Raw genomic sequence first — 57022 nt, 5'->3', positions numbered from 1 at the left:
CTACAGCGGAATACACATCATCGCGCAGGGCGGCCCGAGCGAGGGCCTCCCAGCGGCTCTGCCGGGGCAGGTCGGTGATGCTGAGCAGCAGGTTCGCGGCGCCGATTCGCTGGAACACCGCGTAGTACACCTCGGCGATGGCGGCGATCGGTTCGCGTACTCCTTCGGAGATCAGGGAGATGTCCAGCAGCCCGAAACTCTCCAACAGGTCCGAGGCCCGCCGGCCCAGCTCAGGGGGCATCCCCACGGCGTCCCAGTGCGCGAGCCGCTCTTGCACACGGTCCAGGTCGGAGCCGCGGAGGTAGTCCACGGTCCGGGTCCGCAGCAGGTCCAGGGTGGGCATGATCCTGCCCAAGGCGGCGTCCACGGGCTGGTCGCGGTGGTCGTGCGTCACGTACCACCGCGTGGCCCGGTCCAGGACCCTGCGCATGTGCAGGGTCGCTTCGGCGATGACTTCGTTGGGATATCCGGCGGGGAGTGCGGCCAGCCGGTTGACGATCCACGGCAGGTCGTAGGCTTCCCGCGCCACCACAAAGGCCCTGGCTATACCTGCGGCCGTCGCAGTGGTTTCCTCGATGGCGCGGAAGGCGAACGTGATTCCGCCGAGGTTGATCATGTCGTTGGCCACCACTGTGCACACGATCTGGCGGCGCAGAGGGTGGCCCTCAAGCTCTGCTTCGAAGCGTTCGGACAGCCGGCGCGGGAAGTACCCGCGCAGGACGCGCCGGAACCACGGGTCGTCGGCAAGGTCGCTGGCATTGAGCTCCGCGGCCAGTTCGATCTTGGCGTAAGCGGCCAGCACCGCAAGTTCGGGCGCGGTCAGGCCCTCACCGGACCGCAGCCGTTCCCGGAGCAGTTCGTTGCTGGGCAGACCCTCCAGCCTGCGGTCAAGGTCGGTGGCGTTCTCGAGCCAGTCCATGGTCCGTTCGAAACCCGGGCTCCACGCCAGCACCAGGTGCCGGTCGTTGTAGAGCAGGACATTCTGGTCCGTGTTATTGGCCAGGACCAGGCTGGCCACTTCGTCCGTGAGGGAATGCAGGAAGCCCGCGCGTTCCGCCGGCTTCATCTTTCCCGCGGCGATCATCCGGTCCACGAAGATCTTGATGTTTACCTCATGATCCGAGCAGTCAACTCCGGCTGAGTTGTCGATCGCATCGGTATTGAGCAGGACGCCGGAGAGGGCGGCCTCAATCCGCCCGAGCTGCGTGATTCCCAGGTTCCCGCCCTCGGCGATGATCTTCGTTCGGACCTCACTGCCGTTGACCCTGATGGGGTCGTTCGCCTTGTCGCCAACCTCGGCGTTGCCTTCCAACGAGGCCTTGACGTAGGTTCCAATGCCGCCGTTGTACAGCAGGTCCACGGGCGCCCGGAGGATGGCCTGAAGCAGCGCGTGGGGTGGCAGCGACACGGTGCCCGGGTCCAGGCCGAGGGAACTCCTGACCTGTTCCGTGATGCTGATCGCCTTGGCCCCGCGGGAGTGGACACCACCACCCTTGCTGATCAGCGCTGGATTGTAGTCTGCCCAGGAGGAGCGGGGGAGGGCAAAGAGCCGCTGCCGTTCCTCGAACGAGGCCGCCGCATCCGGCGCCGGGTCAAGGAAGATGTGCCGGTGATCGAAAGCTGCCACCAGGCGGATGTGGCGGGAAAGAAGCATCCCGTTCCCAAAGACGTCGCCGCTCATGTCGCCGATGCCGGCAACAGTGAAGTCCTCTTCCTGGCAGTTCACCCCGAGTTCGCGGAAATGGTGCTTCACGGATTCCCAAGCCCCGCGGGCCGTGATGCCCATCTGCTTATGGTCAAAGCCCACCGTCCCGCCGGACGCGAAAGCATCGCCCAGCCAGAAGCCGTATTCCTCGGCCACCGCGTTCGCAGCATCGGAAAATGACGCTGTTCCCTTGTCCGCGGCCACCACGAGGTAATAGTCGTCGACGTCGTGCCGCACCACCCGCGCCGGAGGCACCACTGTTTCCCCGTGCGCGGTGGCGACCAGGTTGTCGGTGACGTCCAGCAGCCCGCGGACGAAGATCCGGTAGCACTGAAGGCCCTCCGTCAGCCAAGCGTCGCGGTCCATGGAGGGGTCCGGCAATTGTTTGGGATAAAAACCGCCCTTGGCGCCGGTGGGCACAATCACCGAGTTCTTCACGTTCTGCGCCTTGACCAGGCCCAGGACTTCGGTGCGGAAATCCTCGCTTCGGTCGGACCAGCGCAACCCGCCCCGGGCCAGTGCCCCGAAACGCAGGTGGACGCCTTCGACGCGGGGCGAGTACACCCAGATTTCGTATTTGGGACGCGGAAGCGGCGCACTGGCAATAGCGGCGGGGTTCAGCTTGAAGCTCAGGTGGAGCCGCCCCTGGAAGTAGTTGGTGCGGAGCGTGGATTCCACCAGGTTCATGAAGGTGCGCAGCAGCCGGTCGGCGTCGAGGACGGGAATGTCGTCGACCGCGGCCAGCAGTTCCTTCCGGGCCGCGTCGGTGTCCCCGGACCGGCCCGGCGCCGGCAGGTCGGGATCAAACTTGGCCCGGAACAGCGCCAAGAGCGCATGGGTGGCCCGGGCATTGGCCAGCAGGGTGTCGGCCATGAAGCCGTAGGAGGTCGTCGTGCCCAGTTGCTGCAGGTACTTGGCATAGCTGCGCAGGATTGCCGCCTGGCGCCACTCGATGCCCTCCCGGAGGACAAGGCCGTCAAAGCGGTCCGATTCCGAGTCCCCGCGCATGGCGGCGGCGAAGGCATCCCGCAGCAGCCCGCTGGTCCGGGCCGGATCCACGCCCGCTGGGTACCGGACGCCGAGGTCATAGAGGAACAACGGCCGGTCGCTCCCGCGCACAACATCGAAGGGCCGTTGGTTCAGCACCTCCAGGCCGAGGTTGTGGAAGAACGGCAGGATCCGCGTCAGGCTATGGGCGGTGGTCAGGTAGAGCCGGATCCGAGCGTCTTCGGCCAGCGTCGGGGCCGCAGCCGTGGGGACATGAACGGCCAGCTGAGGATCGTTCAGCGGTCGGCCGCCAGTTCCGTCGAGATCGAACTTCTCAAACCGTCTGATGTCTTCAACCGCGTCCTCGACGTCGAAATCAGCCCGGTAGCTGGCCGGGAAGGCGGCGGACCACAGCGTCGAAAGCCGGCTGGCCTCCGCGGACGGCAACCTGGCACGGAGCGCTTCGTCCAGGCCCGCGGCCCAGGTCCGCGTGGCGCTGATAATGCTCCGTTCCACCGCAGCGGAATCGACGTCGGGCATCCCGCCGGTCGGCAGTTGTATCCGGAAGAACACGCGGGCCATCGGGGATTCACTCAGCCGGACTTCGAATTCGAGCGAGGAGGACCTGAAAGCCTGTTTGAGCTCGTTTTCGATCCGGAGGCGCACGGCCGTGCTGTACCTGTGCCGGGGGAGGAACACCAGGGCTGTCATGAAGCGGCCATAGCTGTCAGAGCGCAGGAACACCCGTGTCTGGTGGTGCGCTTGCAGGAGCAGGATCTCCCGGGCGAGCCCGAAAAGTTCATCCAGGTCCCGATGGAACAGCTCGTCCAAGGGGAAGGACTCGAGGACGGTGAGAAGCTGTTTGCCCTGGTGGGAGGCCTCGGTGAAGCCGAAGCGTTCCCGGATGGCGCGCACCTTGTCCCGGATCATCGGGATGCGCCGCACGGACCGGCCCGTGGCGCCCGGGGCGAAGAGGCCCACAAACCGCACTTCTCCCGTGCCTTTCCCTGCGCTGCCGAAGGTCCGGACGAGGATTTCATCCAGGTAGGCCGGGCGGGGGACCGACGATCTCAGATCAGAAATGGAGATGGTGAGAACCTGTGAATGGGGTAGGCCCGTAACGGGCTGGCGGGCCTCCGGCCGACCGTCCCTGAGCAAACCCAGCCCCGTGCCCGGCCGCAACGCCACGACATCGGTGCCCTCCGACGTCGAGTATTCAAATTCGCTGTAACCCAAAAACGTGAAGTTGCCGCGGTCCAGCCAGTCCAGGAGCTCGCCGAGCTGCTCCGGGGTCGGAACCGTGCCTGCGGGCAGCAGGTCCAGGGAATTGATGGCGCGGGCGAGGCTGGCGTGGATGGCGGGGGTGTCGTCCGCAACCAATTGGACGTCCGCCAGGACACGACGCACGTTGCCGGTGAGCTCCGCGACGGCCCGTGACCCCGGCAGGCGGCCAATCTCCGCCGCCACCCAGGTTTCGGACGTCCACCCCGGCGGCTCCTGGGCGGCGCCGGCCGCCACAGCGCCCGGGATGCCGGCGATTCGGCCCGCCTGTGCGGGCTGCGAGGACCCATGCCGTATTTCCATCAGCCGGCCAGTCCGCGGATCCCGCCGCACCAGGAAATTGGGATGCACCAGCAACCTGATGGACTCGTTTTCGCGGGCCAGCTCGGCGGTGAGCGAATGGATCAGATGCGGCAGGGTGTCTGCAACCACCAGCAGGACGCTGGCGTCGCTTTCGTTCAGGATGGCGACGGCCGCGGTGCCCGACCGGCGGCTGTCGGCCAGTTCCGCATGGCGCCTGGCCCGCGTCTCAAGGTTTTCGGGACTGTAGCCTTGGAGGTCCTCGGGCGCAGCGTGCTCGTAATAGGCTGCGAGGAACTGTTCATCGAAGACGTGGACTGCGCCGGCGGGCGCATGCCCCGGGTGTTCCGATTTGCGTGACATGCCCCTGCGCCTCCACTGCGCGGGAACATGCGCGGGATCAACCGCATGCCGCGGCCGACCATCCTGTCCCCACGCCTGCTTTCATCATCGCCGCGTCCGGGGGAGCAGTCCAGTCCCGGCATGCAGCGTACGCCCCCGACGGGTGCCCTGGCCGCTACGCCGGACGGCCGGTGGGATCCTCCGCCGTCGAATCCGCCAGGGCCAGTCCGCCCACGGGGCTGCCGTCCCAGTGGATGAGTTTCCAACCGTTCGCGGGATCGCCTTCCAGCGCCACGATTCCGGTGTTGTCCAGCACATGCCGGATGGCAAAGTCCGGTTCGATGTTTTCTGCCCGCAGGCCGGCCCACACCCGGATGGCGGCGCCGTGGCTGACCACGGCCACGGATCCTGAATCCCCGGCCCCGTTGGTGCGGGCCGCTATTGTGGCGATCGCGGCGTCGTAGCGTTCAAAGAAGTCCCGGCCGCTGGGACCGGCAGGCATCCGGCGCTCGAGCTCGCCGTCCGCCCACGAAAAAATGGTGCCGATGTACCGCTTGTGCGATTCGTGGTCCGTCTGCTTTTCCAGGGACCCGGCTTCGATCTCGTGAAGGCCCTCAAGCACCTCGGTTTCCAGCCCGTGCACCCGGGCGAGCGGTGCCGCTGTGATCTGCGTCCGAACCAGGGTGGAAGCGTACAGGGCAAGGATCCGCTCGTTCGCCAGGGCGCGGGACAACACCTCAGCCTGACGCTGGCCGAGTTCGGTCAGCCCGGGCCCCGGGTGCGCCGTGTCCAGCTGGCCCAGGACATTGCCGGGCGTCTGGCCGTGCCGGATGAGCAGAAGTCTCATTTGAGGTGGTCCACCAGCTGGTCCGCGATGCCCGTGTACCTGCCCGGGGTCAGCGCCAGCAGGCGGGCTTCGGCGTCGGCGGAGAGGCCGAGGCTCTGGACGAATTCCTGCATCCGGGCGGCATCCACGCGCTGGCCGCGGGTCAGGTCCTTGAGCCGCTCGTACGGGTTTTCCATGCCGTCGACGCCGGCGATGGCCTCGGCGCGCATGACCATCTGGATGGCTTCGCCGAGGACTTCCCAGTTCGTGTCCAGGTCCGCGGCCAGCACGTCCTCGGCAACCTTGAGCCGGTCCAGGCCCTTGGCAACGTTCGAGATGGCGAGCAGCGAGTGGCCGAACGCCACACCGATGTTGCGCTGCGAGGAGGAGTCGGTGAGATCGCGCTGCCAGCGGGAGGTGACCAGGGTGGAGCCGAGCACGTCGAGCAGGCCGGAGGAGATCTCGAGGTTGGCCTCGGCGTTCTCGAAACGGATCGGGTTCACTTTGTGCGGCATGGTCGAGGAACCCGTGGCGCCTGCCACCGGGATCTGCACGAAGTAGCCGATCGAGATGTAGCTCCAGATGTCGGTGCAGACATTGTGCAGGATGCGGTTGAAACGCGCGACGTCGGCATAGAGTTCGGCCTGCCAGTCGTGGCTTTCGATCTGGGTGGTCAGCGGGTTCCAGGACAGGCCGAGGCCTTCGACGAAGCTCTTGGCGACGTGCTCCCAGTCGGCGCCCGGGACGGAGGCGACGTGGGCGGCGTAGGTGCCGGTGGCGCCGTTGATCTTGCCGAGGTATTCGGTGCGGGCGATCCGGTCCAGCTGCCGGCCCAGCCGGTGCGCGATGACGGCCAGTTCCTTGCCCAGCGTGGTGGGCGTGGCGGGCTGGCCGTGCGTGCGGGAGAGCATCGGCACGGCGCGGTTGTCCCCGGCCATGGCGCTGATCTGGGCGACGAGGGCGCGGGCCGCGGGCAGCCACACGTCCTCTACGGCCCCCTTGATGCCAAGGGCGTAGGAGAGGTTGTTGATGTCTTCGGAGGTGCAGCCGAAGTGCACCATGGCGGTCAGGTGATCGATTCCGATGCCGGGCAGGCGGCGGCCGATGTAGTACTCGACAGCCTTGACGTCGTGGACCGTCACGGCCTCGATCTCGGCCAGTTCGGTGACGGAGGCGGCGTCGAACTCCGTGACGATCGCGCGCAGTTGCTGCTGTTGTTCCGCCGTGAGCGGGCCGGCCCCGGGCAGGACGCTGTTGCCGGTCAGGTGGATCAGCCACTCGACCTCAACAGCCACGCGGTCGCGGTTCAGGGCCGCCTCGGAAAGGTAGTCGACCAGCGGCGCGACGGCGGACTGGTAGCGGCCGTCCAGCGGGCCGAGCGCGATCTGGTGGTCGGACGCGGCGAGGGCCAGGCGTCCGGACGGCGTGCGGGTATCAGCTGTGGCGGCAGTTTCAGGCATGTGCCGATTCTTTCACGAAGTGCCGCCGGGCCTTAAGCGCCCCCGTCCTTATGACATTGCCGGCTGGCAGTGCATGGCGGTCCGGGACGTTGTCCACATAGCCCGACGGCGCCCTTCAGCGGGCACCGGCCGCCCCGCTAGCGTCGTTTCATGACCAGAGGAATGACTGGTGGCTTCCCGCCGGGACCGGCGGGAAGCCTGGCAGTGCAGGACGTGGCGGTTCTTGGCGTGACGGCCGCCGACGCCCTCGAGTGCGCTTCGCGCAGTTACGAAATCCAGCAGTTCGCGGCGCGCGTGGCCCGGTGCGCCGATGAGGCTGATGCGGTGCTCGCCGCCCTCGCCCGCCTTGAGCTGCAGACCTGGCAGTCACCGGCCGGCCGCGCCTACCGTGTGGCCTTGTCCCTGCACGCGGCGGCGCTGCGCCGGAGCCGGGATGCCCTGCTCGATGCTGTTGCCGTGGTGCTCCGGCACGCCCGGAATGTGGCGCAGCCCGCGGACCGGACGGGACCCTGATGGCAGAGGCCACTCCGGCTGGCTCCGGCGGCAGCCCCGGGGTTTCCGCGCCGCCGCGCGACGGCAGCCTGCTCATCCGGGGCGGAATCGGCGGGGTGAGCTTCCAGTTTGAGGAGCTGCTGGCGGGTGCCGCGGCACTGGACGGGCTGGTCCGACAGCTGCAAATGGTTGAAGTGGAGGCCGACACCGTCCGGCGCGCGCTCTTTCCCTATCAGTCCGAGTCCTACACCAGCGGCAGCAGCGCCATCATCGCCGTGGGGGAGGCCGGCCGGGAGGTCGGACGCGTCCGGGCGCAACTTCAGCGGATCGGCGACGACGTCCGCGCCAGTCACCGTGAATACGACTATGCCGAAGCCCGGAATGCCCTGCTGCTGCGGATGGGACTTCACGGCTCCGAGTACGGCGCAGCACCGGAGCCCTTCGCCCTGCCCGGGGTGCGCGGGATCGTTGAAGACTGGGTCGCCATGGCGCCCCGGAATCTCGCCGTGCTGCTTGGCCTGCCCGGGCCCCTGGCCGCCGCAGCCGGCGCCCTGGCCGGCCCCACTGACATCCGCCGCCTGGTCCGGGACGCCTCGGAAGCGCCGGGGCTCGTGTTCCTCAAACCCCGTCCGGTCAGCATCGTGGGCCGGGAGACGTTTACGGCCGACGTCGACCTCTCACCGGCCGGGCTGTTGCGGCGGGCCGGGGGAGTGGGAGAGCACGGCGGCCGGATCGAGGTTATCGAGGTCGACGGCGGATCCCGGCCCGCGTGGGTGGTGGTCATTCCCGGAACCCAGCAGGGTGCCCTGCCGGAAGGCACCAACCCCTTTGACCCCGCCGGCATCGCCGAGGCCCTGGGCTATGACTCGGCGTCGACGGCGGAGGCCATCCGGGAGGCGTTGCGGCAGGCCGGGGCCGGGGCCGGTGATCAGCTCGTGGCCGTCGGTTACAGCCAGGGCGGGATCCACGCGATGAATCTCAGCAAGGACCGCGCTGTCCTGGCCGAGTACGACCTCAAATTCGTGCTGACCGCGGGCTCGCCGGTGGGCGGCATCAGCCCGGGACCGGGGATCCGCAGCCTGCACCTGGAACATGAGCAGGACTGGGTGCCGGGGGCAGACGGACAGGCGAACCCGGACACCAGGGACCGGGTGACCGTGACCCTCACCAACCCGCTGGCTGTGCCGCCGCTCCAGGACGTCGGCCTGGGTCCGGGGCACCGGCTGGAGAATTACGCCGACGGGGCCGCGCTCGTCTCGGCGAGCCGGGACAACACGTTGCAGGACTCCACCGCGGCGCTGGCCGCGGTCGTGGGGACCGGCGGGGCGGCGACGGTGACCCGGTTCTCGCTCCGGCGCGAGGCCCGGCCGGAACCGCGGGCAACGCCGGCAACCACTTCGGGCCCGCGAGGCGCGGGCGCTTCTAACGATCGAGGGCGGGAAGGAAGCTCGCCACGAGGGACACCGCGCTGATGATGATGGCGGCGAACACGGCGGTCCAGAAGAACGAGTCAATGGTGAAGTGCACAGTGGTGTAGCTGCTGATCCAGGACGTCAGATAGAGCATCGCGGCGTTGATGACCACGGTGAACAGGCCCAGGGTGAGGATGGTGATCGGCAGCGACAGGAGGCTGACGATGGGCTTGACGAAGGCATTGACCAGGCCGAAGATCAAGCCGATGAACAGGTAGCCCAAGACGGTGTTGATGGTGCCGTTGCCCTGGGTGGAAATGTCCAGGCCCGTGAGGATCCAGCAGGCGATTGCCAGGGCCAACCCGTTGATGATGACTCGTACGATGAATGAGCGCATGGCCCCATGCTGTCATACGCCCGGCGGCGACGGCAGGGACCATATTCCCCATGTCGGCAGCGGCCGTCCCATGGGAGCAGCGATCATCTCCCGCAACAGCGGCAGTGACCCGAAGTAGGCTAGTTGGCATGACTTCATCAGAAAACCCGGCCGGGGGCATCAGGCCCCGTCCGGTGGTAGACCTCCTCCCCCGCTACGCGGCCGGAAAACCCCCCGTCCCCGTGGAAGGCCTGGCCAGCTACAAGCTGTCCTCCAACGAAAACCCGTTGCCCCCGATCCCTGCAGTGCAGCAGGCCATCGCGGCGCAGGCCGACTTCAACCGCTACCCCGATCCGCTCAGCAGCAGGCTGCGTGAATCGCTCGCCCGCTTCCTGGATGTTCCCGCCGAGGACATCGTCACGGGCGCCGGCAGCCTGGGCGCCCTGAACCAGCTGCTGACCACCTTCGCCGGCCAGAACGACGACGGCAAGGCCGACGAAGTCATCTACGCCTGGCGCTCGTTTGAGGCCTACCCGATCTGCGTGGGACTGGCCGGTGCCGAGAGCGTCCGGATCCCGCTGACGGCCGACGGGCGCCATGACCTGGACGCCATGGCCGCCGCGGTGACTGCGCGGACGCGGATGATCCTGCTGTGCACGCCCAACAACCCGACCGGACCCATCTTGACGGCCGAGGAAACGGAGCGCTTCATCAACGCCGTTCCGGCCGACGTCGTGGTGGTCATCGACGAGGCCTACCAGGAATTCGTGCGCGCCGGCGACGCCGTGGACGGCATCGCCATGTACCGCAAGTATCCCAACGTCGTCGTCCTGCGGACCTTCTCAAAGGCGCACGGCCTCGCCGGACTCCGCGTGGGCTACAGCGTCTCCCGGCCCGAACTGACGCAGCACCTGCGCGTCGCTGCCACACCCTTCGCAGTGTCCCAGATCGCGGAAACGGCTGCCGTTACATCGCTAGAGCACTTCGCCGACGTTGTAGAAAGGGTACAAAGCCTGGTGGACGAACGGGACCGGGTCACGGCCGGACTGCGTGAACTCGGATGGTTCGTTCCGGAGGCCCAGGGCAACTTTGTCTGGCTCAATCTGGGCGAAAACAGCGCGGAATTCGCCGCCCTCGCGGCGGAACGGGCACTGTCCGTGCGTGCCTTCGGCAACGAGGGCGTCCGGGTCAGCATCGGGGAAACGGAAGCCAACACCCGTTTCCTGGAGCTCTGTGCAATCTATACAAAACCGCCGCAGCGTTCCTAGCGCTTAACACTGCGCGCTCAGGCCGCCCCGTGCGGATAAAGTAAGGACCAGTAAGCCAAAATATATGCCGGACCTGGAATGTATTCCCGGTCCGGCATATATCCCAGCGATTGCGGCGCATTCGGATGCGGCAAGCAAGGAGACGGTATGGGCGCCACACATCTGCCCTCTACCGAGTTCGACGGAACCGAAATGGATGACCAGCTCGAAGCGGAGGCCGAGGCCCAACTCGGCGACCCCGCCGAGCCGATGGTGCAGTTGCTGGGCCCGGACGGCACCCTGGGCTCGGACCCAGTCTTCTCAAAGTACGCCGAGAAGCTGGATCCGGACACGCTGCGCGGTTTCTACGCGGACATGGCCAAGATCCGCCGCTTTGACGTGGAAGCCACCGCCCTGCAGCGGCAGGGCCAACTGGCCCTGTGGGTCCCGCTCACGGGGCAGGAAGCCGCCCAGATCGGCTCCGGACGGGCCAGCCAGCCGCAGGACTACATCTTCCCGACCTACCGCGAGCACGGCGTGGCCTTGACGCGGAATGTGGACCTGGCCGAGCTGCTGCGCCAGTTCCGGGGCGTCTCCAACGGCGGCTGGAACCCGAAGGACACGAACTTCCACCTCTACACGCTGGTCCTCGCCGCCCAGACCCCGCACGCCGTCGGTTACGCCATGGGCATCCAGCGGGACCAGAAACTGGCGGCCGCCAACGCCGTCGCCAGCGGGGAGGCGGGACAGGCGGTGGAGCCGAACGCCGCCGTCATGGTGTACTTCGGCGACGGCGCCAGCTCCGAAGGGGACGTCCACGAATCCATGGTGTTCGCCGCCTCCTACCAGGCGCCCGTGGTCTTCTTCTGCCAGAACAACCACTGGGCCATCTCCGTGCCGAGCTCCGTGCAGACCCGCATCCCGCTGGCCAACCGCGCCAAAGGCTACGGCTTCCCCGGCATCAGGGTGGACGGCAATGACGTGATCGCGGTCCACGCGGTCACGGAATGGGCGCTGGAGCGTGCCCGCGACGGCCATGGTCCCGTGCTGATCGAGGCGTTCACCTACCGGGTCGGGGCGCACACCACGGCCGATGACCCCACCAAGTACCGCGGATCCGCCGAAGAGCGCCTGTGGCGTGCCAAAGATCCGCTGGCACGGCTGGAGAAGTATCTCCGGGCCGAGGGCCTCGCGGATGACAGCTTCTTCGAGCAGGTCAGGGCCGACGGCGACGAGCTCGCCGCCTACGTCCGCAAGACCACCCATGACCTGGAAACCCCGGACATCCGGACCGCCTTCGCCAACACCTACGTGGAGGCCCACCCGCTGGTGGCCGAGGAACTGGCCTGGTTCGAGGAATACAGCGCGGGGTTCGCCGATGAGGCGTCCGCCGAAGAGGCAGCCGCCGAAGAGGCAGATACAGTCCAGACAGACAGGGCGGCCCGCTGATGACCACCATGACCATTGCGAAAGCCATCAATGAGGGCCTGCGGGCCACGCTGAGCAACAACCCCCGCTCGCTGCTGATGGGCGAGGACATCGGGGCCCTTGGCGGCGTCTATCGGGTCACCGACGGGCTGATCGCCGAATTTGGCGCCGACCGCGTGGTGGATACCCCGCTGGCCGAATCCGGCATTATCGGCACCGCGATCGGCCTCTCCCTGCGCGGCTACCAGCCGGTCTGCGAGATCCAGTTCGACGGCTTCGTGTTCCCCGGGTTCAACCAGATCACCACCCAGCTGGCCAAGATGCACTCGCGCAGCAACGGCAACCTGACCGTTCCCGTCGTCATCCGGATCCCGTACGGCGGCGGCATCGGCTCCATTGAGCACCACTCCGAATCGCCGGAGGCGCTGTTCGCCCACACGGCCGGGCTGCGCATCATCACGCCGTCCAATCCGCACGATGCCTACTGGATGATCCAGCAGGCCGTCGACTGCCAGGATCCGGTAATCGTCTTCGAACCCAAGCGCCGCTACTGGCTCAAGGGCGAGGTCGACACCGAGACCCCCGGCGCGTCAGCGGACCCCTTCAAGGCGCACGTGCTCCGCGAGGGCACCGACGCGACCGTCGTCGTCTACGGCCCGCTCGTGCCCGTGGCCCTCGCCGCGGCCGAGGCCGCCGCCGAGGACGGCCACAGCGTCGAGGTAATCGACCTCCGATCCATCTCGCCGATCGACTTCGACACCGTCACGGCCTCGGTCCGGAAGACGGGCCGGCTGATCGTGGCCCACGAGGCCCCCACATTCGGCGGCATCGGCGGCGAAATCGCCGCACGGATCAGCGAACGGGCGTTCCATTCACTGGAGGCCCCCGTCATCCGCGTCGGAGGCTTCCACATGCCCTACCCCGTGGCCAAGGTCGAAGAAGACTACCTGCCGGACATCGACCGCATCCTTGAGGCGCTCGACCGCGCCCTGGCGTACTGACGAGGACCCATGACGCTCAACAAGTTCAACCTGCCCGACGTCGGCGAAGGGCTGACGGAGGCCGAAATCGTCGCCTGGAAGGTCAAGGCCGGCGATACCGTGGCCATCAACGACGTCCTGTGCGAGATCGAGACGGCCAAGTCCCTGGTGGAGCTGCCCTCACCGTTCGCGGGAACCGTCACCGAACTGCTGGTGCCCGAGGGAGTCACGGTGGATGTCGGCACGCCGATCATCAGCGTGAGCGACGCCGTCGCCGCCCCGGAGCCGGCCGCCCCGGCACCTGCCCCTGCGCCTGCCGCAGCGCCTGTCGCCCAGGAGCGGGCTGCCGCCGCGCCCATGTACGGCACGCTGCCGGCTGACACGTCCGACGCCGGCGAAGCAGCCGGGCGCCCGGCCGGCGGGCCGCTGGTGGGCTCCGGTCCCAAGGCCGACGCGGTCAAGCGCCGGCGGCGGATTTCCGCCCCTTCGGCCGTCGGCCACGAGGCCCCGGCCTCCACTGCGGCTACCGGCGCTGCCGCCCCGGTGGCCGAGCGGGTGGGTGTAGAGGCCCACGACATATGGATCAACCCGGACGCGGCCAGCCGCCCTGCCGACGCGGCCACAGCCCCCGACGACTCGGTTGACGCACGCCCCACCCTGGGCGGTGCCATCAGCGGCCTGGTCGGCAAGGTGCTGGCCAAGCCGCCGGTCCGCAAGATCGCCCGCGACCTCGGGATCAACCTGGCCGACGTCGTGCCCACCGGCGCCCGCGGTGAAGTGACCCGTGAGGACCTGGTGAGCTACCAGGCCCAGCGTGACGCCGAGGTGGACAAGGCGGACTCGTTCTGGGGCAAGTCCGGCCGCCCGCAGGACCAGCGGATCGAGCGGATCCCGGTCAAGGGGGTCCGCAAGGCCACCGCAAAGGCCATGGTCGAATCCGCGTTCGCCGCGCCGCACGTCAGCATCTTTGTCGACGTCGACGCCAGCCGCACCATGGAATTCGTCAAGCGCCTCAAAGCCTCCCGCGACTTCGAAGGCATCAAGGTCTCCCCGCTGCTGATCCTGGCCAAGGCGGTTATTTGGGCCGCGGCACGAAACCCGAGTGTCAACGCGACGTGGGTGGACAACCCGGACGGCAGCGATTCCGCGGAGATCCACGTCAAGCACTTCATGAACCTGGGCATCGCGGCCGCGACGCCCCGCGGGCTGATGGTGCCGAACATCAAGAACGCCCAGGACCTCTCGCTCAAGCAGCTGGCCCTGGCCCTGAACGAGCTCGCCACCACGGCGCGGGCCGGCAAGACCCAGCCTGCCCAGATGCGGGGCGGCACGCTCACCGTGACCAATATCGGCGCCCTCGGGATCGATACCGGCACGCCGATCATCAACCCGGGCGAGGTCGCGATCGTGGCGTTCGGCACCATCAAGCAAAAGCCCTGGGTCCTGGACGGCGAAGTCATTCCGCGCTGGATCACCACCCTCGGCGGCTCTTTCGACCACCGCGTGGTGGACGGCGACCTTTCGGCCCGCTTCATGGCCGACGTCGCCGCCATCCTGGAAGAGCCGGCTCTGCTGCTGGACTGACCGGCGAAACTGGCCACGAAACGACAGAATCCCGCCGCTGAACCATTTCAGCGGCGGGGTTTGTCAGTGTTGGGGTTCCCAGTCGTGGGGTTTCCCAGAGGGGGCCGCCTGGCCCCGGGGCACTCAGTTTCCCGAGTATGCGGTCAGGATCTGGACCAGCGCGGGATCGCCGCTCATGCGGGCGAGGGCGGCCGAGGCGGCAAACATCAGGCCTGCGAGCCCCGCGCTGCACGCGCTGATTCCCGTCAGGAACTTCCAGTCCTCACGGAGCACGCTGCGCATGGTGTCGGGCATGCGCAGGCCCGGGGCAATCAGGTTGGGTGCGCTGTCCGTTGATCCGTCGTCCAGGAACGCGACAACGCGCCCGGCACCGCGGTCCACGCGCATGGCGCTGATGTGGTTGCCGTGCCGGGCCAGCAGGATGTCGTGGCCAACCAGCTGTCGGCGCTGAAGAGTGATCATGGGGCTCCCTTGGTAGGTGGGTTCTCGAAACGTCCGCACCATCGCAGGGCACCTCCCATTTTACTGAGCCGGTCCGTGCCGGGCGGCCCGCTGGGCGGTGAGGCTGCCCACGGCTGGGGGTGATCCTCGTCAAGTCCAGTCGCAGTCAAGTCCAGTCGCAGTCCTGTCCCGCGGATACGCCCCGGCACTAGAGTGGCACCAGCCGCCGACAGCCCAGGCGGAAGCGGATCAAAGGAGATGCTGCGTGTTTTCAAGCCCGTACCCCGACGTCGATGTTCCCAACCTCGGCATTTACGACTACCTTTTCGGCGCGCTGGCAGAGGAGGACCTGGACCGGGTCGCCGTCGTCGATGGCGCCAGCGGTGCGCAGACCACCTACCGGGCGCTGCGCGGGCAGATCGACGCCCTCGCCGGCGCCGTTGCCGCCCAAGGCCTGGGTGTGCACGGCGTGGCAGCCATCCTGTGCCCCAACGTCCCCGCCTTTGCGACCGTCTTCCACGGCCTGCTCCGGGCCGGCGCCACGGTTACCACCATCAATGCCCTGTACACGGCGGACGAGATCGCCGCCCAGCTCACTGACGCCGGCGCTGACTGGCTCTTCACCGTATCGGCGCTGCTGCCGGCCGCCCGGGAGGCCGCCGAAAGGACCGGGATCCCTGCCTCACGGCTCGTGGTGCTCGACGGCGCCGACGGCCACCCCTCGCTGGCCGACTTGCTCGCCGTGGGCGCTCCGGCTCCCCGCGTCTCGTTCGATCCCGCCACGCATGTGGCGGTGCTGCCCTACTCCTCCGGCACCACCGGCCGGCCGAAGGGGGTCATGCTCAGCCACCGGAACCTGGTCGCCAATGTGGAACAGGCCAGGGGCCTGCTCGACGTCGGCCCCGACGACCGGATCCTGGCGCTGCTGCCGTTTTTCCACATCTACGGACTGACCGTGCTGCTGAACCTCGCGCTGCGCCAGCGGGCCAGGCTTGTCACCATGCCCCGGTTCGATCTGCCTGAGTTCCTGCGGATCATCCAGGACCACCGGTGCAGCTACCTGTTCATCGCCCCTCCCGTGGCCGTGGCGCTGACCAAGCACCCGCTCGTTGCCGAGTACGACCTCAGCTCGGTGCACACCACCTTGTCCGGCGCGGCGCCGCTGGACGGCGAACTCGGCACGCGCCTGGCCGAACGTCTCGGCTGCCGGGTCCTGCAGGGCTACGGCATGACCGAGATGAGCCCGGTTTCGCACCTCATTCCGCGTGCAGGCCGCAATGGACTCAGCGTCCCCGTCAGTTCCGTGGGGTACACGGTGCCGAACATGCAGTGCCGCCTCGTGGACCCGGCCACGGGGGAGGAGATCCCGGTTCCCGCGGAAGGAACCAGCGCGCCGGGACACCTGTTGTGCCGCGGACCGAACGTGATGCTCGGCTACCTCAACCGGCCGCAGGAAACCGCGGACACCCTGGACGCGGACGGCTTCCTGCACACCGGGGACATCGCCACGGTGCGGGCAGACGGGGTGGTGACGGTCGTGGACCGGCTCAAGGAACTGATCAAGTACAACGGCTACCAGATCGCCCCGGCGGAACTGGAGGCGGTGCTCCTCACCCACCCCGGCATCGCCGACTCCGCGGTGGTCGGCTCCCTCGATGCCGACGGCCAGGAAGTGCCCAAGGCGTTCGTGGTCCGCCAGCCGGGCGCAGACGGCGATGCCTTGGACGTGGCGGGCGTCGTGGACTTCGTGGCAGCCCGAGTGGCGCCGTTCAAGAAAATCCGACGGGTGGAGTTCATCGAGGCCGTGCCGAAGTCCGCCTCAGGAAAAATCCTGCGCAGGATGCTTGGGTCCGCAGGATCAGACACAGGCCAGGCCGCTGTGCAGGCGGCGGCACCGGAGAAGCGGTAGCGCCTCAGCCGACGTCGGTCTTGGCGATGTAGACGTCGCAGGGGGCGTTGTGGGCCACGCTGTTCGCAACGCTCCCCAAGACCCGGCCGATCCCGCTCATGCGCCGGTTGCCGACGACGATCATCCGGGCGCCGGTCCGTTCTGCTTCGCGGATCAGGGCCTCGGCGGGCTTGCCCCGGGCGGCGGCATGAGTGACGTTGGTGTCCGGGCGGCGCAGGCCGTCCGCCACCGTCCGCGCGACCTTCTCTGCATTGCCGGCGTCGGAAACGATCCACTCGTCACTGCCGCTGCCGAAGACCTGGGTCTTGTCGCTGTCAAAGGCGCTGACCACATGAAGTGTCGCCCCCATGGAAACCGCGAGGTCGCGGGCGGTGTGCGCCGCCCGCAGGGCAGTTTCACTGCCGTCGACGCCGACGACGATAATTCCGGTCATGGACTGCTCCTCTTTCAACGAGTAATGCTGTTCAATGTGCCTGGCCGACAAACAAGGCCCGAGCCGCTGTCGAGGCCCGGCAGCGGTCCTGCCGGTGCTCACGCTACAGGGCGGCCAGCGCTTCCCGCAGGACCGGCGCGAGACGCCGCACGCCCTCGCGGATCGATTCGGGCGGCACGGCACTGAACGCCAGCCGGATCTTGTTCGACGGGTCGTCCGTGTTCGTAAAGGCCGCGCCCGGAATGAAGACGACGCCGGCGTCGATGGCCTTCTTCAGCAGCGGGTAGGTGTCCACGCCGTCGGGCAGCGTGACCCAGACGAAGAACCCGCCCTCGGGGTGCGTCCAGCTCAGTCCCTCCGGCATGTATTCGGCCAGGGCGGCAAGCATTGCCTCGCAGCGTTCCTGGTACAGCCCGCGGTACGTCTCGATCTGGCCGCGCCAGTCGTAGTCGCGCAGATAGGCCGACACCAGCATCTGGTTCAGCGTCGGCGGGCACAGGGTGACGGCCTCCGATGCCAGGTAATACCGGCGCTGCAGGTGGGCCGGGACCAGGGCCCAGCCGATCCGCAGGCCCGGGGCGAAGATCTTGGAAAAGGACCCCATGTAGATGACGTCATCCGGGTTGGCTGCCCGCAAGGGGGTGAGCGGCTTGCCGTCGAAGCGGAGCAGTCCGTAGGGGTTGTCCTCCAGCACCAGAATATTCGCACGACGGCATATATCCACCACGGTCTGGCGGCGTTCCGCGGACAGGGTGATGCCGGACGGGTTGTTGAAGCTGGGGATGGTGTAGAGGAACTTGACGTTCTTGCCCGCGGTCTGGAGGGCGGCGATCTTTGCCTCCAGCAGATCAGGGATGATTCCGTCGCCGTCCATCGGCACGGTTTCGACCTCCACCTGGTAGGCCTCGAAGGTGTTGAGGGCCCCGACATAGGTGGGGTCCTCCACGAGGACCACGTCGCCCGGGTTGCAGAACACCTTGGTGGCTACATCCTGCGCGGACTGCGAGCCGGCCGTGATGACGACGTTCGCGGGGTCGGCGTCGAGGATGCCCTCTGCCGCCATGACCTCGCAGATCTGGATGCGGAGTTCTTCGGTGCCCTGGCCGCCGCCGTACTGCAGGGCGGTCATCCCCTGCTCGGCGATGATCTTCGCGGCGGTCTGGCCCAGGCGTTCCAGCGGCAGGGACTGCAGGTAGGGGCTGCCGCCGGCGAGGGAAACCAGGCCGGGGCGCATCGAGATGTCGAAGACGTCCCGGACTGCCGACTGCTTGATATTTGCTGCGCGCTCCGAGAACAGAATCTCGTGGCGGTGGGCGGACGTAGCCGCACGTTCGATTGCGTCAATGGCCTCGGCCGGAAGTACTGCTGCGGCGGCATCAAGTGTTTCGTGGGTCACAAACCCAAGGATACTACCCGTGTTGTCTCGGGGGAAACGATTGTTTCCAGATGGCCCCGGCCTGAAATCTGCCGGGTGCGCTTCGGACGGCCCGGGGCCCCGGCGGCCGTGTGCTGTCGGGGCCCCGGGAGGGGTCTGGAGCGGAGCGCGGGTGCGGTGGTTTAGGCCGCTTCCGCAGCGGGAGCCTCGGCCAGTGCGTCGAACACACCCTTGATCTGCTCGACGACTTCGGCGTCGTCCTTGGGGTGGACCTCGGCGAAGCGGACCATCGAGCCCGGGACTGCCAGCTTGACGTTTTCGAGGACCTGGGCGCCGGCGATGCCGACGGCCTTGCGGGCCTCGTCCTGGGCCCAAACGCCGCCGAACTGGCCGAAGGCGGTTCCGACAACCGCGGTGGGCTTGCCGGACAGGGCGCCTGCGCCGAAGGGGCGGGACAGCCAGTCGATGGCGTTCTTCAGCGAGGCCGGGACGGTGCCGTTGTGCTCCGGCGTGACCAGCAGGATGGTGTCGGCCTCGTTGGCGGCGGCGCGCAGGGCGGCCGCGGCCGCGGGCACCTGGCCCTCGACGTCGATGTCTTCGTTGTAGAAGGGGATGTTGCCCAGGCTCTCGTGAATGACCACGTCCACCTGTTCCGGCGCGTTGAGCGCGATGGCCTCGGCGAGCTGCAGGTTGGTGGAGCCGGCGCGAAGGCTGCCGACGAGCGTGAGGATGGTCTTCTTGGACATGTGTACTCCTGTGCATCACGCCGCAGGGTGATTCCGGCGGCTGGTGGATCGTGAGGCTTTGGGGGCCTTCACCCATGCTAAACGGACTGCGGTCCGGTTATATTCCGGGGCGCTAGAATCAGCGGTGTGAGCCTCATCCCGATCCGTCCCGGTGCCCAGTCCGGGGGAGGGCGCCCCGCCGCGCCCGCCGCAGAATCAGCGCGCCGCGACGCGATGCGCAACAGGGAGCTCCTGCTCTGCGCCGCCCGGGAAATCGTGGAGGAATCGAGCGTCGACGCCCTCACCATGGACCGGCTGGCGCAGCGCGCCGGAGTCGGAAAAGGGACAGTCTTCCGGCGGTTCGGCAGCCGTGCCGGCCTGATGATGGCGCTCCTCAGCGACGCGGAGGCCGAATTCCAGGGCCGCTTCATGTTCGGCCCGCCCCCGGTGGGGCCCGGGGCTCCGCCCCTGGAGCGGCTGATCGCCGCAGGCGCCGCCCGCATTGACTGGATCCTGGAATTCGGGGAGCTGGCGCGGGCCGCCGACGCCTCGGTCTACAACAGGTTCGATGTCCCGCCGGCCGTCCTCTGGCACCGCCATCTTGAGATGCTGCTGCGCGACGCCGGCGTGACGGCGGACCCGTGGCTCATGGCGTCGGCCCTGGGGGCGTCGCTGGAGCCGGAACTGCTGCTCCATTCCGTCGGCGTGCACTCAATTGCGCCGGAACGCCTCGCGGACACCTGGCGGGAACTTGTCACGCGCGTGGTGTGCGGATCCTAGCCCTGCCACCGATTCCGCCGGTTCCGTGGGCCAAATCCATTCCGCGGAGTTATTCATAACGATCTGTGGCGAAGCCGCCGTGTCGCGGCCCGTGGAAGCCCGGCGGAGCCCGGCTGATGTGATAGCTTCCTCTGGAATGTGACCCGCAACATAGCCCACAAGGGCTCAGCCGCAAGGCATGCGGGCGGCCGGAAACCAACTGGCCATACTCCCGAACCGGCCGCGGAACCCGCTGCCGGATGGGGACGACGGAAGGATCGAAGTTGTGAATAATCTTGTCCTTGTGACAGGCAGGCCCGCCCGTGCGGCCGCAGCCTTGACGCCCCGATCCGCTCAGGCAACGGCGATCCAGAACTAGCCGCTCCATGCTTCGATATCTCGCAAAACGTGCGCTCACGTATGTCTTCATGATCTTCCTGACCACCAGTGCCGGTTATCTCCTGGCTGTGAGCACGCTGCAGCCGGCGCTGCTTGAGCAGGAGCGGATTCCGCGGCCCACGCCCGAGCAGGTGGTCAATTCCTTCCGGCTCAAGGGGCTCGATCCCACGCTCAGCCCGTGGGAGCGCTACGTCGACTGGCTCACCGGCATACTCACCCGCTGGGACTGGGGCCGGAGCCCCAACGGCGCCTTCATCAACGCCGAGTTCGGCGACCGGGTCTGGATCTCAACCCGGCTCTTCCTGGCCTCAATCATCCTGACCCTCGTGATCGGCGTCGCCCTCGGCGTCTTCACGGCGGCCCGCCAGTACAAGGCCTCGGACCGGGCCATCACCTCGTACAGCTACCTCATGTACATCGTCCCCGCGCCGATCGCGTACTTCCTGGTGCAGCTGGGCGCCATTAACATCAACGAGTCGGTGGGGGAGCGCGTCTTCTTTGTCACCGGCATCTCCACCCCGGGCCTCGACGGCGACGGCTGGGCCCAGTTCGTCGACATGCTCGCCCACTACGCCGTGCCCACGTTCGCCATCACGATTGTGGGCTGGGGTGCCTACCAGATCGCCCAGCGCCAGTATCTGCTGGACAACGTCAACGCCGACTTCGTCAGGACGGCACGGGCCAAGGGCCTGACCCGCAACCAGGCCATCAGCCGGCACGCCCTGCGGGTGTCCTTCATCCCCGTGGCGCAGAGCATTGCGTTCACCATCCCGGCCATCTTCGCCGGCGGCTTCTTCGCCGAGAAAATCTTCGCCTGGCACGGGGTCGGGTCCTGGTCCATCGACTCGATCGCCCTGCAGGACGTCAACGCGGCCACCGCGACGCTCGCCTACGGCTCCGTCATTTTTGCGGTCGGAGCGATCCTCGCCGACTTCGCCACCACACTCGTCGACCCGAGAGTGCGGGTGCAGTAATCATGACCAACCTCAACACGATTGACCCGGCCGCCGTCCTGGACGAAGGAAAGTTCGGCGGCGACGACGTCGTGATCGGCAAGTCGCGGATCATCCTGCGGCGCTTCCTGCGCAACCGCACCGCCGTCGCCGGCCTGGCCATCTTCCTGGCCCTGACCCTCTTCTCCTTCATCGGCGGCTTCTTCAGCGGCTGGGACAAGGAGACCATCGACCCCTTCAACATCGGCATGCCGCCCTCCGCGGAGCACCTGCTGGGCACCTCCCAGGCCGGGATCGACCTCTACGCCCTGACCGTCGAGGGCACCAGGGTCTCGATCCTGATCGGCGTCGTCGTAGGCCTCGTCTCGGTGCTGATCGCCGCCGTCTACGGCTGCACCATGGCGTTCTTCGGGCGCAAGGTGGACAAGGTCATGCTGTTCATCCTCGAAGCCCTGATCATGATGCCGGCCCTGCTGGTAGTCGCGGTGGCCACGAGCGGCGGCGCCAACGGCCTGAAGAACACCGTCCCGAGCTGGCTGCTGCTCATCATCGTGCTGCTGGTCTTCAGCTGGATGGGCACCGCACGCCTCATCAGGTCCCTGTCGCTCTCACTCATGCAGCGTGACTTCGTCAAAGCCTCGCAGTACATGGGCATCCCGTCGCACCGGATCGTCTGGCGCCACCTCGTGCCGAACATCGGCTCCCTGCTGGTCCTGGAAGTCACCCGCGGGGTCACCGGCGCCATCCTCGCCGAGGTCGCGTTCTCCTTCATCGGCATCGGCATCAAGGTCCCCGACGTGAGCCTGGGCGTACTGATCGGCCAGTCGACCTCCCAGGTCTCCACGTTTCCGTGGATGTTCTGGGCCCCCCTGATCGTGATGTTCCTGCTGACCGGCTCGCTCGCCATGATGAACGACGGCCTCCGCGACGCGTTCGACCCCAGCTCCAGCTCCGTTGGCCGCGCTAAGAGGGTCAGCGCCACAGGCACGAAACAGTCTGGCAAAACACAGAAGAAGATCAAATGACCAGCAACACCACCGCACGGGACACCGCCCAAGGCACCGCCGAGCGCCTCCGCGCCGCCGGACTGCACGCCCCCACCGACGCGGTCCTCTCTGTCCGGGACCTCAACGTCCGCTTCAACACCGAAAACGGCGTGGTGCACGCGGTGCGCGGCGTCGACTTCGACGTGATGCCCGGCAAGACACTGGGCATCGTGGGCGAGTCCGGCTCCGGCAAATCGGTCACGTCCATGGCGATCATGGGCCTGCTGCCCCCGACGGCGGAAATCACCGGGTCCGTCCGGCTGCAGGGCAAGGAGCTCCTGGGCCTTAGCGACAAGGCCATGTGCCGCCACCGCGGAAGCGACCTCGCGATGGTGTTCCAGGATCCGCTGTCCTCCCTGACCCCGGTCTACACGGTCGGCACCCAGATCATCGAGGCCCTGACCGTCCACAACCCGACCATGAGCAAGCAGGCCAAGGAAGCCCGCGCCGTCGAACTGCTGGGGCTGGTCGGCATCCCCAGCCCGAAGGACCGGCTCAAGGCCTTCCCGCACGAGTTCTCCGGCGGCATGCGCCAGCGCGTCATGATCGCCATCGCCATCGCCAACAACCCGCGGGTCCTGATCGCCGACGAGCCGACGACGGCGCTGGACGTCACCATCCAGGCGCAGGTCCTCGAGGTGCTCCACGCCGCCCAGGAGGAGACCGGCGCCGCCGTCGTCATGATCACGCACGACCTCGGCGTGGTCGCCGGCATGGCGGACGACATCATGGTGATGTACGCGGGCAGGCCGGTGGAGACCGGCAGCGTCGATGACATCTACTACAGCCCGCGGATGCCCTACACCATGGGCCTGCTCGGCGCGGTCCCGCGCGTGGACGTCGCGGAAAAATCGTCGCTGGTGCCGATCGATGGCATCCCCCCGAACCTCACGCAGCCGCCCACGGGCTGTTCGTTCGCGCCGCGTTGCCCGCTGGCCACCGAGGCCTGCCTTGACGGCGAACCGGATCTCCGGGCGGTGGCGCCCGGTGCCGGGCACAGCGCCGCCTGCATCAAGAGCGAGGCCCTCGCCGACGTCGACGTCCACACGGTTTTCGCCGTCCCGGCCGTGCCGGTGTCCCGCTTTGACAGCCTTCCCCGGCACGAACGCAAGACTGTCCTGGAACTCCGCGACGTCAGGAAGCACTTTCCCCTGATGAAGGGCGCCCTGATCAAGCGCAGGATCGGCACGGTGAAGGCCGTGGACGGTCTGAGCTTCGATATCCGCGAGGGCGAGTGCTTCTCGATAGTGGGGGAGTCGGGCTGCGGAAAGACCACCACCCTGCTGGAAATCATGGAATTCCACAAGGACCAGGACGGCGAGGTGGTGATCGGCGGGCTGAGCAACAAGCAGGCCGCCGACGCCCGGGCCAAGAGCGCCATGCGCAAGGAACTGCAGATGGTGTTCCAGGATCCCACTGGGGCACTGGATCCGCGCTTCACCGTCTACGAGGTCCTGGCCGAGCCGATGGAAAACCTGGGCATGCCCAAGGCCGCCATCCGGAAGCGGATCATGGAGCTCATGGAGCTGGTGGGCCTGCAGGCGGACCACGTCAACCGGTTCCCCAACCAGTTCTCCGGCGGCCAGCGCCAGCGCATCGGCATTGCCCGCGCCCTCGCGGTGAACCCCCGGCTGGTGGTCCTGGACGAGCCCGTCTCCGCCCTGGACGTGTCGGTGCAGGCCGGCGTCATCAACCTCTTGGACTTACTCCGTGCCGAACTCGGCCTCAGCTACCTCATGGTGGCCCATGACCTCTCCGTGGTCCGGCACATCTCCAACCGCGTTGCCGTCATGTACCTGGGCAAAATCGTGGAGATCGGCGACGTCGACGCCGTCTTCGACAACCCCCGCCACCCCTATACCCGTGCCCTGCTCTCCGCGATCCCGGTACCGGATCCGGAGCTGGAGCGCACCCGCGAGCGGATCATCCTCCAGGGCGACCTGCCCTCGCCGCTGGAAGCGCCGGCAGGGTGCAACTTCGCCACCCGCTGTCCCGTCTTTGCGGCCCTGCCGCCGGCCAAGCAGGAGAAGTGCCTGACCCTGGAACCGGCCCTCGAAGCGTCCGCCGCCGACCAGCAGTTCGCCTGCTTCTACCCGGACGGCGAACTGGACGCGGACATGCTGGTTGTCCACGAAAACCACTGACTCACCTCACCAGCACACCACCCGAGAACCCACGCATCACACTCGCATGAAAAAAATGAAGGGGATCACATGAAAAATCGGACCAGGATCGGCGGCCTCACCGCCGTCGTGGCGGCCCTCGCGCTGACCGCCTGCGGCAGCGGTGGCGCTTCAACCACCGCCCAGAGCGCCAAGGCACAGGATGCCTCCGGCGACCTGAGCAAGCTGGTCAGCGTCAACGCCAAAAAGGCCGCCGACTTGCAGCAGGGCGGTACCGTAACGCTGCCCCTGGGCAACATCGGACCGGACTTCAACGGCTTCTCCAACGCGGGCAACTCGGCGGACAACACTGAACTGCACTACCCGATCGACGAGGCCGGCTACGTGGGCTGCTGGAAGCTGGACTTCGACGGCACCGCCAACCTCAACAAGAACTTCTGCGAAGACTTCAAGAGCGAGATCAAAGACGGCAAGCAGACCCTCACCATCAAGATCAACCCGAAGGCCGCCTACAACGACGGCACCCCGATCAACGCCGCCACGTTCGAGAACACGTGGAAGATGCTCAACGGCCAGAACAAGGACATCGACATCGTCTCGTCCGGGGCCTACGAGTTCATCGACTCCGTCAAGGCCGGAAGCAGCGACAAGGAAGTCGTTGTGACCACCACCCAGCCGGTGTACCCGCTCAGTGACATGTTCGGCGGATTCATCCCGCAGACCGTCAACACTCCCGAAATCTTCAACACCGGCTTCACGGGTGAACTGCACCCCGAGTGGATGGCCGGCCCGTTCAAGGTGGACAAGTTTGACTCTGCCGCAAAGACGGTCTCCCTTGTGCCGAATGACAAGTGGTGGGGCGAGAAGCCGGTCCTGGACAAGGTGATCTTCCGCCAGCTGGAGGCCAGCGCCGAGATCGCCGCCTTCAAGAACGGCGAGATCGACATGGCCGACGGCCGCACGCTGACCAAGTACAAGCAGCTTGAAGGCACCAAGAACTCCGAGGTCCGCCGCGGCCAGCGACTCTTCGCCGGCGGCCTGAACCTCAACGCCCTGAAGGCCCCCCTCACCGACGTCGCAGTCCGCAAGGCAATCTTCACCGCCGTGGACCGTCCCGCCATCCGCGCCGTCCGCTTTGGCGGCCTGAACTGGGAAGAGAACAGCTCGGGCTCGATGATGCTGATGCCGTTCTCGAAGTACTACCAGGACAACTACCCGGTCAAGGAAACCGGCACCGATGCCGCCAAGAAGGTCCTGACCGACGCCGGCTACAAGGCCAACGCCAAGGGCATCATGGAAAAGGATGGCGTCCCGGCGTCGTTCAAGATCACCAACTTCGGTGACGACCCCACCGCCCTCGCCACCGTGCAGACGCTGCAGAAGCAGCTGCAGGCAGCCGGCATGGACGTTGGCATCGACCAGCGCGGCGACGCCGACTTCGGCAAGGTGGTTGGCAGCCGCGACTTCCAGCTCACCATCAGCGGCTACACGGTAGGCGCCGACGCCACCTCCGGCGTGAAGCAGTTCTACGATTCCAAGACCAACGAGAACGAACTCGGTGACGCCGAGCTGGACAAGGCCATCAAGGACCTCGCGTCCATCCAGGATGACGCCCAGCGCAACAAGGCCGCCATGGACGTCGAGAAGAAGCACATGGAAAAGTACTTCTCCATGGGCGTCATCATGAACGGCCCGCAGATCTACTTCGCCCGCACCGGCCTGGCCAACTACGGTGCAGCCCTGTTCCAGACCCCGGACTGGAGCGTCGTCGGCTGGGACAAGAAGTAAACCCTGCTGATTGAGCAATACTGAGCAGCACTAAGCACCACCAAGCACCACCAAGCAACGGCCGAGGCCGGTGCCCCCGGAACCATCCGGGCGGCGCCGGCCTCGTTCGATTAAGCCCTGCCGGTCAGCCACCCGGGCTCCGGCCCAGCCGGTAGCCTTGGCACCATGAGCAACGATTCAACCCGGCCCATCCGCACCGCCGTCGCCGGCTTCGGCCTTTCGGGCAGCGTCTTCCACGCCCCGTTCATCGCCGCAAACCCCGCCTATTCGCTCGACGCCATTTCCACCTCCGACGCCGCCAGGAAGTCTGCCGCCGCACACAGCTATCCGGCGGCCAGGATCGTGGACACCCCGGCCGATATCCTGGAGCTCGCAGGCGAACTGGACCTGCTGGTGCTCGGCACGCCGCCCGCCACCCACTACCCACTCGCGAAAGCGGCGCTGGAAGCCGGGCTCGACGTCGTCGTCGACAAGCCGTTCGCTGTCCGCAGCGCCGAAGGACAAGAGCTCATAGACCTGGCCGCTCGGCTGGGCCGGGTGCTCACGGTGTTCCAGAACCGGCGCTGGGACGGCGACTTCCTCACGGTGAAGGCCCTCATGGACACCGGAGCCTTCGGCACGGTCAGCCGCTTTGAGTCCCGCTTTGAGCGGTGGTCGCCCGACGTCCCCAAAGCGTGGAAGGCGGCCGCCACGGCGGACGACGGCGGCGGAGTGCTGTTTGACCTCGGCACCCACCTGCTGGACCAGGCCGTGCAGCTTTTTGGGCCGGCCACGGTCACGCACGCGGAGCTGGCCGCCCGGCGGCCCGGAAGCAAGGCGGACGATGACGTCTTCGTGGTCCTGCGGCACAACTCCGGGGTGACCAGCCACCTGTGGATGAACATGCTGTGCGCCCAGCAGGGCCCGCGCTACCGCATCCTGGGCAGCGAGGGCGGCTTCACCAAGCACGGCGTGGACCCGCAGGAGCCCTACATCGTGGCCGGCGGAAGCCCGCTGGACGCCGACTACGGCGTGGAAGATCCGGACTGGGCCGGGCTGCTGGGACGCGACGGGCACCTGGACCGGCTGCCCACCGAACGCGGCGCCTACCCGGAGTTCTACCGGATCCTGGCCGCCAAGATCGCCGACGGCGGTGCCGCCTCGGCGCTGCCCGTCCCCGTCGACCCCGCGGGCCCGCTCCAGGTGTTGCAGCTGATCGAGCAGGCCCGGTCCCTGGCTTAAACACCGATCGGCTGCTCCGCAACTGCCGTTCTGGGGGTCCAAAAGGGCGGTAACGGAGCAGCCGATGCAGTGGTGGCTACGCGGAGACCAGCTCGTGCCAGTCGGCGACGAGGGGCAGGTTGTGCGCCTCGGAGACCGAGCGGTGGGCAACCTTGCCGCCGGCGATGTTCAGGCCGGCGGCCAGGGCGGCGTCGCGCTCAAACGCGGCCTTGACGCCCAGGTTAGCCAGTGAAACGGCGTAGCGCAGGGTGACGTTGGTCAGCGCGTACGTGGACGTGTTCGGGACGGCGCCGGGCATGTTGGCGACGCAGTAGAAGATCGTGTTGTGGACCTTGTACGTCGGTTCCTGGTGCGTGGTGGGGTGGGTGTCCTCGAAGCAGCCGCCCTGGTCCACGGCGATGTCCACCAGCACGGAGCCGGGCTTCATCCGGGCCACGAGCTCGTTAGTGACGAGCTTCGGGGCCTTGGCGCCCGGGATCAGGACCGAACCGATGACGAGGTCGGCGTCGACCACGGACTTCTCGATCTCGTACTTGTTGGACGCGACGGTCTTCAGGCGGCCCTGGTACTGGGCATCCAGTTCGCGCAGGCGGTTGATGTTGATGTCCAGGATGGTGACGTCGGCGCCCAGGCCCAGGGCCATGGCGGCGGCGTTGGTGCCGGCAACACCGGCGCCGAGGACAACGACCTTGGCCGGACGGACGCCCGGGACGCCGCCGAGCAGCACGCCCTTGCCGCCAGCCGGGGCCATCAGGGAGGTGGCGCCGACCTGCACGGACAGCCGGCCGGCAACCTCGGACATCGGGGCCAGCAGCGGCAGGGACCTGCCCTCCTGGACCGTCTCGTAGGCGATGGCGGTGACGCCGGAGTTGATCAGTGCCTGCGTCAGTTCCGGCTCGGCGGCCAGGTGCAGGTAGGTGAAGAGGACCAGGCCCTTGCGGAAGCGGTGGTATTCGGCCTTGACCGGTTCCTTGACCTTCAGCACCATGTCGGCGCGGCCCCAGACGTCGTCGGCTTCGGCGACGATCTCGGCGCCGGCGATCGCGTATTCCTCATCCGTGATGCCGGAGCCCAGGCCCGCGCCGCGCTCGACGAGGACCTCGTGGCCGTGGGTCCGGAATTCGTGGACGCCGGCCGCCGTGATGGCGACGCGGAATTCGTTGTTTTTGATCTCTTTGGGTACGCCGATGATCATTTGTTAGCTCCAGTGGGTGGTGGCCTCGTGGGCCAGGATGAGCGGGGGGATTCGTACTTCCAGAATAAATCCCGCTGTGAGGCACGCGACAGGTGCCGCCGGCGGGGGTGGGACGCCCGCCGCGTCATTCCAGGGTTTTTGAAATTCGGGGATAGACATTTGTCGAGGGAGCGGACGTCAGGTGTCGGCTCGTGTCCGTCGCGGATGCATTCGCAGTGCGGCGGGCCGGGGCAGTAGTCTGGCAGGATGCAGCAGCAGGACGTGGAGCAGCTCGTGGAGCAGGTGGCGCAGCGGCTGGGCCGCGGTCTCTCCCTCGAGGACCTCGACGGCTTACTCCTCGCCTACAGCTCCAACCAATCCCATGCGGACCGGGTCCGGGTGAACTTCCTGCTCAGTAAGCGGGTCCCCGTGGACGTCATCGCGTGGCAGCTCTCGCACGGGATTGCGACGGCGGTCCGGCCGGTCGTCGTGCCGGCCAACGCCGACCTCGGCATGCTGGGGCGCGTGTGCGTGCCGCTGCTCGTGCGGGGCTTCCGGGTAGGGTACCTGTGGGTCCAGCTCGACGCCGAGGAGCCCGGCGCCGCGACCGTCCTGGCCCAGTTGCAGGATGTGGCCCCGGAGCTGGAGCAGCTGTCCTCCCTGCTGCTGGATTCCAACACGGCGGAGTCCGAGTTCCGGCGCCGGCGCGAGCAGGAGTTCCTGGCGGCCTGCGCCGGGGAGGCCAACGCGGCGGCGGCTGTCGCGGGCTGGAAAGAAGTCCAGGGCAAGGGGCCCTGGCAGCTGGTGACCGTTCTGGACGCCGATGGCTGGGCCGGGGGCTCGGATCCCATTGCCGACACGCTCATTCACCGCTCCGCGGCGCTGCAGGCGACCATCGGGGTGGATGCCGCACTGTTCAGCGCCGGCACGGAGACGCACGCGGTGGTGCTCTTCAAGGAATCCACGGGACGCGCGGACCACGCCCAGGTGCTGGTCCACTATCAACTCGAACTCGCCAAACGCTCCGGGCGCACGGTCCGGCGGATCATCCTGGGCACGTCCGAGGGATTTGCCAAGCCGCGGGAATTGGCCGAGGCCTACCGGCAGTCACGGCAGGCGGCCCAGGCCGCCGCGGTGGATCCGCAGCTGGGCGAGCTCGTCGACTGCCGGGCCACCGGCGTCTACCAGTTGCTGGCCTCGGCCGGGGGCGGCGCGGGGGCTTGGGCCGATGCCGGCTCCGTGTATTTCCGCATCCTCGAGGATCATGACCGCAACCACGAGCTGCTGCCCGTGCTGGAGCTGTTCTACGACAACGACGGCTCGGTCCAGGAGGTCGCGGCCAAGCTGCACCTGCACCGGAGCAGCATCTACAACCGGCTCGGCCGGATCCGCCAACTGCTGGGCGTGGACCCGTTGAAGGGAATGGTGCGGCTGGAACTGCATGCCGGGCTTAAGGCGCGGCGCTGGGCGGCCCGGCCCAGAATCTAGCGGCGCGCTTAGCCCTCGCGCTTGGAGGGGTCGGCGTCGAGGGCCGGCTTCGCATCGTTGCCAAGGTCCTGGCGAAGGTCCGGGCCGGCCGTGCCGGCGGCGTTCCGGCGGCGGGCAATCCGGCTGTCCACCCAGAGCGAGACCGCTACGAAAGCGACGCCGCTGGCCAAGTAGGTGGCGGTATTGTTCAGGCCCATCGCGGTTCCGAAGATGCCAGCGAGCAGCATGGCGGCGATCCCTGCCACGATGTGCCACCCTCTGAATTTACCCACATTCCAAGCTTAACCCGCGGGATATCAGTGCTTCCGCGCCGGACGGGGATCGTTGCTTGATCCTTATCACTGCTTCATGAAGCATCTGCTCCCTCGTCATCCTGGCCGGCCGGCGTCGCGGCGCCCGTACTATTCTTCTTCTGCGATTCGAGCCAGGCCATGACATCGGCCAGCCGGATCCGGCGGTGCGTTCCCCGGTATTCCACCGGGATCACGCCGCGGTCGGTCATGTTCCGCAGATACGTGTGCGAGATCCCCGCAAGCTCCGCGGCCCGGGACGTCGTCAGCATTTCCTCGACGCTGCTGACCGTCACGGCCTCGCCGCGGCTGAAGCGGCCCAGGAGATCGACGACGGCGTCCCGCGCCGCCGGCGGCAGCCGGTGGACCGTGCCGTCCACGAACACCGTGATGTCGTGGCTGCCGTCGAGGGCGTACCTGAGGTTCTGCGCATCCTCGGCCGGGAGGCCGGCCGTGACCCGGGGGGCTATCAGTGCCATGAGTGCATCCTAGCCGCAGCCACTACAGCCCAAGGTCCTCCAGCACCGGCAGCTTTGCCCGCACCCAGGCCCGGGCCTCGGTAGCGCTCGGCGCGGACAAGGCCAGCTTGGCGAGCTCCCGCGCTTCGGCCAGGGTGACGGTCTTCAGTACGGCGGCGACGGCCGCGATGGAACGCGCCGTCATGGACAGCGTGGTGACGCCCAGCCCCGTGAGGACGACGGCGAGGGCAGGGTCCGCCGCGGCCTCGCCGCACACGCCCACCGGTTTGTTGTGGCCCTCGGCCGCGGAACCTTCCACGGTCAGGCCCACGAGCCGCAGCACGGCGGGCTGCCAGGGCGTGTTCAGGGCGGCCAGCGGGCCGAGCTGGCGGTCCGCTGCCATGGCGTACTGGGTGAGGTCATTGGTGCCCAGGCTGGCGAAGCCGACCTCGCGGAGAATGGCCTCGGCCGTCAGCGCCGCCGACGGGACCTCCACCATGACGCCGGGCGTCTTGATCCCTGCCGCGGCGCACAGCGAGGCAAAGCGGGCCGCTTCCTCAGCGGTGGAAATCATCGGGGCCATCACCCAGACGTCGGCCTCGGATGCCTTCTCGGCCAGGGCAATGGCCTGCAGCTGGCGCTCCAGGACCCCGGGCGTGGTGAAGTCGGTCCGGTAGCCGCGGACGCCCAGGGCGGGGTTGGGCTCGGTGGCGTCGGTCAGGAACGGCAGCGGCTTGTCCGCGCCGGCGTCGAGCGTGCGGAGCACCACTTTCTTGCCGGGGAAGGCGTCGAAAACGCCCTGGTAGGCGGCGGCCTGTTCCTCCACGGTCGGCTCGGTGTCCCGCTCCAGGAAGCAGAACTCGGTCCGGAACAGCCCCACGCCCTGGGCGTTCAGGCCGGCCGCGGCCACGGCGTCCTTGGCGCCGCCGACATTGGCCAGGAGCGGCACGAGGTGGCCGTCCGCCGTCGTGCCGGTCCCGTCGAAGGCGGCGAGCAGCGACGCCGTGGCGGCCCAGTGGGCTGCGGCCGCGCGCTGGGACTCGTCGGGGTTCGCGGTGATGAGGCCGGCCGCGCCGTCCACGTACACCTCGGTGCCGTCGGCGAGCTCGTCGACTCCGGCCGCGGCGACCACGGCGGGCAGGCCTAGGGAGCGGGCAATGATCGCGGTGTGGGACTGCGGGCCGCCGCCGGCGGTGACCAGGGCCAGGATCTTCTCCGGATCCAGGGTGGCGGTATCGGCCGGGGCCAGGTCCTCGGCGATGAGGATGAACGGGGTGGGGGACACGGGAATGCCCGGTGCGGGGACTCCGCGCAGTTCCGCCACGATCCGGGAGCGGACATCCAGGACATCCGTGGCGCGCTCGGCCATGTAGCCGCCCAGGTTGTGCAGCATTTCCGAGACCGAGGCGCCGGCTTCCCAGATCGCCCGCTGCCCGGAAGTTCCGCGGCTGATCAGTTTCGCGGCGGACTTGAGCAGCATGGTGTCGGTGGCCATCAGGGCCGTGGCCTCGAGGACGGCCTTGCCGTCGCCCGTGACGGTCTCGGAACGGGCCTTCAGTTCGTCGTGGACGGATTTCGCCGCGGCCTTCAGCGCCGCCGTCGCGTCTTCCGCCGTGACGCCGGCGGCGAGCTGCTCTCCGGCGGGCGGTTCGCTGATCGGTTTGGGCATCTGCCGGACGGTGCCGATGATGCGGCCGGGGCTAACGCCTACTCCTGGGAAGTTCTGCACTGAAGGTCCTCATTTTCTGTCGTAGGCCAGTGGCCACAAGCCGGTAAATCAAGTGCCGCCGCTGACCCTGCTGGTCAAATGCGCCTGCGGCTGACGGCTACGGCAGCGGGCGGGTCACGGCACCTGAAAAAATTGTATGTGATGCAGTTCATATAGCGTTGCTATAGGTGCTAGGGTAGCGGTTATGAGTATCGATGGCCAGCTACCACCCAAGGCCCGGCTGCTGCGTGCGGCCGCCGAGCTGCTGGCCAACTCCGGCGGATCCCCAATCTCGACCCGCCAGATCACGCAGCAGGCCGGTGTCACGGCACCGACCCTCTACCACCACTTTGGTGACAAGGAAGGGCTGTTCGACGCCGTCGTCGCAGCAGGTTTCGACGAATATGTCGCGGGCGAACGTGACTTCGCGCCCTCTGGCCAACCTCTGGAGGACATCCGGAGGATGTGGGACAACCATGTCCAGTTCGGGCTGAAACAGCCGGAACTGTATCTCGTCATGTTCGGCAATATCCGCCCTGAGAGCCGCCCGGCCATCGTCGCCGATGCCGAGGCCCTCATGGAGGAAATGCTGAACAAGGCGGCTGTCTCCGGCCAGCTCAACGTCCCGCCCAAGGAGGCGGCCAGGTCCATCCTGGCGGCCAACGTGGGCATGACACTCATGCTGATCGCGGAAAAGGCGCCGGAGCGGAACCTCGAGCTCTCTGCCATGACCCGCGATGCCATGATCTTTGCGGTTTCCACCGAGCAGGCCCGGGACAACGGTTCTGTCGACAGCGGAAAGTCCTCAGTGGTTGTGGCGGCCATCGCATTGAACGCAGCACTGCAGGCGTCCCACTCGGACCAGCTCTCCAGCTCGGAACTCAAGCTCTTCCTCGAATGGCTCCACCGGATCTCCAACAGCTCCACCAGCTAGCTCGGCGAAATTATCGGACCATCCTGCAAAGCAGCGGGAATGACGGTTAGGAATTCACATGGCAACAGAGACAGTTGCGAAACCACGCACCAGCGTCCGCGTGCACGTCCAGAAATTCGGGACGTTTCTGTCCGGAATGATCATGCCCAACATCGGCGCCTTCATCGCCTGGGGCTTCATCACGGCCCTCTTCATCCCGGCGGGCTTCTTCCCCAACGCGGAGCTCGGCAAGCTTGTCGGGCCCATGATCACGTATATGCTCCCGCTGCTGATCGGCTACACCGGCGGCCGGATGGTCTACGGCGTGCGCGGCGGCGTGGTGGGTGCGGTGGCCACGATGGGCGTCATCGTCGGTACCGACATCCCGATGTTCATCGGCGCCATGATCCTTGGCCCGCTCACTGCCTGGATCATGATGAAGCTGGACAAGATCTGGGAAGGCCGCGTCAAGCCCGGCTTCGAGATGCTGATCGACAACTTCTCGGCAGGCATCCTGGCCGCCGCCATGGCGGTCGTCGGCATGCTGGTGGTCGGCCCGATCGTGAAGGCCTTCAGCAATGGAGCCAGCGCCGTCGTCGAATTCCTCGTCCTCAACGGCCTGCTGCCGTTCACGAGCATCTTCATCGAGCCCGCAAAGGTCCTGTTCCTCAACAACGCCGTCAACCACGGCATCCTTACCCCGCTGGGCACGCAGCAGGCGCTCGAGCAGGGCAAGTCCATCCTGTTCCTGCTCGAAGCCAACCCCGGTCCGGGCTTCGGCATCCTGCTCGCCTTTTCAATCTTCGGCAAGGGTCTGGCCAAGGCGTCCGCGCCGGGCGCAGCGGTGATCCAGTTCGTCGGCGGTATCCATGAGATCTACTTCCCATATGTCCTGATGAAGCCGATGACGATCTTCGCCGCAATCGGCGGCGGCATGACCGGCATCTTCACGCTCGTGGTCACCGGCGCCGGACTCCGGTCCCCGGCAGCCCCGGGCAGCATCATCGCGGTTTACGCCTCAACGGCACGCGACAGCTACGTCGGTGTGACGCTCTCCGTCCTGTTTGCCACCACGGTGTCCTTCCTAATCGCCTCGGTGGTCCTGAAGGCCAGCAAGGCGCCCGCCGAGGACGACCTCGACCAGGCCACCCACCGGATGGAGGCCCTGAAAGGCAAGAAGAGCTCGGTGTCCGCCGCCCTGATCGGTGAGGGCGTGGGTGCCAGCGGCGTCGCCGTCCTCGCCACCCCGATCAAGAACATCGTCTTTGCCTGCGACGCCGGCATGGGCTCCAGCGCGATGGGCGCCTCGGTGCTCCGCAACAAGATCAAGGCCGCCGGCTTCCCGGACGTCAAGGTCACCAACTCCGCGATCGCCAACCTCACCGACACGTACGACGTCGTCATTACGCACCAGGACCTGACCGAACGGGCCAAGCCCGCGACCGCCAGCGCCGTGCATGTCTCTGTGGACAACTTCATGAACAGCCCGCGGTACGACGAGATCGTGGAACTGGTCGAGGCCAGCAACACCGAAGCCGTCACCACGGATGCGGGAGCGGCCGCTGCCGCGACCGGCGCCGTCGGCACCCCGGAGGCCCCCGCGGCAGCCGAGGCCGAACCCGAGGAGGGCCCCGCCGGCATCCTGGTGGCCGAAAGCGTCGTCCTCAACGGCCACGCGACCACGCGGGACGCCGCGATCGACGAGGCCGGGCAGCTCCTGCTGGACCGCGGCGCCGTCGACTCCGGCTATGTGGACGCCATGCACGAACGCGAGGAATCCGTGTCCACATACATGGGCAGCTTCCTGGCGATCCCGCACGGCACCAACGCCGCGAAGGACCACATCATGAAGTCCGCGGTCTCTGTTGTCCGCTACCCGAACGGCATCGACTGGAACGGCAAGGAAGTGAAGTTCGTCGTCGGTGTGGCCGGCGTCAACAACGAGCACCTGCACATCCTGTCCTCAATCGCCAAGGTCTTCACCAACAAGGCCCAGGTGGCCCAGCTCGAGGCGGCCACCACGGTTGACGAAGTGCTGGCCCTGTTCGGAAAGGTCAATTCCTAGTGAAGGCTGTTCATTTCGGAGCCGGAAACATCGGGCGCGGCTTCGTGGGCCTGCTGCTGCACGACGCGGGGTATGAGGTGGTGTTCGCCGACGTCGCGGACGCCCTCATCACCGAGCTGGCCGCCGCGGACAGCTACGAGGTCCACGAAGTGGGCGAGAACCCCGCCGTCCGGACGGTCAACAACTTCCGGGCGCTGAACTCCGGCACCCAGGAAGCCGCCGTCGTCGCGGAAATCGCGACGGCGGACATCGTCACCACCGCCGTGGGGCCGCACATCCTGAAGTTTGTGGCGCCCGTGATCGCCAAGGGGATTGCCGCCCGCCCCGCCGGGCTGGCGCCCCTGCAGGTGATGGCGTGCGAGAACGCGATCAATGCCACGGACATCCTGAAGTCCGAAGTCGTTGCCCAGTGGGATCCGGCCGCGGGTTCCCTGGACGCGGCCGCCGTGTTTGCCAACACGGCGGTGGACCGGATCGTGCCGAACCAGGAGGCCGGGCAGGGCCTGGACGTCACGGTGGAGACGTTCTATGAGTGGGTGATCGACGGTACCCCGTTCGCCGGGAAGGAGCCGGTGATCCCGGGCGCGACGTTCGTGGACGATCTGGAGCCGTACATCGAGCGGAAGCTATTCACCGTCAACACGGGGCACGCCGCGGCGGCCTACTTCGGATTCGAGGCCGGCCTCGGCAAGATTTCCGAGGCCATGGCCGATCAGGACGTCGCCGCCGATGTGCGCGCCGTCCTGGACGAAACCAAGGAGTTGCTGGTGGCCAAGCACGGCTTCAACCGGGCGGACCAGGAGGCGTACGTGGAGAAGATCCTGGGCCGCTTCTCCAACCCGCACCTGCCGGACACCGTCACCCGGGTGGGCCGTGCCCCGCTGCGCAAGCTCAGCCGGCACGAACGCTTCATCGGTCCTGCTGCCGAGCTGGCCGAACGCGGAATTGTCCCCGAGGCGCTGCTCGGGGCCATCGCCGCGGCCCTGCGCTTCAACGATCCGGCCGACGCCGAGGCCGTGGAGCTGGCGAAAATCCTCTCCGCGTCCACGCCGGACGAGGCCACGGAGAAGATCACCGGCCTGGCCGCGGACCACCCGCTCTTCGCCGCCGTCTCCTCCCTCATCGAGGAGGCCAAGGCGGTCGTCTGATCAACGCCCTAACCCAACGACGCTCCCTCACATCGCGCGGGTTTTTCGGTGATCCTCCCTCAGCTGATGGTCCGATGCAGGCCCTCCCTCACTCTTGGTGAGGGAGGGCCTGCATTTTTGACGCGAAAAGTGAGGGAGGGTCGGGTGTGGCGATTGACCATTAGGAAGCCTAACTGTTAGGCTACCTAACTATGAACGTCAGTGAACCGGTCGACCCGGGCCTCCTCGCTCTCGCCGAGGACTTCCGCGAGGCCCTCCGCCACAGCATCTATCTCGTCCGCCGCCTGGACGCCGACGGCGAACTCAGCGCCGCCCAGCTCAGCATGCTCAAGATGCTGATGGACGCCGGGCCCGCCGGGGGCGGCGTCAGGGTGGGCGAAATCGCCCGGAACCTCGGCGTCAAGGTGCCCAGTGCCACCGAGCAGATCATCAAGCTCGAGCGCGCCGGCCTCGCCCGGCGGGAACCGGACCCCGACGACTCCCGCGCCGTCCGGGTCACCCTCACGGACGCCGGCCTCGCCGCCGTCGCATCCGCCAACGAGCGCCGCAACACCGTTATGGCCGGCGTCCTCTCATCCCTTTCGGACGAAGACCGGGCCGCCCTCGCGGCCGCCCTCCCGGTCATCGGCAGGATCAACGCGACGCTCCTGGCCTGATCTTCACCCAACAATTCCAATCACTTAGGAGTGCCCCCATGCACGGCCACCCCGCCGACACCCTGCCGGCCGCGGAAGTAACCCTCGAGGCCGAGAAGGCCTCACTGCTCAAACAGCCCAAGGCGGTGTGGGCCACGGCCCTCGCGGCGGTGTTCGCCTTCATGGGGATCGGGCTGGTGGACCCCATCCTGCCGGCGATCGCCAAGAACCTGGACGCCTCGCCGAGCCAGGTGTCGCTGCTCTTCACGAGCTATTTCCTGGTGACCGCCGTCGCCATGCTGATCACCGGCTACGTCTCCTCGCGGATCGGCGGGAAGCGGACGCTGCTGATCGGGCTGGCGGTCATCGTCGTGTTCGCCTCCCTGTCCGGCACGTCGGGCAGCGTGGCTGAGCTCATCGGCTTCCGCGCCGGCTGGGGGCTGGGCAACGCCCTGTTCGTGGCCACGGCGCTGGCCGTGATTGTCGGCGTCGCCAGCGGCGGCGCCGGCACGGCGATCATCCTGTACGAGGCCGCCCTCGGCCTGGGCATTTCCCTCGGCCCGCTCCTGGGTGCACTGCTTGGCGGCTGGCAGTGGCGCGCCCCGTTCTTCGGCACGGCCGTGCTGATGGCCTCCGCGTTCATCGCACTCATTGCCCTGCTGCCCAAGACTCCGCTGCCCGAGCGGAAAGTCCGGCTCCGGGATCCGCTGCTGGCCCTGGGGCACAAAGGACTGCGGACGACGGCGGCCAGCGGCCTGTTCTACAACTACGGCTTCTTCACCGTCCTCGCCTTCACGCCCTTCATCCTCGGCATGGACGCCTACGGGATCGGCGGGGTGTTCTTCGGCTGGGGTGTGGCCGTCGCAGTCTTCTCGGTCTTTGCCGCCCCCGTGCTGCAGAACCGCTTCGGAGCGGTGCGGGTCCTCACCGGCACCCTGGTCCTGCTGATGCTCGACCTCGTGGGACTGGGCCTGGCCGCCGGGCACTCGGTGCCCGCCGTCGTCGTCCTCGTGGTCATTTCAGGGGCGCTCCTGGGCATCAACAACACCATCTACACGGAGCTGGCCATGGGCGTGTCCGATTCGCCCCGCCCGGTGGCCTCGGCCGGCTACAACTTCGTGCGCTGGATGGGCGGCGCCCTGGCGCCGTTTGCCGCCGCGCAGCTGGGCGAGCACTTCGGCCCGCAGGTGCCCTTCTTCGCCGGTGCGCTGGCCATGTTGGCGGCCATCGCGGTGGTCTTCGGCGGACGCCGCTACCTGGCGGCGCACGAGCCGCACGTGGTCTAGCCGCGCCCGGCGTCGCGCCGAGCCCGTCTTTCGTCACAAAGAACGCCCATGTTTCAGCGGAAACATGGGCGTTCTCTGTCACCTCGCCGAGTGCAACGCTGACGTCACGTCACGCCGGCTCAGGCCCTGGCGGACTCTTTCGCGGATTCCTTGGCGGCTTCCTTTGCGGATCCCTTGGGCACGAACAGGGTTTCGGCCTGCTCCAGGGACATGCCGTTGGTCTCCGGCACCTTGAACATGACGAAGAAGAACGACGCCGCCGCGAACACCGCGTACATGGCGTACGTCAGCGGCAGGGAGGCCGCCGCCATGACCGGGAAGCTCAGGGTGATGGCGAAGTTGGCGATCCACTGCGCGGCCGCAGCCAGGCCCAGGGCCCGGGCACGGATCCGGGACGGGAAGATCTCCCCCAGCAGTACCCAGACCAGCGGGCCCCACGAGGCGCCGAAGCTGATGACGAAGACATTGGCGGCGACCAGCGCGGCCGGACCCCACGCCCCGGGCAGCGAGATCGCGTCCCCGGACCCGGTAGCCGAGCCGAAGGCCAGCGCCATGGTGCCCAGCGAGAGGGCCATGCCGATGGAGCCCGCCAGCATGATGGGACGGCGCCCGATCCGGTCCACCAGGGCGATTGCCACGAGCGTGACCAGGATGTTGGTGATGGCGGTGGCCACGGAAATCGTGAGTGAATCCTTTTCCTGGAAGCCCACGGCCTTCCACAGGGTGGTGGAGTAGTAGAAGATCACGTTGATGCCGACGAACTGCTGCAGCACGGACAGGATGATGCCGATCCAGACCACCGGCTGCAGGCCCAGGGCCTTGCCGCGCAGGGATCCCTTCTGGCCGGCGAGCTTGTCCTCATCGATGGCCTTCTTGATGTCGCGCAGGTGCCGGTCCGAGTCCTCGTCCGGGGCGATCGACGTGAAGACCTTGAGGGCCTCCTCGTCCTTGCCCTGGAACACCAGGAACCGCGGCGATTCGGGCAGGGTGAAGGCGATCCAGCCGTAGACGACCGCGGGGACGGCGGCGGCCATGAACATCCAGCGCCAGGCTTCCAACCCAAACCACAGGGCCTGGTCCGCGCCGCCGGCCGACGTCGCGAACACGGCGTCGGAGAGCAGGGCGGCGAAGATGCCGGTGGTGATCGCCAGCTGCTGAAGCGAGGCCAGGCGGCCGCGGACGTGGCGGGGGGAAATTTCGGAAATGTAGGCCGGCGCGATCACCGAGGCAAGGCCGATGCCGAGCCCGCCCACCAGGCGCCAGAAGATCAGGTCCCAGACGCCGAACGCGAATCCGGTGCCGATGGCGCTGACGAGGAACAGCAGCGCACCGACCTTCATGGCCGGGATCCGGCCGTAGCGGTCGGCAATCTTGCCGGCAAGGTAGGCGCCTGCCGCGCAGCCGAGAAGGGCCACTGCGACGGCGAAGCCGGTCACGGCCTCGCTGAGGGCGAACTCGTCCTTGATCGCGTCGACGGCTCCGTTGACGACGGAGGAGTCAAAGCCGAAGAGGAAGCCGCCGACGGCGCCCGCTACGGCCAGCCAAATGACCCTTTTCGGGATCTTGGCGGCGGTCTGGTCATGGGTGGTGGTCATACGGCTCCCTTGGCAGTTCGCGGTCCACGGCCTTCGCCGCAACTACCCAGTCTTACACCCGACCCGGCGTGCCCCCTGTCACAACCACCGGAAAGTGAGACGAAACATACACTCTGCAACTGCTGCGGCTGGGGGCAGACGACGACGGCAGGCAGTCCGGAAGACTGCCTGCCGTCGTCGTATTCCAGCCCTCGGGACCGCCCTAGTGGGCGGCGGCCACGGCACCCTCCCGGGCGACCGTCTTCGGGTCCGTGAGTTTCTTGTTCGGCAGGGCGAACGTGATCAGGAAGGCGATGCCGGTGAGCACAGCGGCTGTGAGCATGACGGCGTCGATCGACTGCGCGAACCCCTCGGTGATGGGGCGCGTCAGTGTCGCGTTGGCGGTGTGCAGCCAGCTGGTGTCGTTGAGAGAATCGTTGCTGGCACCGTTATTGAAGAACTCGTAAAGCTTGGCGTTGGCAGGGTCGGCCGCCACTGCCGGGTCCTTGAGCACCTTGAGGTAGTCGGCATTCTGCGCGGCGTCCTTCATGCCCGTGGCGATCTTGTCCGCCGCGAGGCTGAAAAGCATCGAGATGAACACGGCCGTGCCAACCGCGCCGCCCATGGAGCGGAAGAACGCGGCGGAGGACGTGCCCACGCCCATGTCCTTCGATGGCACGGAGACCTGCATGGCCAGCGTCAGCGGCTGCATGCAGAAACCCAGTCCCAGGCCGAAGAACACCGCGATGGCGCCCGGGACCCACAGCGGCGTGTCCACGCCCAGGGAGAGGCCCATGACGACGGCGGCCACCGTAAGCGTGGCGGTGCCCAGGATCGGGAAGATCCGGTAGGTGCCCGAGGCTGAGATGGTCCGGCCCGCCGTGATGGAGCCGGTGAGGATACCCACGGTGAAGGTGATCATCATCAGGCCGGCCTCGGTGGGGGTCAGGCCCTTGACCAGCTGCAGGTACATCGGCAGCATCGCGATGGCGCCGAACATGCCGATGCCGATGATGAAGTTCAGCAGCGAGGACAGGCCGAAGGTGACGTTCTGGAACAGCCGGAGCGGGATCAGCGCGTAGTCGCCGGCTCGCCGTTCGGCCAGCAGGAACGCGATAATGCCCACGACGCCCAGCCCGTAGCAGAGGTAGGAGTTCGCGGAGCTCCAGCCCCAGGTGCGGCCCTGTTCGGCCACGAGGAGGAGCGGCACAATGGCCAGCGTGATGGCCGCGGCGCCCCAGTAATCGATCTTCTGCTTCACGTGCTTGGCGGGGAGGTGCAGGTACATGAACACCACCGTGAGGGCCGCGAGGCCGATCGGGATGTTGATCAGGAACACCCAGCGCCAGCCGTCGATCCCGAGGATAGTTTCGGTGCCTGCGAAGGCGCCGCCGATCACCGGACCCAGGACGGAGGAGATGCCGAAGACCGACATGAAGTAGCCCTGGTACTTGGCCCGGTCCTTGAGCGGCACGATGTCGCCGATGATGGTCAGGGCGAGGGCCAGGAGGCCGCCGGCGCCCATGCCCTGGATGCCGCGGGCAATGGCGAGCTCGGTCATCGAGTGGACCGAGCCGGCGTAGAGCGAACCGGCGAGGAAGATCACGATGGCGATGAGATACAGCGGGCGGCGCCCGAAGATGTCGCTGAGCTTGCCGTAGAGCGGCGTGCTCACCGTGGAGGTGATGAGGTAGGCGGTGGTGGCCCAGGCCTGCAGGGAGAGGCCGTCGAGGTCGTTGGCGATCGTGTAGATCGAGGTGGACACGATCGTCTGGTCCAGCGAAGACAGGAACATGCCGAGCATGAGTCCCACCATGACGGTGATGGTCTGACGGTGGGTCAGGACCTCTCCCGCGGCGCGCACGGAGGTGGTTTTGGACATGACTGCTCCAAGGTGAAGTGTGGGGATCAAGCGGATAGTTGCTTTCAGTAACTATGTTACTGGCTGAATTGTTCCCGCCACGACCTCGGGGCGAAGAAAGTCCTTAGCGTTCGACCAGGATCCCGTCCGGATCGCACCAGATCATCGCCCCGGGGCGGATGGCCACGCCGTCGATCTCCAGGGGAACGTCGATTGCCCCGGCGCCGTCCTTGGCGCTCTTGCGCGGGTTGCTGCCCAGTGCCTTGACCCCGAGCGGCAGCCCCGCGATGGCGAGCCGGTCCCGGATGGCGCCGTTGATGACGACGCCGGCCCAGCCGTTCGCGACGGCGCTCGCCGCGATCATGTCCCCCATCAGCGCCGTGCGGAGGGAGCCGCCGCCGTCGACCACCAGCACGGAGCCGTGGCCCGGAGTGGCCAGCACGGACTTGACCAGCGCGTTGTCCTCCAAACACTGAATGGTCCGGACCGGCCCGCTGAAGTGCGTGTGCCCGCCCAGAGACTGGAACTGCACCGACACGGACTCCAACTCCCCGCCGCGCTCGTCGTATAGGTCTGCAGTATTGAGGACGGAAGCGTTCACGGTGACTCCTTGGGTAATAACCGGATGACCTGGCTGAGCGGGTTGGCAGCGTGTTTCATGACCGAGACTCGCACATTGCACCCAGATCTGCCGAGTCCCGGTAGTCTGGCTCCGCACTGATTACATATGCCTGATCATCAGTTCCAGGGGGAGCCATGAGCATGTCCGATACCACCGCGCCGGCGCTCGCCGAACCCGAACGCCGCGTCACCCCTGTCTGGACGGCAGGGGTGGTATTGGTCAACGTCGGCATCAACGCGGCGTTCTTCGGCCCGCTCCAGGTGCTCCTCGGCCAACAGGCGGCAGCCTTCAGTGAACCGGACAAGGAAGCCATCCTCGCCCTCGTGACGGGTGCGGGTGCGGCCGTCTCCCTGGTCGCCAACCCGCTCTTCGGCGCCTTCAGTGACCGGACCACCGCGCGCCGGGGCCGGCGGGTGCCGTGGGTGCTCTTCGGCGCCGTCCTGGGTGCCGCGGCCCTGATAGCGCTGGCAGGCGCCCCTGGCGTCGCCGCCATGACGCTGCTCTGGTGCCTCGTCCAGGCCGGCTGCAACGGCGCCTACGCGGCCATCACGGCGGCCATCCCGGACCGCGTGCCGGTGCCCCAGCGCGGCACCGTCGGCGGCCTGGCCGCCATGGGCCAGACAGCAGGAATCCTGGCCGGGGCGGTGATCGCCGCCGCCGTCGCCGGAAACTTCGCCGCGGGGTACGTTGTCTGCGCGGCGGCGCTGCTCGCCGGCGTCGTGCTCTATTACTTCAAGAACGACGACGTTCCGCTGCCTGCGCAGGCCCGTCCGCCGTTCAGCCTGGGCGGCTTCATGCGGGGCTTTTGGATTTCCCCGGCCCGCTACCCGGATTTTGCCTGGGCCTGGCTGACGCGGCTCCTGGTGAACATCGGCAACCACATGGTCACCCTCTACCTGCTGTTCTTCCTCAACGACGCCGTCCGGGTCCGCGAAACCCAGGGCATCGAGCCCGCGTTTGGTGTCCTGATCCTCACGGGCCTGTATGCGGTCATGGTGATCATCACCAGCGTGGTCGGGGGCCGGCTGAGCGACCGGCTGGGCCGCCGGAAGCCGCTGGTCATCATCTCCTCCGCGGTGATCGCCGCGGCCTCCCTCATTCTTGCGTTCGCGCCCACCTGGCCGGGTGCGCTGATCGGCGCGTCCGTGCTCGGCGTCGGCTTCGGCTGTTACCTGGCGGTGGACTTTGCCCTCATTACCCAGGTGCTGCCCACGGCCCTGAACCGGGGCAAGGATCTTGGCGTCATCAACATCGCCAACTCGCTGCCGCAAGTGCTCGCCCCGCTGGTCGCCTACCCCTTTGTTGCATTCTGGGGTGGCTATGTTGCGCTGTATGTGGCGGCCGCCGTGATTGGGCTTCTGGGCGCCGTGTTCGTGGTGAAGATCAAGGGAGTGGACTGAGCCGCCCGGGTTCCGTTCAGGGGCATCCGGGGCCCCGGTCCACTCGCCGGGGGCCCGGATTCGTGGCGTATAGTGGACGGCAATTGCCGCGGCAGCGCGGTGGGCGGATCGCGCCCGGCTGCCGAGAAAAACGACCCCCGGAACGCTGCTGATGCCTGATTTTCACTCAGATCTTCCACCGATGGCCCCTCCACCCACTCTGCCCCGGCAGCGGCTCCGTTACGTGCGGATCCTTGACGTTGCCGCGGGGTTTGCCCGCAAAGGCCTGGATTCCGTGGTCCTGTCCGAGGTGGCGGCCAAGGCGGACGTGCCACTGGGGACGCTGTACCGCTACTTCCCGTCGGCCACCCAGCTGGTTCTGGCGCTGTACCGCAAGCAACTGGGCGAACTGCTCGCGGGGAGCTCGCCCGCGGCGGGCAAGGTCGCGGCCCAGGCCCTCGCGGGAGTGGTGATGGAGATCTTCCACATGCGCCTGATGCAGCCCGCCGTGGAGCAGTCCCTCAACCGGGCGGTCTACGTCAAGGACAACGACACCACGCGGCTGCTGCGCGAGATCGATGCCACGGCCGAGAAGGCTGTGACGGCGGCATGCGGCGACCCGGCAGTGGCCCGGGTCCTGCTGCTGACGGTCACGGGCCTGGTCCAGGCCGTCCGCTGCCGCCGGCTGTCGCTCTTCGAAGCGGAGGAAGACCTGAAGAAGGCCTGTTCCCTCCTGCAACGGGCCCCGCAGGCCGCGTAACTGGTCTAGACCAGCGACCCGTCTCATGCCCTCCTGCACGTGATCCGGGTCACATATTCTGTAGAAGAAACGTTTCACCACTGCACTTTAACGCTCCGCGCCGGCGTAACGGGTGCGATGCCCTGTTTACCATTGCTGGACCGGATGCCGGCTGACGCCAGCAACTCGGGGCATCACCGGCGACCGCCACCTTTGGTCGCCGCCGCCCCTGCCAGACCAACTTGAGCATCCTTGCTTGAGCTTCCATGAGCCGTGCGCCCACGGTGAGCCCCAGGAGACAACGACGTGTCCACTGAAACGATCATTCCCGCCGATTCCACCTCCCCGGCTGAGGCAGTAGCCGTGCTCAGCGACGAGGAGATCTTCGCATCCCACGAGGGCGGCAAGCTGTCGATTTCCAGCACCGTCCCGCTCGCCAGCAAGCGCGACCTCTCCATCGCCTACACCCCTGGTGTCGCCCAGGTCAGCCGCGCCATCCACGCCAACCCGGAGCTCGCCAAGACGCTCACGTGGGCCCAGCGCCTCGTGGTGGTGGTCAGCGACGGCACGGCCGTGCTGGGGCTGGGCAACATCGGAGCCAGCGCCTCGCTGCCCGTGATGGAGGGCAAGTCCGCGCTGTTCAAGGCCTTCGGCGAACTCGACTCCATCCCGCTGGTCCTCAACACCACCGACGTCGACGAAATCATCGAGACACTTGTCCGGCTGCGCCCCAGCTTCGGCGCCGTCAACCTCGAGGACATCGCCGCGCCCCGCTGCTTCGAACTCGAGGAGAAACTCATCGAAGCGCTGGACTGCCCTGTCATGCACGATGACCAGCACGGCACCGCCGTCGTGGTTCTCGCCGCCCTGACCAACGCCGCCAAGGTGACCGGCCGGACCCTCGACAGCCTGCGCGTGGTGGTCTCCGGCGCCGGAGCCGCCGGTATCGCCGTCGCCGAAATCCTGCTGACGGCCGGGATCGGCGACGTCGTCCTCCTCGACTCCCGCGGCACCATCAGCAAGGACCGCGCGGACATCGCGGCCGATCCGGCCAGCAAGAAGGCCCAGCTCGCCGCCCGCAGCAACCCGCGGGGCGTGACCGGCGGCCCGGGGGAGGCGCTGCTCGGCGCCGATGTGTTCGTCGGCGTCTCCTCTGCCAAGCTGGACGAGGAGCACCTCAAGCTGATGAACCACAGCTCCATCGTGTTCGCCCTGTCCAACCCGGACCCTGAAGTCCTGCCCGAGGTTGCGAGCAAGTACGCGGCCGTGGTCGCCACCGGACGCAGCGACTTCCCGAACCAGATCAACAACGTCCTTGCCTTCCCCGGCATCTTCCGCGGCGCCCTCGACGCCGGCGCGCGCCGGATCACGCCGGCCATGAAGCTCGCCGCGGCCCGGGCCATCGCGGAACTGGCCGAGGACGACCTTTCCGCGGACTACATCGTGCCCAGCCCGCTGGATCCGCGCGTGGCCCCGGCCGTCTCCGCCGCAGTCGCCGCGGCGGTGGCCGCCGGGTAGATCTCCGCATCAAGGCATCCGATACCGGACGACGACGGCGGCGGCGCTTCCCTGAGGGGGAGCGTCGCCGCTGTCGTTCGGCGGGAAACGATCAGCCCTCCGTCCGGGTCCGGGAAATTCGAGTACTGACTACTCGGGTTGCGGGCCGCCGCGCCGTCCTACGCTGGGCCCAGCATTCCAGCCGCAGCGGACCCAGGGCCTGCTGCGGAGGTCTGCCGGCTGGGCGGGGAATCGAAGTCTCACTTCACACCAGGCATCCGGAAGCTCCGGGGCGCGGCTGTGGACTTTCCGCGGCCCAAACACCGGTGCCACGAGCAGTTCGCGGCACCGGGACCGTTTCCGATTCGTGAGAAGGAGCAGGACATGAAGAAGTTGCTAGCGGCTGGGGCCATCGCAGGACTTGTTCTCTTGGGCGGGGGTTTGGCGCCCGCCAACGCGGCCCCGCCGGCGGGCCAGCTTTGTCCGGAGTGGGATACCGGCAGAATAAGCGTGGCCGACGGCATCAAGTCGCTGGAGATCACCGCCCCCGACGGTCTGGAGATCATCGCGGTCTGCGTCAAGGCCGGCTCGGCCAATCAGGGCCTCGGCGCCCAGATTGACTACTTCTATTCGAGCCAGCTGTCGGTGACAATCTCGCACTACTCGGGCAAGGACATCTCGCATTACTCCGTCTTGTACGGCGAGCCGTCCGGAAGCTAGGCGCCGGCAGCCTCCGGCCCGGGGCCGTCAACGGCGGCCCCGGGCCCGGCCATAGACTGGGGCGATGAATCCCGAGATTGTCGTGACAGTGCTCTGCGGCCTCGCCATCGTGGTGGGCGTTGCCGGGACGATCGTTCCCGTTTTGCCCGGCAGCATCCTGATCGGGGCGAGCCTGCTTGCCTGGGCCCTGTGGGGCGGCGCCGGGGCCACCGGTTGGGTGGTCTTCGGGATCGGGATGATGTTCGTCCTGGCCGGCATGGCCGCCAGTGCCGTCCTGACCGGCCGGAAGCTCAAGGAGCACAGCATCCCCAGCCGTTCCGTGGTGGTGGGCCTGGTGCTGGGCGTGGCCGGCATGTTCGTCATCCCCGTGGTGGGGCTCTTTGTGGGCTTCGCCGCCGGACTCCTGCTCAGCGAGCTGCAGCGCACCCGCGTGTTCGGCACTGCGGTGGCCTCGAGCTGGGCCGCGCTGAAGGCCACGGGCCTGGGCATGATCGCGGAATTCGGCCTCGCCTGCCTCGCCGCGAGCACCTGGGTGATCGGCCTCTGGGTGGCCTCGTCCGCCTAGCAGCGGCCTGCCGGAGCCTACTACCATGGGGGAATGAGCGCCGGACTTGGCGAATCCGCCCCCCAAATCCACAACGACCGGAATCCCGCCGGCCGGCTTGCTGACGGCCAAGGTCCCGACGGCCAGCGCAGGCCGTACATGGACACCCGCGATCTGACGCCGTTCCGCAAGGTTGTGGTCCGGACACCCGTCCGCGGCCTGGCCGGGACCGTCGGCGGCGCGGTGGCCGGACTCATGGCAGGCCGGGCTCCCGGGACGCTGGCCGCCGAAGGCGGGGTGCCCCGCCTGGGCAGGGTGGGGGGCCGGACGTCCGCCAAGAGAATAAAGGCCGTGCACTCCGCCGTCTTCGGCAGCACCGATCCTGACCGCCTGATTACGCTGGCCCTCGCCTACCCCGGCTGGGCCGGGGTCTGCTACCTCATGGCCGGGCTGTTGGCGTACGCCCACGGCGGGCATCTGCGCGCGTCCGAACTCCTGCAGCACGGCCTGAGACTGCGGAACGACGAGGACGCCAACCGCTACGCCGGCGTGTACCTGGCCGGCGTGGTCACCAGGGTGGAGGTGGCCGAACGGATCGAGGTTCCGGTGCTCTTCTCCGAGGAGGCCGTGTTCCTGGCCCTGTCGCATTCCCTGCGCGAGACCGGCCAGACGGAGGCGGCACTCGCGGCGCTGGCCGGGCTGCCGCCGTCGTTGCCGCTCGCCCTGGCGCGCTGTTCGCTGGAGGCCGAGCTGGGACGCGACGTTGACGTGGTGGCAGAGACCGAAGGCCTGCTGAACGCGGACGATCTGTCCGCGGCGCTGCTGCTGGTGCGGGCCCGGTCGCTGCGCAGGCTGGGAGCCTACACCGCCTCCCGTTCGGCCCTGCAGGAAGTCCTGCGGCGCAGGAAGACCGACTTCACCCTCCGCAGCGACGCGCTGACGGACACCGCCCTGCTCCTCCTCGAGGCGGGCCGCAAAACCCTGGGTGGCCGGGACTGGCAGCGCCACAAACCGGCACAGCTGGAGGCCGTCAAAGCCATCCGCAAGGACGCCGAAATGCACGAACTCTGGGACCGCGAATACGGGCGCGCTGACGACGACTGACAGGCTTCCACGCCCGGCCACGGCCAAATCCACGTAATCACTACTCTTGCGGGCCCCATGGGCGGGGAGTAAAAACGAGGCATGAGAGATGCGGTGGAGCGCTGGATGCAGCACTACCTCACGGCGTGGACGACGAACGATCCGGAGGACATCCGGGCGCTGTTTACCGAAGACGCCATCTATGCAACCAGCCCCCAGGAAGCCGAACCGTGGCGGGGCCGGGACGATATCGTGGAGCACTGGCTTGCCGGGCGCGATGAGCCGGACGACTGGACGTTTGAGTGGAAGCTGCTGGGGGTCGACGGCGGCCGGGCATTTGTGCAGGGCCTGACGACATATCGCGGCAACAGCCGCAGCTATGACAACCTGTGGGTCATTCAGTTGACCGCGGACGGCCGCGCATCGTCCTTCACCGAGTGGTACATGCAGCGCAAGTAGCCCTCAGTCGGATGCGCTCCCTCACGCACGGGCCATGGCTGCGCTGACGGCGGGCACGATCTGCTCGGCGAGCAGCAACGCGCCCAGGGCCAGCATGATGATCCCGCTGGCCAGCGTCACCTGGCGCGCTGCGCCCGGCCTGGCCTGCAGCAGTTTCCGCGCCAGGAGTGCCACGCAGCTGTAGATGACGCCCACGAGCAGGATGAAGGTCAGCCCGAGCAGTCCCGACTGGACCGGAACCGGCCATGCGGCGTCAGGGCTGACGAACTGCGGCACCAGGGCCACGAAGAACAGCAGGCCCTTGGGGTTGATCCCGCTGATGCCCATGCCCTGGAGGAAGACCCGGAACTGGCTCGCGGGTGCGGCAGTACCGGGAGTCGAGGTGCCGGTGCTGAAGCTGGCCCCGCGCCAGGACCGCACGGTGCTGAAGCCCAGCCACAGCAGGTAGAGGGCGCCTGCGGCCGTCAGCCAGCCCAGCACGCCGGGCATTCCGGCCAGCAGTGCCGCCAGCCCCAGCACCAGCAGCGCCGTGTGGAGGGCGTAGCCGCCGCAGAGACCGGCGACGGCGGGCGCGAAGCTGCGCTGCCTGAGCCCGGCCGCGATCGAATAGGCCCAGTCGACGCCGGGGGTGCATGCCAGGGCGACGGCGACAACCAGGAAGGCGAGGAAAAGCTGGGGGTTCATGGCGGGCTCCAGGGGTGCGGCACCTCGTGGCGGGTACAAGGAAAACTCTAGGCAAAATCGGCCGGGAAGTGTTCGCTTATTTACCGAGGAATCGCCGAATATGGGTAAGATAATTGCGTGATTGACGCTATTGACAGAAGTATTTTGCGTTACTTCAAGTCGGATGGCCGGATGACTGCCACGGCCCTGGCGGCCAAAGTGGGGCTGACCGTGGCCCCGTGCCATCGCCGGCTGCGGGATCTGGAGGCCGCCGGGATCATCCGGGGCTACCGGGCGGACATTGATCCGGCCGCCGTGGGGCTCGGTTTCGAGGCGATCGTGTTCGTGACCCTGCGGCAGGTGGACCGTTCCACCATGGAGATCTTCGAAAGCCGGGTGGCCGGCAATCCCAACATCGTCGAGGCCCAGCGGCTCTTCGGGTCGCCGGATTACCTGCTCAAGGTCATCGCGGAGGACCTGCCGTCCTACCAGCGCTTCTACGACAGCGAACTGACCTCGCTGCCCGGCGTCGAGCGCCTGACGTCGACGCTGGTCATGAAGAACCTGAAGGCCAACGCCGGCCCGCCGGTCTAAACGAGCCCGCCGGCTCAGGCGCCGAGCAGCCCCGTGGTCCGGTAGGGAATGACCTCGCGCAGGAACATGCTCGTTGAGGTCCGGACGATTCCGGGGCACAGCCGGATTTCCTCGGACACGCGGTAGAGATCGTCCGGACTCTTGGCCACCACCCGGATCAGGAGATCGGTGTCGCCGGCCGGTGCGTGGCATTCGAGCACTTCCGGGATATTGCGCAGGGCGGCGATCGCTTCGTTGAGGTGGCTCTGGTCCAGTTCCGCGCTGACCGCGGCCGCCACGCCGCGGCCCAGGGCGGACGGCAGCAACCGGCTGCTGTTCGGCCGGAGCGCGCCCGACGCCGACATCCGCTCCAGGCGGGACTGGACGGTGCCGCGGGCCAGGCCCAGCTTCTGCGCCAGCACCATGACCGGCACGCGCGGATCGTCGTCCAGCGCGGCGAGGATCCGCCGGTCCGTCGCGTCGAGCTCCTGCAAAATGACCACTTCCTGTTCACTGTCCCGGCTGTAGTTGAGCAGATTGGCCACTCCGGCGCCGGTCCGTTGCACCAACTGTAGGTCTTCTGCTCAAATGGTGACAACAAGGGGACGGGGCCACCGCCACGATCCCGAAGGCTACGGACATCCCGGCACACCACCCGGACCCCGGACGAGGCTCCCGCAAGGAACCAGCCGCTGATTGACTCTTGTTCACGCATCGTCACTCCGCACAACGCACCCGCGGCAAGAGCCCCTGAGCCACCGACGTCGGATTTCCGAAGTCATCGGTAGCTGAGGGGCTCTTGTGCTGCTCCGCATAGGCTAGTCACATGACCTCAGCTGGCCGTTTCGCCCCCAGTCCCTCCGGCGAACTGCACGTGGGCAACCTCCGCACGGCCATCCTGGCGTGGCTGTTCGCCCGGTCCGGGGGCCGGCGGTTCCTGCTGCGGGTGGAGGACCTGGACCGTGCCCGCGCCGGGGCCGAGGCCGAGCAACTCCGCGACCTTGCGGCGGTCGGCGTGAGCTGGGACGGCGGCGTCGTGCGCCAGACGGACCGTGAGCACCTGTATAACGCGGCCATCGCGGAGTTGACGGCGGCCGGCCTGACCTATGAGTGCTTCTGTACCCGCCGCGAAATCCAGGAAGCCCCCTCCGCGCCGCACGCTCCGCTGGGCGCCTACCCGGGAACCTGCCGGAACCTCAGCGGCGCCGAGCGCGAGGCCAAGCGGGCCGCCCGGCCGCCGGCTGTCCGGCTCCGCTCCACCGTGGCCGAGGTGACGGTGCAGGACGTGCTGCACGGCAGCTACACCGGGGTGGTCGACGACTTCGTGCTCCGGCGCAACGACGGCGTGACCGCCTACAACCTGGCCGTGGTGGTGGACGATGCCGCACAGGGCATCGACCAGGTGGTCCGCGGGGACGACCTGCTGCCCTCCACGCCGCGGCAGGCATATCTGGCGTCGCTGCTCAATATGCCTGTTCCGGAATATGCGCATGTGCCGCTGATACTGAACGCCGACGGCGCCCGGCTGGCCAAGCGTGACGGTGCCGTCACGCTCGCCGACCTGGCGCTGGCCGGGGTGGGCGCGGACCAGGTCCGGGACACGCTGCTGGCCTCCCTCGGCCTCCCGCCGGGACGGCTCGAAGAGGTACTGGCCGCCTTCGACCCGGCCACCCTGCCGCGCGAACCCTGGGTGTGGCCCGGGGTGCCGGGAGCGCATCCGGGAACCGGCCTGCGGACAGGGACGGACAGCCGCGGCGCGTAGGCTGGATTCATGACCGAGCCCGCACACCCCCAGCCCCGCTTCACTGTCGAGACAGCCAAGGTCCTGGCCGAGGTGGCCCACAACCGCCAGAAGGACAAGCTCAAGCGGCCATACCGGGAGCACGTGCTCGCCGTGGGGGACGCCCTGGCGGATTTCGACGACGACATCCGGATCGCCGGATACCTCCACGACATCGCCGAGGACACCCCCATGACGCGGCAGGCGCTGTTGGACATGGGGGTCTCCGAACGTGCCGCGAACATCATCGAACGGGTCACGAAACGCCTGCATGAGAACCCCGACGACTACCAGGCCGGCATCCGGTACATCGCCGAGGACCACGACGCCACGCTCGTGAAGATTGCCGACAACGCGCACAATTCGCTGCCCGAACGGGTCAAGGCGCTGGCCGAAAAGTGGCCGGACAAGCCCCCGGTCACCCGTTACGACGACGCCCGCCCGGTGCTCTACGCCGCCGTCCCTGTCGAGGAAACCCGGAAAATCCTGGCCCGGATCAATCCCTGGCTGTTGAACGAACTCGACGACATGCTCGACGAGGCGGACGACACGGACTACGAGTTCCTCTCCTACGACGCCCCGGAAGCAGACACGGCACCAGACACGGCTGCAGGAGACTCGGCGGCTGCGCCCGGCGAAACCGGGTCCGCGCGGGACTAAGCATGCGTGCCTACGTCCTCACACGCTACGGCGGCCCGGATGCCATGGAACTCCGGGACGTTCCGGCTCCCCAGCCCGGCCCGGGTGACGTCCGGATCAAGGTCGCCGCGGCCGGGCTGAACCCGGTGGACTTCAAGTTCCGCCGGGGCGCGCTCCGGCCCATCAGCCACGTCCGCCTGCCGATCGTCGCCGGCTGCGAACTCGCCGGGACGGTGGAGGCAATCGGACCCGGGCCCAACCGGTTCGCCATCGGGGACCGGGTTTACGCCCGGGTGGACAAGGCCAGGCTTGGAGCGTTCGCCGAGCTGGTGTGCGTGCAGCAGGAATTGGTCGCCGCCATGCCGGCGTCGCTCGGATTCGCCGAAGCCGCGGGACTGCCGCTGGCCGGACTCACGGCGCTGCAGGCGCTCCGCGATGAACTCGGCGTGGGCCGCGGCACCCGGCTCTTCATCTCCGGCGGCGCCGGCGGGGTGGGAACGCTGGCCATCCAGCTCGCCCGGCATTTCGGGGCCCAGGTCACCACCACGGCATCGGCCCGCGGCGAGGCGCTGGTGCGCCGGCTGGGGGCGGACGCCGTCGTCGACTACCACCGGGAGGACTTCGCCGCGGTGCTGCACGGGTTCGATGCGGTCTTGGACCTGGTCGGCGGCGTGACACTCAGGGATTCCTTCCGCATTCTCAGGCCCGGCGGCCGGGTGGTATCCATCGCCGGCGTTCCCGAGCCGCTCACCGCGACGAAAGACCTGGGCTCCCCGCCGATGATCACCGCCGCGTTCTGGCTCATGAGCATGGGCCTCCGCCGCCGCGCCCGCAAGGCGAAAGCCAGCTACCGCTACCTGTTCATGCATCCCGGCGGGGATGATCTGCGCACCCTGGCGGCCCTCGTCGACGCCGGCCACGTGCAGCCGGTCATGGACCGCACCTACCCGTTCGCGGAAATTGCGGAAGCCTTCGCCGCGCTCGAACAAGGCCACGCCAAGGGCAAGATCGTCGTCACCTTCTAGTGGCTCCCGGCTGCCGGGCCCGCCACAGCAGGCCGATGTACACCAGGTCAAAGACGCAGCAGAGCATCCCCACGCCCAGGATGAGGGGTGAGTTGCCGTACCAGCCCAGGGCGATCGTAGGCGCGAGGGTGCCGATCCACTTGGCCACGGCGATCAGCAGGGTCTGGCCGCGTGAGCCGCCACGGGCGGCGAACATGGCGATGAACAACCCGGACATCAGCAGGTTCTGCAGGAAAGCCGCATAGCGGGCCGCGTCGTCCCAGCCGAACTGGACGACGAACAGCAGCTGCACCGCGAAGGCCGTGACACCGAGCAGGAGCGCCCAGCCGATGAACAGCCGCCGCGTCACCCAACCCGGCAGCTCGGAACGGCCGAACTTCAGGAAGGTGTACACAATCACGACGTCGGCCAGTCCCCACGCGATATTGAAGACCCCCTGGGCGGTGACTCCCGTCGCGATGGAGCGCGCGGCGTAGATGGCCTCCCAGGCGAAATTCAGGGCCAGCGCGGCGGCCGGGATCGCGTAGCTCCGGTCCTTGAAGCCGATCCGGATGGCATCGACGTAGACCGCGGTCCAGGCCAGGCCGCTCACAATCGTCAGAAACAGGATCACGCCGCCACCTCGGCTCAGCTACACGGCTTCTACACCCGGCCCAGGGCGTCGATGTCCTCGAGGAAGTCCTGGTGCACCTCGTCGCTGACCGTGGTCCGGGTGTCGCGGATGGCATCAAGGTAGTCCTGGGTCGAGGGGCCCTTCCGGACAGCCGCGCGGGAGGCGGGATCGCCCCCGGACGCGGCGCCGCCGTCGTCGTACACCGCTTTTTCGAGAGCCCGCTGGGAGGCGCTGCGCGCCGCGTACTCAATGTCCGCGGGGGAGAAGCCCTCGGTGCGGTCCACCAGGAGTTCGACGTCGACGTCGTCCACAACGGCAACGGGGATGAAGCGCTGCCACATGGCCTCGCGGGCCTGCCGGTCCGGCAGCCCGATCGGGATGACGTAATCGAACCGGCCATGGCGCAGGAACGCCGAATCCAGGGCACGGATGAAGTTGGTGGCGCAGACCAGGAGCCGGCCGGGCTGTTCGCGGAAGGCGGGGATGATCTTCAGGAGCTCGTTCGTGACGCCCTGCAGGGGAGAGGGCGGTTCGCCCGAGCGCTGCGCGGCGATCTCCTCGACCTCGTCGATGAAAACCACCGCGTGCTCCAGTTCGGCGATTTCCAGGAACGTCTCGCGCAGCGCCCCGGCCAGTCCCTTCGGATCGGCGGCCAGCCGGGAGGGGAAGACCTCCACAAACGGCCATTCGAGCCGGGACGCGATCGCCTTGGCGAAGGTCGTCTTGCCGGTTCCGGGCGGGCCAAAGAGGACGACGGCCCGCGGCGGCACCACACCGTATTCGTCGGCGAGGTCAGCTTCGGCGAGCGGAAGGACCAGCCGGCGTTCCAGGAGCTCCTTTTCGAGGCGCATGCCGGCCACGTTCTCCCACAGGTCACGGGCCAGGATGCGGCCGCCCAGCAGGCTCAGGGGTTCCAGTTCCTGGCGCTGGACCGGGATTTTCCGTTCGAAGTAGCGCAGGTTCTTCTTCAGCGCGAAGCCGCGGCCCAGGAACGCCTCCACCCGGGTTTCGGATTCCGGCATCAGGGCCGAAAGTTTATTGAGCCCGTGCGGTGCCATCCGGTTCTCGACCGCGGCCAGCAGCGAGGTGCCGATCCCACGGCCCCGGAATTCGGGCAACGTGGCCAGGAAAACGATCCAGCCCTGGTCATGGGCGGCCCGTCCGACGGCGGCGCCCACCACCTGTTCGCCCTGCACCGCGACGACGGCGTGGTCCTTCTCACACGAAGCCAGGACCTCCGAGAGCGCGTAGACGGGCTCGACATTTGATTCTTTTAGCGACTCCCAGAGGTGCAGGATGCCGTCGAGGTCGGCCGAATGGAAATCCCTGATCCGCCAGTTGGTCATGAGCTGTCTCCCGGGTGGTTCGTCGCTGAGCCATGTTGAGTCTTCCGCTGAGCATATGCGAACCGCGTGCACGAGAGGTTGCGGGGACGTTGCGTTACGCGGAGGCGGCGATTTCCAGGATGCGGTGCCGGCAGAGGCGCCAGCCGAGCATCAGGAGCGGGATGATGACCACGAGCGAGGCGATGGTCCACGTTCCTACGGGCGAATCGAAGGCCATGAGGACCAGCACCGCCAGGAGGAAGGCCAGGGTGACCCAGCCCGTCACGGGTGCGCCCGGCATGCGGAACGCGGGCCGGAGCAGTTCCCCGCGGGCCGCGAGACGGGCCAGCTGCATCTGGCACAGGACGATCATGGCCCACGTGCTGATGATGCCCAGCGATGCGACGTTCAGGACGATCTCGAAGGCCTCGGCCGGCACCAAGGCGTTCAGGATCACGCCCAGGACAGCCACGGCGGCCGTGAGGGCGATGCCGCCGTAGGGGACGCCGGACTTGTTCATCCGGGCCGCGAATTTCGGTGCTGAACCGGAAATGGACATCGAACGCATGATCCGTCCGGTGGAGTAGAGGCCCGCGTTGAGCGAGGACAGCGCCGCGGTGAGGACCACGAGGTTCATGATGGCGTCCACGCCGTCCACCCCGATGGAGCCGAAGAACGTCACGAAGGGGCTTTCGCCGGCCTTGTAGGAGCTGTAGGGCAGCAGCAGGGAGAGCAGCACGAGCGAGCCGACGTAGAACACCGCGATGCGCACGATCACCGTGTTGATGGCCCGCGGCATGATCTTCTCGGGGTTTTCGGTCTCGCCGGCGGCGGTGCCGATCAGTTCGATCGAGGCGTAGGCGAACACGACGCCCTGCATCACCACGATGGCCGGCAGGAGGCCGTTGGGGAACATGCCGCCGTTGTCCGCGATGAGGCTGAAGCCGACCTCCTGGCCGGCCACGGGCGTGCCGAAGATGACGAAGTAGATGCCGACGAGCAGGAAGGAAACGAGCGCCACGACCTTGATGAGCGCGAACCAGAATTCCAGCTCGCCGAACACCTTCACACTGATCAGGTTCAGGACCAGGACCAAGATCAGGGCGGCCAGCGCCCACGCCCACTGCGGCACGTCCGCGATGGGCGCCCAGTACTTCTTGAAGAAGTTC

Annotated in this window: 50 protein-coding genes (2 of these 50 running past the window's edge); 30 read left to right on the top strand and 20 right to left on the bottom strand. The window is 67.6% G+C overall.

Annotated features, from left to right (window positions below; all coding sequences use genetic code 11):
• The 3 genes from C560_RS0108990 to purB all read right to left on the bottom strand — a co-directional run.
• Nucleotides 1-4636: the 5' portion of an NAD-glutamate dehydrogenase gene (locus C560_RS0108990; RefSeq protein ID WP_026537958.1), read on the bottom strand. It extends 221 nt beyond the left edge of the window; the window shows 4636 of its 4857 coding nt (coding positions 1-4636); the start codon lies at nt 4634-4636; its stop codon lies off the left edge, out of view.
• Between the two features lie 154 nt (nt 4637-4790).
• Entirely contained in the window at nt 4791-5462 is a 672-nt protein-coding gene (locus C560_RS0108985; RefSeq protein WP_026537957.1) for a histidine phosphatase family protein, read from the bottom strand.
• Nucleotides 5459-6901 (bottom strand): adenylosuccinate lyase, encoded by a 1443-nt coding sequence (gene purB, locus C560_RS0108980; protein ID WP_026537956.1) that lies wholly within the window; start codon nt 6899-6901, stop codon nt 5459-5461. Before purB ends, C560_RS0108985 begins: the two co-directional genes overlap by 4 nt.
• 150 nt (nt 6902-7051) lie before the next feature.
• On the opposite strand from purB, the gene C560_RS0108975 reads away from it, so the two are divergent.
• Together C560_RS0108975 and C560_RS21460 are read left to right on the top strand one after the other, a co-directional pair.
• Nucleotides 7052-7414, top strand: a complete 363-nt coding sequence (locus tag C560_RS0108975) for a hypothetical protein (protein WP_231494301.1) — start codon at nt 7052-7054, stop codon at nt 7412-7414.
• Nucleotides 7414-8865 (top strand): hypothetical protein, encoded by a 1452-nt coding sequence (locus tag C560_RS21460; RefSeq protein ID WP_197026127.1) that lies wholly within the window; start codon nt 7414-7416, stop codon nt 8863-8865. The genes C560_RS0108975 and C560_RS21460 overlap by 1 nt, the downstream gene beginning before the upstream one ends.
• Here C560_RS21460 and C560_RS0108965 read toward each other — a convergent pair.
• Entirely contained in the window at nt 8816-9202 is a 387-nt protein-coding gene (locus tag C560_RS0108965) for a phage holin family protein (protein WP_026537954.1), read from the bottom strand. The genes C560_RS21460 and C560_RS0108965 overlap by 50 nt on opposite strands.
• Before the next feature lie 128 nt (nt 9203-9330).
• On the opposite strand from C560_RS0108965, the gene C560_RS0108960 reads away from it, so the two are divergent.
• The 4 genes from C560_RS0108960 to C560_RS0108945 all read left to right on the top strand — a co-directional run bounded on the left by C560_RS0108960 (nt 9331) and on the right by C560_RS0108945 (nt 14420).
• The gene (locus tag C560_RS0108960) at nt 9331-10449 is read left to right on the top strand and encodes a histidinol-phosphate transaminase (RefSeq protein WP_026537953.1); all 1119 of its coding nucleotides are present in this window, start codon (nt 9331-9333) and stop codon (nt 10447-10449) included.
• A gap of 147 nt (nt 10450-10596) precedes the next feature.
• Nucleotides 10597-11877 carry a pyruvate dehydrogenase (acetyl-transferring) E1 component subunit alpha gene (gene pdhA, locus C560_RS0108955; protein ID WP_026537952.1) on the top strand — a complete coding sequence of 427 codons (1281 nt, stop codon included), beginning with the start codon at nt 10597-10599 and terminating at the stop codon, nt 11875-11877.
• Nucleotides 11877-12857 carry an alpha-ketoacid dehydrogenase subunit beta gene (locus C560_RS0108950; protein ID WP_018775391.1) on the top strand — a complete coding sequence of 327 codons (981 nt, stop codon included), beginning with the start codon at nt 11877-11879 and terminating at the stop codon, nt 12855-12857. The genes pdhA and C560_RS0108950 overlap by 1 nt, the downstream gene beginning before the upstream one ends.
• Before the next feature lie 9 nt (nt 12858-12866).
• Nucleotides 12867-14420 (top strand): dihydrolipoamide acetyltransferase family protein, encoded by a 1554-nt coding sequence (locus C560_RS0108945; RefSeq protein ID WP_026537951.1) that lies wholly within the window; start codon nt 12867-12869, stop codon nt 14418-14420.
• Nucleotides 14421-14543: 123 nt separating this feature from the next.
• Here the strand turns inward: C560_RS0108945 and C560_RS0108940 are convergent, their stop codons facing one another.
• Nucleotides 14544-14882, bottom strand: coding sequence for a hypothetical protein (locus C560_RS0108940; RefSeq protein WP_018775393.1), 339 nt, complete (start codon nt 14880-14882; stop codon nt 14544-14546).
• Between the two features lie 244 nt (nt 14883-15126).
• Here C560_RS0108940 and C560_RS0108935 point away from each other — a divergent pair, with 244 nt between their 5' ends.
• Nucleotides 15127-16770 carry an AMP-binding protein gene (locus C560_RS0108935; protein ID WP_026537950.1) on the top strand — a complete coding sequence of 548 codons (1644 nt, stop codon included), beginning with the start codon at nt 15127-15129 and terminating at the stop codon, nt 16768-16770.
• A 4-nt stretch (nt 16771-16774) separates the two neighbouring features.
• Here C560_RS0108935 and C560_RS0108930 read toward each other — a convergent pair whose 3' ends face one another.
• From C560_RS0108930 to C560_RS0108920, 3 genes are all read right to left on the bottom strand, one after another.
• Nucleotides 16775-17203: a universal stress protein gene (locus C560_RS0108930; RefSeq protein ID WP_026537949.1), complete on the bottom strand. Its 429-nt coding sequence runs from the start codon at nt 17201-17203 to the stop codon at nt 16775-16777.
• 103 nt (nt 17204-17306) lie between these two features.
• The gene (locus C560_RS0108925) at nt 17307-18599 is read right to left on the bottom strand and encodes an aminotransferase-like domain-containing protein (protein ID WP_026537948.1); all 1293 of its coding nucleotides are present in this window, start codon (nt 18597-18599) and stop codon (nt 17307-17309) included.
• 161 nt (nt 18600-18760) lie between these two features.
• A complete protein-coding gene (locus C560_RS0108920; protein WP_018775397.1) occupies nt 18761-19324 on the bottom strand; it encodes an NAD(P)H-dependent oxidoreductase in 564 nt (187 codons plus the stop codon).
• A gap of 126 nt (nt 19325-19450) precedes the next feature.
• Here C560_RS0108920 and C560_RS0108915 point away from each other — a divergent pair, with 126 nt between their 5' ends.
• The 6 genes from C560_RS0108915 (at nt 19451) to C560_RS0108890 (ending at nt 27592) form a co-directional block, all read left to right on the top strand.
• Complete coding sequence (locus tag C560_RS0108915) at nt 19451-20083, top strand: TetR/AcrR family transcriptional regulator (protein WP_026537947.1); 633 nt, start codon at nt 19451-19453, stop codon at nt 20081-20083.
• A 365-nt stretch (nt 20084-20448) separates the two neighbouring features.
• Nucleotides 20449-21435, top strand: coding sequence for an ABC transporter permease (locus C560_RS0108910; protein ID WP_026537946.1), 987 nt, complete (start codon nt 20449-20451; stop codon nt 21433-21435).
• A 2-nt stretch (nt 21436-21437) separates the two neighbouring features.
• Nucleotides 21438-22439, top strand: coding sequence for an ABC transporter permease (locus C560_RS0108905; RefSeq protein WP_026537945.1), 1002 nt, complete (start codon nt 21438-21440; stop codon nt 22437-22439).
• Nucleotides 22436-24604 carry a dipeptide ABC transporter ATP-binding protein gene (locus C560_RS0108900; protein ID WP_026537944.1) on the top strand — a complete coding sequence of 723 codons (2169 nt, stop codon included), beginning with the start codon at nt 22436-22438 and terminating at the stop codon, nt 24602-24604. Before C560_RS0108905 ends, C560_RS0108900 begins: the two co-directional genes overlap by 4 nt.
• 69 nt (nt 24605-24673) lie before the next feature.
• Nucleotides 24674-26371: an ABC transporter family substrate-binding protein gene (locus C560_RS0108895; RefSeq protein WP_026537943.1), complete on the top strand. Its 1698-nt coding sequence runs from the start codon at nt 24674-24676 to the stop codon at nt 26369-26371.
• Nucleotides 26372-26536: 165 nt separating this feature from the next.
• A complete protein-coding gene (locus C560_RS0108890) occupies nt 26537-27592 on the top strand; it encodes a Gfo/Idh/MocA family protein (RefSeq protein WP_026537942.1) in 1056 nt (351 codons plus the stop codon).
• A gap of 76 nt (nt 27593-27668) precedes the next feature.
• Here C560_RS0108890 and ald read toward each other — a convergent pair whose 3' ends face one another.
• Complete coding sequence (ald, locus tag C560_RS0108885; protein WP_018775404.1) at nt 27669-28787, bottom strand: alanine dehydrogenase; 1119 nt, start codon at nt 28785-28787, stop codon at nt 27669-27671.
• Between the two features lie 246 nt (nt 28788-29033).
• On the opposite strand from ald, the gene C560_RS0108880 reads away from it, so the two are divergent.
• Nucleotides 29034-30254, top strand: a complete 1221-nt coding sequence (locus C560_RS0108880; RefSeq protein WP_026537941.1) for a PucR family transcriptional regulator — start codon at nt 29034-29036, stop codon at nt 30252-30254.
• Between the two features lie 8 nt (nt 30255-30262).
• Here C560_RS0108880 and C560_RS0108875 read toward each other — a convergent pair whose 3' ends face one another.
• The 3 genes from C560_RS0108875 to ptsP all read right to left on the bottom strand — a co-directional run bounded on the left by C560_RS0108875 (nt 30263) and on the right by ptsP (nt 32731).
• Nucleotides 30263-30526 (bottom strand): hypothetical protein, encoded by a 264-nt coding sequence (locus C560_RS0108875; protein WP_026537940.1) that lies wholly within the window; start codon nt 30524-30526, stop codon nt 30263-30265.
• 74 nt (nt 30527-30600) lie between these two features.
• Nucleotides 30601-31023, bottom strand: a complete 423-nt coding sequence (locus C560_RS0108870) for a helix-turn-helix domain-containing protein (RefSeq protein ID WP_026537939.1) — start codon at nt 31021-31023, stop codon at nt 30601-30603.
• 22 nt (nt 31024-31045) lie between these two features.
• Nucleotides 31046-32731, bottom strand: a complete 1686-nt coding sequence (gene ptsP / locus C560_RS0108865; RefSeq protein ID WP_026537938.1) for a phosphoenolpyruvate--protein phosphotransferase — start codon at nt 32729-32731, stop codon at nt 31046-31048.
• 184 nt (nt 32732-32915) lie between these two features.
• On the opposite strand from ptsP, the gene C560_RS0108860 reads away from it, so the two are divergent.
• The 5 genes from C560_RS0108860 to C560_RS0108840 all read left to right on the top strand — a co-directional run bounded on the left by C560_RS0108860 (nt 32916) and on the right by C560_RS0108840 (nt 38757).
• The gene (locus C560_RS0108860) at nt 32916-33644 is read left to right on the top strand and encodes a TetR/AcrR family transcriptional regulator (protein ID WP_026537937.1); all 729 of its coding nucleotides are present in this window, start codon (nt 32916-32918) and stop codon (nt 33642-33644) included.
• Nucleotides 33645-33702: 58 nt separating this feature from the next.
• On the top strand, nt 33703-35688 hold the full coding sequence (locus tag C560_RS0108855; RefSeq protein WP_026537936.1) for a PTS mannitol transporter subunit IICBA: 1986 nt from the start codon (nt 33703-33705) through the stop codon (nt 35686-35688).
• The gene (locus tag C560_RS0108850) at nt 35688-36836 is read left to right on the top strand and encodes a mannitol-1-phosphate 5-dehydrogenase (RefSeq protein WP_026537935.1); all 1149 of its coding nucleotides are present in this window, start codon (nt 35688-35690) and stop codon (nt 36834-36836) included. Before C560_RS0108855 ends, C560_RS0108850 begins: the two co-directional genes overlap by 1 nt.
• 191 nt (nt 36837-37027) lie before the next feature.
• Entirely contained in the window at nt 37028-37492 is a 465-nt protein-coding gene (locus C560_RS0108845) for a MarR family winged helix-turn-helix transcriptional regulator (RefSeq protein WP_026537934.1), read from the top strand.
• A gap of 38 nt (nt 37493-37530) precedes the next feature.
• On the top strand, nt 37531-38757 hold the full coding sequence (locus C560_RS0108840; protein ID WP_026537933.1) for an MFS transporter: 1227 nt from the start codon (nt 37531-37533) through the stop codon (nt 38755-38757).
• A 119-nt stretch (nt 38758-38876) separates the two neighbouring features.
• On the opposite strand, the gene C560_RS0108835 is transcribed toward C560_RS0108840, so the two are convergent.
• The 3 genes from C560_RS0108835 to rraA form a co-directional block, all read right to left on the bottom strand.
• Nucleotides 38877-40352: a sugar porter family MFS transporter gene (locus C560_RS0108835; protein ID WP_026537932.1), complete on the bottom strand. Its 1476-nt coding sequence runs from the start codon at nt 40350-40352 to the stop codon at nt 38877-38879.
• Nucleotides 40353-40554: 202 nt separating this feature from the next.
• Nucleotides 40555-42213: an MDR family MFS transporter gene (locus C560_RS0108830; protein WP_026537931.1), complete on the bottom strand. Its 1659-nt coding sequence runs from the start codon at nt 42211-42213 to the stop codon at nt 40555-40557.
• Between the two features lie 103 nt (nt 42214-42316).
• Entirely contained in the window at nt 42317-42793 is a 477-nt protein-coding gene (gene rraA, locus C560_RS0108825; RefSeq protein WP_026537930.1) for a ribonuclease E activity regulator RraA, read from the bottom strand.
• Nucleotides 42794-42948: 155 nt separating this feature from the next.
• Between rraA and C560_RS0108820 the strand changes: the two genes are divergently transcribed.
• From C560_RS0108820 to C560_RS0108790, 7 genes are all read left to right on the top strand, one after another.
• A complete protein-coding gene (locus C560_RS0108820; protein WP_026537929.1) occupies nt 42949-44214 on the top strand; it encodes an MFS transporter in 1266 nt (421 codons plus the stop codon).
• A 181-nt stretch (nt 44215-44395) separates the two neighbouring features.
• On the top strand, nt 44396-44953 hold the full coding sequence (locus tag C560_RS0108815; RefSeq protein ID WP_439954085.1) for a helix-turn-helix domain-containing protein: 558 nt from the start codon (nt 44396-44398) through the stop codon (nt 44951-44953).
• 303 nt (nt 44954-45256) lie between these two features.
• Nucleotides 45257-46450, top strand: coding sequence for an NAD(P)-dependent malic enzyme (locus C560_RS0108810; protein WP_051533080.1), 1194 nt, complete (start codon nt 45257-45259; stop codon nt 46448-46450).
• A 363-nt stretch (nt 46451-46813) separates the two neighbouring features.
• Nucleotides 46814-47149, top strand: a complete 336-nt coding sequence (locus C560_RS23325; protein WP_155855763.1) for a hypothetical protein — start codon at nt 46814-46816, stop codon at nt 47147-47149.
• Between the two features lie 64 nt (nt 47150-47213).
• Nucleotides 47214-47714 carry a DUF456 domain-containing protein gene (locus C560_RS0108800; RefSeq protein WP_026537926.1) on the top strand — a complete coding sequence of 167 codons (501 nt, stop codon included), beginning with the start codon at nt 47214-47216 and terminating at the stop codon, nt 47712-47714.
• Between the two features lie 33 nt (nt 47715-47747).
• Nucleotides 47748-48797: a hypothetical protein gene (locus tag C560_RS0108795; RefSeq protein WP_231494300.1), complete on the top strand. Its 1050-nt coding sequence runs from the start codon at nt 47748-47750 to the stop codon at nt 48795-48797.
• 81 nt (nt 48798-48878) lie between these two features.
• Nucleotides 48879-49235 (top strand): nuclear transport factor 2 family protein, encoded by a 357-nt coding sequence (locus tag C560_RS0108790; RefSeq protein ID WP_026537924.1) that lies wholly within the window; start codon nt 48879-48881, stop codon nt 49233-49235.
• A gap of 21 nt (nt 49236-49256) precedes the next feature.
• Here the strand turns inward: C560_RS0108790 and C560_RS0108785 are convergent, their stop codons facing one another.
• A complete protein-coding gene (locus tag C560_RS0108785; RefSeq protein WP_018775424.1) occupies nt 49257-49919 on the bottom strand; it encodes a LysE family translocator in 663 nt (220 codons plus the stop codon).
• 117 nt (nt 49920-50036) lie between these two features.
• Here C560_RS0108785 and C560_RS0108780 point away from each other — a divergent pair, with 117 nt between their 5' ends.
• Nucleotides 50037-50492 carry an Lrp/AsnC family transcriptional regulator gene (locus tag C560_RS0108780; protein ID WP_081801656.1) on the top strand — a complete coding sequence of 152 codons (456 nt, stop codon included), beginning with the start codon at nt 50037-50039 and terminating at the stop codon, nt 50490-50492.
• 14 nt (nt 50493-50506) lie between these two features.
• Here the strand turns inward: C560_RS0108780 and C560_RS0108775 are convergent, their stop codons facing one another.
• On the bottom strand, nt 50507-50965 hold the full coding sequence (locus C560_RS0108775) for an Lrp/AsnC family transcriptional regulator (protein WP_026537922.1): 459 nt from the start codon (nt 50963-50965) through the stop codon (nt 50507-50509).
• A 332-nt stretch (nt 50966-51297) separates the two neighbouring features.
• On the opposite strand from C560_RS0108775, the gene gluQRS reads away from it, so the two are divergent.
• Genes gluQRS through C560_RS0108760 form a run of 3 tightly spaced genes read left to right on the top strand, consistent with a single transcriptional unit; the run spans nt 51298 to nt 53915 of the window.
• A complete protein-coding gene (gene gluQRS / locus C560_RS0108770) occupies nt 51298-52233 on the top strand; it encodes a tRNA glutamyl-Q(34) synthetase GluQRS (RefSeq protein WP_026537921.1) in 936 nt (311 codons plus the stop codon).
• Nucleotides 52234-52242: 9 nt separating this feature from the next.
• Complete coding sequence (locus C560_RS0108765; protein WP_026537920.1) at nt 52243-52911, top strand: HD domain-containing protein; 669 nt, start codon at nt 52243-52245, stop codon at nt 52909-52911.
• 2 nt (nt 52912-52913) lie between these two features.
• On the top strand, nt 52914-53915 hold the full coding sequence (locus C560_RS0108760; protein WP_026537919.1) for an NADP-dependent oxidoreductase: 1002 nt from the start codon (nt 52914-52916) through the stop codon (nt 53913-53915).
• Here the strand turns inward: C560_RS0108760 and C560_RS0108755 are convergent.
• The 3 genes from C560_RS0108755 to C560_RS0108745 form a co-directional block, all read right to left on the bottom strand.
• A complete protein-coding gene (locus C560_RS0108755) occupies nt 53905-54528 on the bottom strand; it encodes a transmembrane-type terpene cyclase (RefSeq protein WP_026537918.1) in 624 nt (207 codons plus the stop codon). The two genes, C560_RS0108760 and C560_RS0108755, sit on opposite strands and share 11 nt — an antisense overlap.
• A 29-nt stretch (nt 54529-54557) precedes the next feature.
• The gene (locus C560_RS0108750; RefSeq protein ID WP_026537917.1) at nt 54558-55874 is read right to left on the bottom strand and encodes an ATP-binding protein; all 1317 of its coding nucleotides are present in this window, start codon (nt 55872-55874) and stop codon (nt 54558-54560) included.
• Between the two features lie 94 nt (nt 55875-55968).
• Nucleotides 55969-57022, bottom strand: the 3' portion of a protein-coding gene (locus C560_RS0108745) for an amino acid permease (protein WP_026537916.1). 461 nt of this gene lie beyond the right edge of the window; only the last 1054 of its 1515 coding nucleotides appear in the window; the start codon falls outside the window, past its right edge; the stop codon is at nt 55969-55971.

Source organism: Arthrobacter sp. 9MFCol3.1 (assembly GCF_000620385.1).
Classification (GTDB): Bacteria; Actinomycetota; Actinomycetes; order Actinomycetales; family Micrococcaceae; genus Arthrobacter.
This window is presented reverse-complemented; position numbering and strand designations above follow the sequence as displayed.

What these genes read in the sequence shown, in the direction of transcription:
- C560_RS0108985 (WP_026537957.1), bottom strand. Translation starts at nt 5,462, where the DNA reads ATGAGACTTCTGCTCATCCGGCACGGCCAGACGCCCGGCAATGTCCTG.
- purB (WP_026537956.1), bottom strand. Translation starts at nt 6,901, where the DNA reads ATGCCTGAAACTGCCGCCACAGCTGATACCCGCACGCCGTCCGGACGC.
- C560_RS0108975 (WP_231494301.1), top strand. Translation starts at nt 7,052, where the DNA reads ATGACCAGAGGAATGACTGGTGGCTTCCCGCCGGGACCGGCGGGAAGC.
- C560_RS21460 (WP_197026127.1), top strand. Translation starts at nt 7,414, where the DNA reads ATGGCAGAGGCCACTCCGGCTGGCTCCGGCGGCAGCCCCGGGGTTTCC.
- C560_RS0108965 (WP_026537954.1), bottom strand. Translation starts at nt 9,202, where the DNA reads ATGCGCTCATTCATCGTACGAGTCATCATCAACGGGTTGGCCCTGGCA.
- C560_RS0108960 (WP_026537953.1), top strand. Translation starts at nt 9,331, where the DNA reads ATGACTTCATCAGAAAACCCGGCCGGGGGCATCAGGCCCCGTCCGGTG.
- pdhA (WP_026537952.1), top strand. Translation starts at nt 10,597, where the DNA reads ATGGGCGCCACACATCTGCCCTCTACCGAGTTCGACGGAACCGAAATG.
- C560_RS0108950 (WP_018775391.1), top strand. Translation starts at nt 11,877, where the DNA reads ATGACCACCATGACCATTGCGAAAGCCATCAATGAGGGCCTGCGGGCC.
- C560_RS0108945 (WP_026537951.1), top strand. Translation starts at nt 12,867, where the DNA reads ATGACGCTCAACAAGTTCAACCTGCCCGACGTCGGCGAAGGGCTGACG.
- C560_RS0108940 (WP_018775393.1), bottom strand. Translation starts at nt 14,882, where the DNA reads ATGATCACTCTTCAGCGCCGACAGCTGGTTGGCCACGACATCCTGCTG.
- C560_RS0108930 (WP_026537949.1), bottom strand. Translation starts at nt 17,203, where the DNA reads ATGACCGGAATTATCGTCGTCGGCGTCGACGGCAGTGAAACTGCCCTG.
- C560_RS0108920 (WP_018775397.1), bottom strand. Translation starts at nt 19,324, where the DNA reads ATGTCCAAGAAGACCATCCTCACGCTCGTCGGCAGCCTTCGCGCCGGC.
- C560_RS0108910 (WP_026537946.1), top strand. Translation starts at nt 20,449, where the DNA reads ATGCTTCGATATCTCGCAAAACGTGCGCTCACGTATGTCTTCATGATC.
- C560_RS0108905 (WP_026537945.1), top strand. Translation starts at nt 21,438, where the DNA reads ATGACCAACCTCAACACGATTGACCCGGCCGCCGTCCTGGACGAAGGA.
- C560_RS0108900 (WP_026537944.1), top strand. Translation starts at nt 22,436, where the DNA reads ATGACCAGCAACACCACCGCACGGGACACCGCCCAAGGCACCGCCGAG.
- C560_RS0108895 (WP_026537943.1), top strand. Translation starts at nt 24,674, where the DNA reads ATGAAAAATCGGACCAGGATCGGCGGCCTCACCGCCGTCGTGGCGGCC.
- C560_RS0108890 (WP_026537942.1), top strand. Translation starts at nt 26,537, where the DNA reads ATGAGCAACGATTCAACCCGGCCCATCCGCACCGCCGTCGCCGGCTTC.
- ald (WP_018775404.1), bottom strand. Translation starts at nt 28,787, where the DNA reads ATGATCATCGGCGTACCCAAAGAGATCAAAAACAACGAATTCCGCGTC.
- C560_RS0108880 (WP_026537941.1), top strand. Translation starts at nt 29,034, where the DNA reads ATGCAGCAGCAGGACGTGGAGCAGCTCGTGGAGCAGGTGGCGCAGCGG.
- C560_RS0108870 (WP_026537939.1), bottom strand. Translation starts at nt 31,023, where the DNA reads ATGGCACTGATAGCCCCCCGGGTCACGGCCGGCCTCCCGGCCGAGGAT.
- C560_RS0108860 (WP_026537937.1), top strand. Translation starts at nt 32,916, where the DNA reads ATGAGTATCGATGGCCAGCTACCACCCAAGGCCCGGCTGCTGCGTGCG.
- C560_RS0108855 (WP_026537936.1), top strand. Translation starts at nt 33,703, where the DNA reads ATGGCAACAGAGACAGTTGCGAAACCACGCACCAGCGTCCGCGTGCAC.
- C560_RS0108845 (WP_026537934.1), top strand. Translation starts at nt 37,028, where the DNA reads ATGAACGTCAGTGAACCGGTCGACCCGGGCCTCCTCGCTCTCGCCGAG.
- C560_RS0108840 (WP_026537933.1), top strand. Translation starts at nt 37,531, where the DNA reads ATGCACGGCCACCCCGCCGACACCCTGCCGGCCGCGGAAGTAACCCTC.
- C560_RS0108835 (WP_026537932.1), bottom strand. Translation starts at nt 40,352, where the DNA reads ATGACCACCACCCATGACCAGACCGCCGCCAAGATCCCGAAAAGGGTC.
- C560_RS0108830 (WP_026537931.1), bottom strand. Translation starts at nt 42,213, where the DNA reads ATGTCCAAAACCACCTCCGTGCGCGCCGCGGGAGAGGTCCTGACCCAC.
- C560_RS0108820 (WP_026537929.1), top strand. Translation starts at nt 42,949, where the DNA reads ATGAGCATGTCCGATACCACCGCGCCGGCGCTCGCCGAACCCGAACGC.
- C560_RS0108815 (WP_439954085.1), top strand. Translation starts at nt 44,396, where the DNA reads ATGGCCCCTCCACCCACTCTGCCCCGGCAGCGGCTCCGTTACGTGCGG.
- C560_RS23325 (WP_155855763.1), top strand. Translation starts at nt 46,814, where the DNA reads ATGAAGAAGTTGCTAGCGGCTGGGGCCATCGCAGGACTTGTTCTCTTG.
- C560_RS0108800 (WP_026537926.1), top strand. Translation starts at nt 47,214, where the DNA reads ATGAATCCCGAGATTGTCGTGACAGTGCTCTGCGGCCTCGCCATCGTG.
- C560_RS0108795 (WP_231494300.1), top strand. Translation starts at nt 47,748, where the DNA reads ATGAGCGCCGGACTTGGCGAATCCGCCCCCCAAATCCACAACGACCGG.
- C560_RS0108790 (WP_026537924.1), top strand. Translation starts at nt 48,879, where the DNA reads ATGAGAGATGCGGTGGAGCGCTGGATGCAGCACTACCTCACGGCGTGG.
- C560_RS0108785 (WP_018775424.1), bottom strand. Translation starts at nt 49,919, where the DNA reads ATGAACCCCCAGCTTTTCCTCGCCTTCCTGGTTGTCGCCGTCGCCCTG.
- gluQRS (WP_026537921.1), top strand. Translation starts at nt 51,298, where the DNA reads ATGACCTCAGCTGGCCGTTTCGCCCCCAGTCCCTCCGGCGAACTGCAC.
- C560_RS0108765 (WP_026537920.1), top strand. Translation starts at nt 52,243, where the DNA reads ATGACCGAGCCCGCACACCCCCAGCCCCGCTTCACTGTCGAGACAGCC.
- C560_RS0108760 (WP_026537919.1), top strand. Translation starts at nt 52,914, where the DNA reads ATGCGTGCCTACGTCCTCACACGCTACGGCGGCCCGGATGCCATGGAA.
- C560_RS0108750 (WP_026537917.1), bottom strand. Translation starts at nt 55,874, where the DNA reads ATGACCAACTGGCGGATCAGGGATTTCCATTCGGCCGACCTCGACGGC.